Here is a 48751-nt window from a genome sequence, read left to right as displayed (position 1 = left end):
CGTCACTGGCAAGAACGCCAGTGCCAGCCGCGCCATCGATACCGAGTCGAATACGGGGCAGTATCTGTAGGTCTGCTGATTCCGAGGGCTGTGCTTCCGGTTGGGGGCGCGGCCCTTCGGCGTTTTCGGGTCATCCTCATGGGGTAGGTAAGGGTCATTCTCTGGTGTGATGTGGGAGTTTGGGCGGCGGGGTTAAAATTTGGCCATGCGGCCAGAAAATGAGACGGGTGGTCGGCAGCGATCGTTCATCGAGGAGGCGCGGCGGCGGCAGATCATCGCCTCGGCGGTGGAGGTGATATCGGAGGTGGGGTACGTACGGGCTTCGCTGGCGCGGATCGCGAAGCATGCCGGGATCTCCAAGGGTGTCATCTCGTATCACTTCGCGGGGAAGGACGAGCTGATGGAGCAGCTGGTGATCCAACTGTATGTGTCCGGCGGCGAGCACATCGCGCCCGCGGTGATGGCGGCGGACGGGCCGCGGAATCAGTTGCTCGCCTATATCGGGTCGAATCTCGGCTTCATCGATGCGAACAAGAAGTATGTCGCGGCGCTGACCGATGTGGTGCTGAATCTGCGTGATGCCGATGGCAAGCCGCGCTTCGCCTCGGCGGAGGGTGAGCGGGAGATCATTCAGCCGCTCATCGACATCATGCGGGAAGGCCAGCGCACCGGCGAATTCGGCGAATTCGATCCGGAGGTCATGGCCAAGTCGATTCGCGATGCCATCGATGGCGCGGCCGGGCGGGCGATTCGGGAAAAGGATTTCGATATGACGACGTACTCGGCACATGTATGCCGACTATTCGATTTGGCGACGCGGAAGGGGGGACGTAATGACCACCGTGGTGGAAAGTGAAGTGCGCCAGGAGGATAACGCCGAGGCGACGCCGCCGTTCGCGTGGGTCGGTGTGGGTGCGATCGCCGTGGTGTCGGCGATCGCGTTGTTCGCATCGCTGGGACGGTACGGATACTTCGGTGACGAACTGTACTTTCTTTCGGCCGGGCGTCGCCTCGGGATCGGCTACGCCGATCAGGGGCCGGTGCTGCCCGCGATCGCCCGGCTGATGGACGTGCTGGCGCCGGGATCGCTGGTGGCACTGCGGATTCCGGCCACACTGGTCACCGTGCTCGCGGTGCTGATCAGTGCGCAGATCGCGCGGGAGTTCGGTGGGTCGCGGACCGCGCAGATATTGAGTGCGGCAGCGTACGCGACCGCACCGTTCCTACTCGTGCAGGGAACTCAGCTGGCCACCAATACGATTGATACCGCGTTATGGGTGGTGATCAGCTGGCTGCTGATCCGGTGGGTGCGCACCCGCCGTGACAGTCTGCTGCTGTGGGCCGCGCTGGTCACGGCGCTGGATATGCAGGTGAAGTGGCTGATTCCGTTCTTCTGGATCGCGGTCGCCGTCGGAGTGCTGTGCTACGGTCCGCGCGAGCTGTTGCGGCGGCCGATGCTGTGGATCGGGGCGGTTTTCGTTGCCCTGGTGATGGTGCCGACGCTGATCTGGCAGGCCGAGCACGACTGGCCGCAGCTGCGATTGGGCAGGGTGGTCGCGGCGGAGCAGGCGACGATCGGTGGCCGCTACACCTGGTTGCCGATAGCGTTGATCGCGGCCGGATTGTTCGGCGGAGTGCTATTGGTCGTGGGAATCTGGGCGCTGTTCCGTTCGGAGACGTTGCGGCCGTACCGATTTCTCGCGCCGATGCCGCTGCTACTAGCCGTGGCATTCATCGCGACCAACGGTCGCCCCTACTATGCGGCCGGATGCTACGCGGCGGTCATGGCGGCGGGCGCGGTTCGCTGGACCGAGTACACGGGGCGATGGCGACCCTATGCGGCCGTCCCGCTGGTCGCGATTTCGGTGACGATCGCGGTGTTCACGATGCCGTGGCAACCCGAGTCGTCCATCGATCCGGTCGACAGTCAGGCCGAGGCCGGTATCGAAATCGGTCTGTACGGCAAGTTCGGCTGGCCGGAGCTGAAGGAGGCCACCGTCGATGCCTACCAGGCCCTTCCACCGGCGGAGCGCGCGAATGCGGTGATCGTCACCGATTCCTATTGGCAGGCAAGTGCTTTGGATGTCGACCGGATTCGCTACGGTCTCCCGGCCGTCTACAGCCCCAACCGCGGCTTCGGATACTTCGGCACTCCACCGGATTCCGCGACGACGGTGCTGTGGGTCGGCAATGCCGAAGCCGAAATGCGCGCCACCTGTGGCGAATTGACCCCGGTCGGTCGCGTCGATGCCCGCCTCGGCTACCCGGATGTCACTCGCAATGTCACCATCTGGCGCTGCACGCCACGTCGGCCCTGGTCGCAGGTCTGGTCCGACCTGCTCCGCCTCGACTGACCAGCCAGATCGTCCGATTCGTTCAAGACATCAGAACACCGCCCGCGTTGACTGAACCGTGGCCGGGGCCGAAACCGCGCCCGGCCACGGTTCGACGATCACGAGGAAGCGGTATGAAAACGAACATTCGCGCGATCACCTTGGCCGTGAGCGATCTCGAACGGTCGCTGCACTTCTACCGCGACGGCCTCGGCCTCTCCTCGCCGGGCATCATCGGCACCGAGTTCGTCCGCGACGAGCACACCCCAGGCGGTTCGGTGGCCATGTTCACCCTGGACAACGGCCTGATCCTGTCCCTGTATTCACGTACGGACCTGGCGCTGGACGCGGGCATCACGCTCGACCGGGTCACCGGGTCCTCGATGAGCCTCGGCTTCTTCACCGACTCCCGGGAGGACGTCGACCGCATGCTGCAGCGGGCCGAACAGGCGGGTGGCGCCATCATCCGCCCGCCCGTGACCCGTCCATGGGGTATCTACGCGGGCTACTTCGCCGACCCCGACGGTCATCTGTGGGAAGCTGTCTACTTCCTGAACGGTATGCCGGAGTGACATATCGGCAGACTATCGACGACCTACCGACGACGGTACGTGAACTCGATTCACCCGCCGTCGTCGGGTGACGAGATCGGCTACGGCACACGCCCTTTCGCCATGACGCGGGTGTGATGGCGAACGGGCATGTGCCGTGCGGGCGCTAGCCGAGTTCGGCGAGCTGGGATACCGCCGGTGCCATGCCCTCGATCCATGCCGCCGGGGATCCGGTGGTGGGGATAATGATCACGGTGTGCACGCCGAGTTTGGCGTAATCGGCCATCTGGCGGACGAATTCATCGCGATTGTCCGGATTCGGGCGCGGATTATTGGCCATGATGGTGATGCGGATATCGTCGTAATCGCGCCCGACATCGTCACAGTGCCGCCGCAGGACATCGAGTTTGTGGGCGATATCCTCGGGGGCGGAGCCGAAGAGGTTGCAGGCGTCGCCGTACTGCGCGACCAACCGCAGCGTCTTGCGTTCGCCGCTACCGCCGATGAGCACCTTGGGCCGGTTGATCGGCTGGGGCGAGCACAGTGTCTCGGCCAGTTGGTAGTACTTGCCGTCGAACGGGCCGTTGTTCTGCGGGTCCCACATCTGCTGACAGATGCGCAGTGTCTCTTCCAGTCGCTCGAACCGTTCGGCGATCGGCGGGAACTGCACACCGAGCCCGCGATGTTCACGCTCGAACCAGGCGGCGCCGAGGCCCAGCACCGCACGGCCACCCGACAGGACATCGACGGTGGTGACGATCTTGGCGAGCAGGCCGGGATGCCGGTAGGTCACGCCGGTGACGAGGAGGCCGAGGTCGATGCGGGAGGTGTGCGCGGCAAGATAGCCGAGAGTGGTATAGCCCTCCAGCATATTGGCCTCGGCCGGGAGGCCGGTCGGCTCGATCTGGAAGTAGTGGTCCATGAATGACAGCCAGGTCGCACCGGATGCCTCCGCCGCGGCGCCGACCCTGGCCAACTCACCGGCGATGGCGGTAGTGCCGCCGTCGATGTCGAATATCGGCAGGTGAAAACCGAGTTCCATGAAGTGATCCCCTGGTACTAGACGATTTGCACTGCCAACGCTATGACTTGGAGTGCACTCCAAGTCAAGTACCTTCGCGTGGTCACCGAAGTCGGTGGCGGCGTCGCCCCTGGACGACACCGCCACCAGCTCGCGTCGATCAGCCCTGAGCGGTGGTCACCGAATTCAGGACGACATCGGCGTTCGGGCGACCGTCGTCACCGTCGGCCGCGCCGGCATTGGCGACCCGCTGCAGGACGTCCAGACCGCCGGTGATCTTGCCGAACGGGGTGTAGTTCGGCGGGAGTTGGGTGTCCTTGTACACCAGGAAGAACTGGCTGCCATTGGTGTCGGGACCGGCATTGGCCATCGCGACCGTGCCGGCCGGATAGGTCGCGCCATCCAGGTTCTCGTTCGGGAATTGGTAGCCCGGACCGCCGGTGCCGGTGGCGGTGGGATCACCGCACTGCAGCACGAAGATGCCCGCGGTGGTCAGGCGATGGCACTGGGTGTGGTCGAAATACTTCTGCCCGGCCAGGAAGACGAAGGAGTTCACCGTGCGTGGTGCGCGGGCAGCCTCCAAGGCGATATTCACTGTGCCGCAAGTGGTTTCCAGCTGCGCGGTGTACTTCGCGCCGGGGTCGATCGTCAAGGCGGGCTCGGTGGCCCACTGCTTATTCTCGGGCTTGGCCGAATCGGGGGCCACGCATCCGGCGACCGGGGTGCCCGGATCCGCCGATACCCCGCCTGCGGCGAAGATTGCGAGGGTGGTGCCGACGGCGAGTACACCGAGGCCCCGTAGCAGGGCAGACCCGACTCTACGGTGCTGCCGTCCGATGGGCTGATGGTGGTCGAATTGCCGCGCCTGCACTTCGCTGCTCACCGGTCGAGGTCTCCTTCTGTTGTATTACGCATCGGATGATGCTCAGCGGATCATTCCATCTCGAAGCCTCCAGCGGAACGAGATGCGTATTGCGACTGTGTGGCAATGGAAATCCACGGATGTGCGGCGCGTGGTCGGATAGCATGGCTGCGACGGAGGCGCATCTGATCGGCTAACTGGTTCGGCACGCATCGACTCTCCGGTGACATCGCCTCCACGGGAGGTGTATCAACTTGTCCGGGTACGTATTCGGGGTTCTTCGCTGGTGTACCGCGATGGCGTGTGTCGGCGCTCTGGTGGGTGGTTGCACGGCGAGCACCGATACGAAATCGACCTCGCAAACGGGTCCCTGGCCGCCGAACGATGACCGTGGCCACTGCGCGGTCGACAAGCAAGCCGACGTCCCGGCGACGATGCGAGACGGCACGGTGCTGCGCGCCGACGTATACCGTCCGCAGACCAGTGATCCGGTTCCGGTGATCCTGATGCGCACCCAGTACGGCAAGGCCGCCGCGCAGATCCAGCCCTCGCGCTACCGTACACCCGACTGGTTCGCCTCGCACTGCTATCTGGTGATCATCCAGGACATCCGCGGTATCGGCAGCTCGGACGGCACATTCACCGAATTCGGCAATGACGCCCACGACGGCTACGACACCGTGGAATGGGCCGCGCAACTTCCCGGTTCGAACGGCAAGGTCGGCATGTACGGCTCGTCGTATGTCGGTGCGACACAATGGCTCGCCGCCGTCGAGACGCCGCCACACCTGAGTACGATCGTGCCGGCGAATACCGCCTCCGACTATTACGACGGCTGGACCTATGAGGGCGGCGCCTTCCGGCTCGGCTTCGTCGAACCATGGGCCATGGGCACCATCGGCCTGGAATCCGCCGAACGACGTGGCGACAAGGTCACCGCCGACCAGCTTCGCACGGATATGCAGAACATCACCTCGTGGCTGAATTACCGTCCCTACAAAGACTTTCCGCCGTTGCAGCCGAATAGTCCGGCCGTCGCACCGTGGTACTTCGACTGGATCCGCAACTCGACACGCAACGATTACTGGAAGCAGTGGAGCATCCGCGACCGCTATCCGAACGTGCGGGTGCCGGTGCTCGATATCGAGGGCTGGTACGACGCATTCCTCGCGGGCGGCATCGAGAACTTCACCGGAATGGTCGAGCGCGGCGCCGAACCCGCACGCCAGAACCAGCGATTGGTGATCGGTCCCTGGGACCACCTCGGCTGGGGACGCCCCACCTCGATGATCGCGCCGCGGCTCGAGCGGCTCGGCCCGGTCGGCGACAGTCCGATCAACGAGCTGATGCTGGCATGGTTCGACCACTTCCTCAAAGGCACGGACAACGGTGTGGCGGGTAGGCCCCGCGTCGACTACTACCTGATGGGCGCCAATCGATGGAAGTCGGCACCGAATTGGCCACTGCCGCAAACACAATGGAAGGAATACTTCTTCGCCGACAGCGGCGCCAACGGTGTTGCCGGACGGGTCGGCAAACTCGTCGAGCACCCGCCGAGCGGGCCGGCCGCAGTCGACCGGTATGTCTACGACCCGGCCGCACCCACACCGAGTATCGGCGGTCATTCGTGCTGTTCGGTCGGCTCGGGTCCGCAGGGACCGTTCGACCAGACCGCGGTCGAGCAGCGTTCGGATGTACTTACCTACACAACCGACCCGCTCGGCGCCGATACCGAGGTCACCGGCCCGATCACCGTGAAGCTGTGGGCCTCGTCCACCGCGCCGGATACCGACTTCGTCGCGCGGCTGGAAGTCGTCGGATCCGATGGCTCGGCCGTCAACCTCAACAATGGCATCATCCGCGCCGCGTACCGGGACTCCCTGTCGGATCCGACCCCCCTGGTGCCCGGCCAGCCCGCTGCGTTCACCATCAAGATCTGGCCGACCAGCTATCAATTCAAGGCGGGCGATCGGATCCGCGTGGCCATCAGCAGCAGCGACTATCCGCAGTACGCGCCGAACCCGAATACCGGCGAGCCCTTCGGGGACAGCGCCCGGACCCAGCCCGCGACGCAGACGATCTACAAGGATGCCGAACATCCGTCATCGGTGGTCGTGCCCATCATCCCGGTCGGTGACGACGGCTCCACCAGCTTCGATATCGAGCCGGGATCCTAAGCACGGCGAACGCGACGGTAGGTGGGGGTCGCGATGGTCGCCGCGGCGAGCTCACTGGTCAGCCAGTCCTGCTCACCGTCGGTGATCGCGGCGACGGTGATGCGCAGGTGGTCGCCGGGTGGGTGGTCCTCGACCTCGAAGGGGCGGCCGGGTGCGGCCTTGATGCCCGCGGCAGCCAGCGAGATCATGGCCGCGTTCTCGTCTGCGACCGGGAGCCACAGATTGATACCGTCACCGCGGGCGACGGCAACGCCCCTGCGTGCCAGCGCCCGGCGGAGTTCGATCGAGCGCCTGCGGTATTCGGTGCGGGCGGCGGCGACGGTGCGCACGGCGGTGTCGTCATCGAGCATGATGAGGAGCAGCCGCTGTAGCAGTCGGCTGGTCCAGCCGGGGCCGAGCATGCGCCGTTCGATCATCGGATCGAGCAGTTCGGCGGGGCCGCCGACCACCGCGAGGCGCAGGTCGGCGCCGTGGGATTTGGAGTAGGAGCGGATGTGTACCGTTCGGCTCGGTAGCCGCGAGCCGAGCGAGCGCAGTGTAGCGGCGGCGATGCCTGCGGAGTGGTCGTCTTCGATGACGAGAGTGTCTGTGCTGGTGAGGATCTCGGCCAGTTCGCGGCTGCGTGCGGCGGTGAGCGAGGCGCCGGTCGGATTCTGTGCGCGTGGCTGCAGAATCAGCGCTGCCGCACCGCGCGCCCGCTCGAGATCGGCTGGCAGTAAACCGGATTCATCCATGCGGACCGGAATCGGCCGAGCGCCGATCCGGGCGAGCAGATCGAGAAATGGTGGGAAGCAAGGATCTTCGACGGCCACCGCATCGCCGAGCCGGATATGGGTGGCGAGCAATCGATCGATGGCATCGAGCGCGCCGTCGACGACCGCGAGCCGTTCGGCGCGAAAGGGCCAATCGGTGCGAACTTTGGCGGCCAGTTCCGGCAGCACGGCCTCGCCGAGATAGTCCGCCGCGAGATCATTGCCGCGGCCGTGCTCGGAGATCGCGCGCAATGCGGCGACTAGATCCGGCAGCAGTTGCGGGTCGGGGGTGCCGCGGGACAGATCGATACGGAAGGCGCTGTCCGAGGGTGGGTGCAGACGCTGATAGCGCCCCGTCGGCGCGGTCGAGCGGGTGGCCGTGCGGTCGCCGACGAAGGTTCCGGCCCGCCCCCGCGCCACAATCGCGCCGGTGGCGGCCAGGGCCCGCCAAGCCTGATTGACGGTGGCGGGGGACACCCGCAACTCGCGGGCGACCGCGCGCACGGTCGGCAGCCGAGAACCGGGTTCGAGTGCTCCGGAACGAATGCGGCGGCTCACCGCGGCCGCGATGCCGGCCGGCGTGCGATCCTCGAGATCCGCGTCGAACAGGCCGGACCCGACAACGACAGGCGCCGGTGTGGTGTCCGGCGGGTCGTCTGCGGGCACCTGCGGCGCGGTCGTCGGATCGAAGGTCACAGCGTCATTCTGCGTCGGGCACAGCGCCGGAACGAGGACCGGCCCCAGGGTTTACGGCTACGAAACTGTTTCCGCAATCTTGTAACACAACCGAATTGGATCTCGGTGAAGTATAACAAAGCATGGGAATCGTTCGAGCGGCGCTCGTCCAGACGAACTGGACGGGTGATAAAGAGTCCATGATCAAGGCGCACGAGGACTACGCGCGCCAGGCCGCCGCACAGGGTGCCAAGGTGATCTGCTTCCAGGAGTTGTTCTACGGTCCGTACTTCTGCCAGTTGCAGGACACGAAGTTCTACGACTACGCGGAATCGGTGCCGGGGCCGACGACGGAGCGATTCGCCGCCCTGGCAAAGGAATTGGGTTTGGTAATGATCCTGCCGGTATACGAGCAGGAACAACCCGGGCTGCTCTACAACACCGCGGCAGTCATCGATGCGGACGGCAGCTACCTCGGCAAATACCGAAAACACCACATTCCGCACGTCCACGGGTTCTGGGAGAAGTTCTACTTCCGGCCCGGAAATCTGGGCTGGCCGGTCTTCGATACCGCGGTCGGCAAGGTCGGCGTCTACATCTGTTACGACCGGCATTTCCCGGAAGGCTGGCGGGCCCTCGGTTTGGCGGGTGCGGAAATCGTATTCAACCCCTCCGCAACCTCGCGCGGCCTGTCCGGTTACCTGTGGAAGCTCGAGCAACCGGCCTCCGCGGTAGCCAACGAATACTTCATCGGCGCCATCAACCGGGTCGGCATCGAGGAATACGGCGATGACGATTTCTACGGAACCAGCTATTTTGTGGATCCGGAAGGTAAATTCGTCGGAGACGTCGCCTCGGACACCGATCCCGAACTGGTGATCCGTGACCTCGATATGGATCTGATCAAGGTGGTGCGCGACCGCTGGGCGTTCTATCGCGATCGCCGCCCCGACGCCTACGGACCGCTGGTGGCTCCCTGAGGCTGGTGATATCGATATGACGAAGATATTCATTCACGGCGGGACGGTGGTCTCGGCCACCGGATCGCAATCGCTCGATGTGCTCGTCGATGGTGAGACCATTGTCGCCGTTCTGCAACCCGGTGCCACGGCATTGGGCGCGGATCTCGCCGAGTCTGCCGATGTGGCCATCGACGCGACCGGCAAATATGTGATTCCCGGCGGTGTGGACGGACACACCCATATGCAGCTGCCCTTCGGCGGCACCGAGGCCTCGGATACCTTCGAGACCGGCACTCGCGCGGCAGCCTGGGGCGGCACCACGACCATTGTCGATTTCGCGGTGCAGAAGCCGGGCGAGCGGGTGCAGGATACCCTCGGGCTGTGGCACGAGAAGGCCGCGGGCAATTGCGCGATCGACTACGGCTTCCACCAGATCATCGGTGAGGTGAACGACGAATCCCTCAAGGGGATGAGCGAATTGGTGGCCGAGGGGGTCACCAGCTTCAAGTTGTTCATGGCCTATCCGGGTGTCTTCTACTCCGATGACGGTCAGATCCTGCGGGCCATGCAATCGGCGGGTGATCTCGGCGCGCTGCTGATGATGCACGCGGAGAACGGCATTGCCATCGATGTGCTGGTCGAGCAGGCGCTGGCGCGCGGTGAGACCTCGCCGTACTACCACGGTGTCACGCGGCCGTGGCAGATGGAGGAGGAGGCGACCCATCGCGCGATCATGTTGGCGCAGTTGACGAATGCACCGCTGTATGTCGTACACGTGTCGGCCGAGCAGGCGATGGAACAGATCGCCACCGCACGGGGCAACGGGCAGAACGTCTTCGGGGAAACCTGTCCGCAATATCTGTACCTGTCGCTCGAAGAGCATTTGGGCGCACCGGGTTTCGAGGGGGCCAAGTGGGTGTGCTCTACTCCGCTGCGGTCGAGGGCACAGGGACATCAAGACGAGCTCTGGCGCTATATCCGCACCGGTGATGTCACCTCGGTGAGTACCGACCACTGTCCCTTCTGCATGAAGGATCAGAAAGAGTTGGGACTCGGCGATTTCAGCAAGATCCCGAATGGAATCGGCGGCGTCGAACATCGGATGGATCTGATGTTCCAGGGGGTCAAGAACGGGCTGATATCACTGGAGCGCTGGGTCGAGGTCTGCTGCACCACCCCGGCGCGCATGTTCGGCATGTATCCGCGCAAGGGCGTCATCAGTCCGGGCGCCGACGCCGACATCGTCATCTATGACCCGAACGGGCACACCAGCATCGGATTGGGCAAGACCCACCACATGAATATGGATCATTCGGCGTGGGAGGGCTTCGAGATCGACGGACACGTCGACACGGTGCTCTCGCGTGGCCGCGTGGTCGTCGACGACGGTGCCTATCTGGGCAGTGCCGGGCACGGCCGGTTCATCGCCCGTGAACTGTCGCAGAACCTGATTTGACCTGGAATGGCCTGATCTACCTGAAATGGCCTGATCTACCTGAAATGGAGAGTGCCGCATGGATATCGGTGTGGTGCTGCAATGCACGCCTCCCGCCTCGCGGGTGGTCGAACTTGCCAGACAGGCGGAGACACACGGCTTTTCGCATGTATGGACCTTCGATTCGCACCTGCTGTGGCAGGAGCCCTACGTCATCCACAGCCAGATCCTGGCCGCTACCCGCAAGGTGGTCGTCGGCCCGATGGTTACCAATCCGGCGACCAGGGACTGGACGGTGACCGCATCGACCTTCGCGACCCTCAACGATATGTTCGGCAACCGCACCGTCTGCGGGATCGGCCGCGGAGATTCGGCGGTGCGCACCCTCGGCGGCAAGCCGACGACCCTGGCGACCTTGCGGAAATCCATCGAGGTGATCAGGGAACTCGGCAACGGCCGCAGCGCCCGCATCGGCGACACCATAGTGCGCTTCCCGTGGGCGAGCGCCTCGCGGCTCGAGGTGTGGGTGGCCGGGTACGGTCCGCGCGCGCTCGAGCTGACCGGAGCGGTCGCCGACGGATTCATTCTGCAACTGGCCGACCCGGATATCACCGCGTGGACGATCGCCCGGGTGCGGGCGGCCGCCGAGAAGGCAGGGCGCGCACCGGGATCGGTGAAAATCTGTGTGGCGGCACCGGCCTATGTCACCGACGGGTCCGATGCCGCGACGGCGCATGCCCGGGAACAGTGCCGCTGGTTCGGCGGAATGGTCGGCAATCACGTCGCCGATATCGTCGCGAAGTACGGTACCGACGGCGATATTCCGGCCGCGCTCACCGAATACATCGCGGGCCGTCAGGGCTACGACTACAACGAGCACGGCCGCGCGGGTAATACCCACGCCGAATTCGTGCCGGACGCGATCGTGGATCGCTTCTGCGTGATCGGTTCGCCCGATGAACAGTTGGCCCGCCTGCACGAGCTGGAGAAGTTGGGTGTCGACCAGTTCGCGGTCTATCTCCAACACGATGCCAAGACCGCCACATTGGATGCGTACGGGGAGTCGGTGCTGCCCAGGCTGGCACATCCGGTCACGGCGACGTCGGGTATCGAGTGATCGGGGATGGTTGCGGTGTCGGCGGGTGATCGATGAGGGCGGGGGCGTTGCGGGCGCGCCGGATCGGCTATGCGATCGGGGTATTCGTGCTGGTCGTCGCGGTATGGGAGCTGGTGAAGTACTTCGTGCCCGAGCGCGGGGTGAGTATCGGCGATACCCGGATTCTGCCGCGCACGAGTGACGCCGCGCTGCCGCATGTCTGGTCGGTCATCACGGTGCTGGGCGATAAGGACGGTGCGGGCACCGTCGGCGGAACACTTTTGCGCACAGCCGGATTCACCTTCGGGCTCGCGCTGTTGGCGTTGGTCATCGGCACGGTGGTCGGGGTCGCGCTGGCCGTGGTGATGCAGCGTTTCGCCTTCGTCGAGCGCGGCTTGCTGCCCTATATCGTTGTCTCGCAGACGGTTCCGCTGATTGCCTTGGCGCCACTCGTGGCGGGTTGGGGCGGCAAGATCGTCATTGCCGGTGAACCCTGGCGGCCGTGGATGAGTATCGCGGTCATCGCCTCGTATCTGGCGTTCTTCCCGATCGCGGTCGGGATGTTGCGCGGGCTGCAGGCGCCGTCGCGGGCCTCGGTCGAGTTGCTGCACAGCTACTCGGCGAGTTGGTGGGAGACGTTGGTGCACCTGCGTTTCCCCGCCGCGGTGCCGCACTTTCTGCCTGCCCTACGGTTGGCTGCCGCGGCATCGGTGATCGGTGCGGTGGTCGCGGAGATCTCGACCGGAACGGCCGGCGGAATCGGCCGCCAGATCATTGTCTTCTCCCAGCAGGCGACCGGCGATGCCGCTCGGCTGTATGCCGCGGTGCTCGCGGCCGCACTGCTCGGCGTCGCCGTCACCGCCGTCGTCGGCATCGCCGAATTCGCACTTCGTCGCTACAGCCGTCCGGTCGGGGCGCGCAGCTCGTCAGGAGGTACCCGTTGACCGGGGAAGCAGAATCAACCGTCGCGGATACCGCAGTGGAGCCGACCGAAGCCGACGACGTCGCCGCGGTCGATCTGGCCGGTGTGGGCAAGATCTTCGAGGCGGGTGCGGTGACGGCGCTCTCCGATGTATCGCTGAAAGTGGCTGCCGGGGAATTCGTTTCACTGATCGGTCCGTCGGGCTGCGGTAAATCCACCCTGCTGCGTATTATCGCGGATCTGGAACGACCCAGCAGCGGCGCCGTGACCGTGCACGGCAAGTCCGCCAGGCAGGCCCGAATCGACCAGGACTACGGCATCGCCTTCCAACAGGCGGGGCTCCTGGACTGGCGCACCGTACAGGCCAATGTGGAATTGCCGCTCGAATTGCACAAGGTTCCGAAGGCCGAAAGACGTACTCGCAGTGCGGAACTCCTGGAGATGGCCGGGCTCGGCGATTTCGCCACCCGCTATCCGGCGGAACTGTCCGGCGGTATGCAACAGCGTGTGGCGATCGCCAGGGCACTGGCTCGCAAGCCGTCGCTGCTGCTCATGGACGAACCCTTCGGCGCGCTGGACGAGATGACCCGCGAACGCATGCAGGGCGAACTACTACGCATCGCCGGAGAGACCGGTGCCGCAGTGGTTTTCGTGACGCATTCGATTCCCGAGGCGGTCTTCCTTTCCGACCGTGTGGTGGTCATGTCGCCGCGGCCCGGCCGCATCACCGAGATCGTGCCGACCGGTGGCTGGGGCCGGCAGGTGGGCGTCAGCGGTGACGATATCCGTTCCAGTGAGGCCTTTTTCGAGGCCGTCGCCGCCGTCCGTACCGCACTGCGCGGCGGACACGAGATCGCCGACATCGTCGTTGCGGGACAGGATCTGCGATGAAGACGTGGCTACCACCGGTGGTATTCGGCGTCGGCGGATTGGCACTGTGGCAGGTGCTGACCGTCGTCGCGGGTGTGCCGTCGTTCCTGCTGCCCGCGCCGACCGTGATCGCGAAACAGTTCACCGAGAACTTCGACCGCATCGTCGATGCCGCCACCGCGACCGGTACGAATGCCCTCATCGGCCTGCTGGTCGGTGCGGTTCTCGGCATTGTGGCTGCCATGGTCGCGGTGCGGTTCCGGCTGGTCGAGGGGCTGTTGACGCCGTTGGCCGCCGCGGCCGCCGCGGTGCCGATCGTCGCGCTTGCCCCGCTGCTGAATTCGATGTATTCGACCACGACCGAGACCCCGCGCCGCATGGTCGTCGCCATCGTCGTATTCTTCCCGATGTTCGTCAGTACCGCCCGCGGCCTGCGCCAAGTGCCGCAGGTGCACGCCGATCTGATGACCTCCTATGCGGCGGGCGGCTGGCAGATCACTCGCACGGTGCGGCTGCCCGCGGCACTGCCCTACCTGTTCACCGGCCTGCGCATCGCGGCTCCGGGCGCGGTCATCGCGGCCATTATCGCCGAATATTTCGGCGGCCTGCAGAACGGTCTCGGCAGCCGAATCACCTCGGCCGCGGCGAATACTGCCTATCCGCGCGCGTGGGCGTATGTGGTCGGTGCCATGCTCGTCGGCCTGCTCTTCCTCGCCGTCGTCCTGATCCTCGAACAACTGACCCGCCGACCCCGGACCATCCTGATCCGCGACATTTTTGGGAGATCGAAATGAGAACTGCCACAGGGCGTTTACGCGCTTGTCTCGCGCTGGCGGCGTTGGCGGCGGCCGCGCTGACCGGCTGTAGCACCACCGACAACAGCTCCGGCACCACCGCGGACGGCCTGACCAAGGTCCGCCTGCAGTTGCAGTGGTTCAAGCAGGGGCAGTTCGCAGGTTATCTGGCCGCCGTGGACCAGGGCTTCTACAAGGAGCAGGGCCTGTCCGTCGAAATCCTCGATGGCGGAACCGATATCGTGCCGCAGACGGTACTGGCCCAGGGGCAGGCGGATTACGCGATCGCCTGGGTACCCAAGGCATTGGCATCGCGTGAGGCGGGGGCGGGCATCACCGATGTGGCGCAGGTGTTCCAGCGCTCGGGGACCAAACAGGTGTCGTTCAAGTCCGACAACATCACCGGCCCGGCCGCACTGCGCGGTAAGACCGTCGGGAACTGGGGCTACGGTAATGAATTCGAGCTGTTCGCGGGCATGACCAAGGCCGGCATCGATCCCGCCAAGGATGTCAAGCTGGTCCAGCAGCAGTTCGATATGAATGCCTTCCTCGCCAAGGACATCACCGCCGCCCAGGCCATGTCCTATAACGAATACGCCCAGCTGCTCGAAACGAAGAATCCGGCCACCGGAAAGCTCTACACCGCAGACGATTTCGCCACCATCGACTGGAACGACGAGGGCGTGGCCATGCTGCAGGACGCGATCTGGGCGAATTCGGAGAAGCTGAAGGATGCGAAATACCAGGACCAGACCGTCAAGTTCATCGCGGCCTCGCTGAAGGGCTGGGCGTTCTGTCGCGACAATGTCGACAAATGCCGCGATATCACCGTGGCCGCGGGCAGTACGCTCGGCGCCAGCCACCAGCAGTGGCAGATCAACGAGGTCAACAAGCTGATCTGGCCCTCGCCCAACGGGATCGGCATGATCGACAAGTCCGCGTGGGATCGTACGGTGAAGATTGCCAAGGAGACCAGGAACCAGGAGGGTGTCACGGTGCTGAAGCAGGATCCCGATGCGGGCGCGTTCAGCAACGAGTACATCACCAAGGCGCTGGACTTGCTGAAATCCGGTGGCATCGATGTCACCGGAACGGGATTCACGCCGCAGCAGGTGACGCTGACCGAGGGCGGCAAATAGGTGGTCGATCACGTCTGCTGACCCGGATCGGGGTGAGCTCGCCTGGAGTGGGTGTTCATGGGGCAGAGGATGCGTCATCTGTTGAGGTGTCGAAACCCGGTCACGGTGACACCGACCACCTGGCTGGGCTGCCACGGGTACCCGACACCTCACGCAGCCGCATCGGGGACGAACCCCATGCTGGTGAGTCGATCGCGGGGAACATTTCGCTGCTGACCGGATCTCACCGCGTCATCCGGATCGACCTGCTCGGGCACGGCAGGTCGGCCACACCGGCCGACCGCAGCTACGCGCTCCCGGGCACGCAGGATCGGTGCGGCCCTGGACCTGCTCGGCGTCGAGCACGCCATAGTCGTCGGCCATTCCAGCGGCGGCGTGGTCGCCACCGCTCTCGCCGAACAGCGCCACGACCTGGTGACCGCGCTCGCGTTCATCAACACCGGCCCCAGCCCGGACGCCTTCATCGCACCGGAGTCCGCCGCATTCGGGCCCTCGCAGTGGCCGCCGACCGACGCGCAGCTCCGCCGCTCGCGAGCACCGGTTTCAGCCGCGCGGGCTACCAGATCCCACCAGAGCTCCTGGACGAGGTGCGCGCCATGACCTACCACACGCTCACCACACGATGCAGGACACCCGCCATTACCTGGAGCAGCAGTCGCTCCCGGATCGGCTGAGTGTCCTGGGCAAGCCGTTGAGAACGCCGCGCCGCTTCGACCTCGTCGTCGGCGCGGACGGGTGACTGCACCACGGTTGCAGTCACACCGATTCGGGTACGCGCAGATGTGCGATCGCCAACTCGAACTCACAGCTGTCGATCACATCGGCACCGGAACGACGGCTGGCGTCGGCCCGCAGCGAGGCAGCCTGGTCACGGTTGCGAATCATCGACTCGGCGCTGTCGTAGGTGACACAAGAGACGGCGCGCCCGGACGCCCTGTTGACCAAGAGGCTCGCACTGCAGAACCCGTCGAGTACTTCCATTCCCGACAGGAACTGGGACCTATAGGCCTCGACGGCCGCCTCGAGCCGTTCCGGGTCGGTCTTGACCCAGACAGCGCGGACACAGGCACCCTGCCGTGAATAATGGTCGCGATGCAGGACCGCGATCTCCCATTCGTTGACCTGCGCGCTGCCGCCGAACATCTCGACGATGCGATCGCGAATCGGGCCAACCCGGTCCGCGCTGTCGCGCATCGCTTTCTCCGTTTCCCACGCGCTCGTGGCGATGCACCGGCCGGACTGCCGATCGACCATCAAAGACAGCCCGATATAGCCCGTAATGTCGTCCAACGCCGTCATCACGTCGTCGCGCACATGTGCAACCCCGGCATCAATAGCGGAGGGGCGCGCCTGAATTGTGGTGGAGCGTGCGTACACGATCCCACCTGCTCTCTGCTCGGAGGCAGCGCCCCGGTGGCGCCACCGGTGCTCTTCACAGTAGACGCGATGAAATCCCGTCCGCCCATCCGCGTACCCCCTGGAGGTAGTGCGCGACAGCGCGGTGGTGGAACCGGTAGATCAGTGGGGTGGGTTCGCAGCCAGGGACCGCAACGAGTACCTGGCCGCGTCCGGGCAATGGCGACGCGTCGAGGCGAGTGGCAGCTCAACCGTGTCTTGTGCCCAGGCTCCGGGATACGCAACGGCTTGGCCGAGGCGCTCGGAGCTGCGGGGAATCACAGGCGGGACAGTTCTTGTCATAGGGCGCGTCTCCAGCCGCGGAGGCACCGCAATCAGGCTATGGTGCCAATGTGCTGTTCTATCCAGGTTCGAAGGGGGAATTCGCCCCATGAGCGGGTCAGATCATGTCTTCTATCCCTGGAGCGCCCAGGCGACCCTGAATCCGGTGCCGATCGTCGGCGCGTCGGGCTCGTGGTTCTGGGAGGAGAGCGGCAAACGCTACCTCGACTTCTCCTCTCAACTGGTGAATGTCAATATCGGCCACCAGCATCCGGATATCGTTGCGGCCATTATCGATCAGGCACAGAAGCTCACGACCATCTCACCGACGGTCGGCAATGAGGCGCGCAGCGAACTGGCCCGGCTGATCGTCGAACGCGCACCGGGCGAGCTGAACCGGATTCTGTTCACCACCGGCGGCGCGGAGGCCGTCGAGCACGCCGTGCGGTTGGCCCGCAGCTACACCGGTCGCACCAAAATGCTCGCCGCCTACCGCTCGTATCACGGCGGCACCGGCGTCGCGATCGGGCTGACCGGTGAGCCGCGGCGCTGGGGTGCGGAGCCGACCAATGTCGACGTGGTTCGGTTCTTCGGGCCGTATCCCTACCGATCCCCTTGGGACACAACAACTCCCGAGGAGGAGACGGCGGCGGCGCTGCGGCATCTGCGCCAGGTCGTCGAATTGGAGGGACCGCAGCATATCGCGGGGCTGATCATGGAGACGGTCGTCGGCACCAACGGTGTGCTGGTGCCGCCGCCTGGTTATCTTGCCGGGGTCCGGGCGCTCTGCGATGAATTCGGCATCGTCTATATCGCCGACGAGGTGATGGTCGGATTCGGCCGGGTCGGTGAGTGGTTCGCGGTGCAGGCCTTCGATGTCGCACCCGACATCATCACCTTCGCCAAGGGCGTCAACTCCGGTTATGTTCCGCTCGGCGGTGTGCTGATGGCCGAACGGATCGCGCAGCGCTACGACAATACGGTGTATCCCGGCGGACTCACCTATGCCGGACATCCGCTCGCCTGCGCCGCGGGCGTCGCCTCGATCAATGTCTTCGAGCGCGATGGCATTCTCGACCATGTGCGGACCGTGGGTGCGGATGTCCTCGGAAAAGGCTTGGCGGAGTTGGCGTCTCGGCATCCGAGCGTCGGCGAGGCGCGCGGTCTCGGCTTCTTCTGGGCGCTGGAGTTGGTGCGCGACCCGCAGACCAGGGATCCGCTGATTCCGTTCGCCGCCGCGGGTTCGGCCGCCGAACCGATGAACCGGGTCACCGCGGCCGCCAAGGAGCGTGGACTGTGGCCGTTCAACGCGGGCAACCGCTTTCAGATCGCGCCGCCGCTCACCACGACGGCGGATGAGCTGCGCACCGGATTGGATATCGTCGACGAGGTGCTCGATATCGCCGACGAATACGTGCGGTGATCGGACGCCGCGCGGACCTTACCCCGGAGCCGGTCCGCGCAACGGCCATTTCCCGCTAGATTCGAGGTGTCCACCTCGGCACTCCCTCCAGGAGCTGGCGTGACCGATACCAGAGATCGTCAGAAGCTGTTTACGTCGCCCGGGGGGCGTCCGGCGCTTGCGGTCGGGGGTGTCGGCGCGATCGCGGCGACGGCGCTTGTGGTCCTGCTGTTCTCCGCGAGCCGGTACGACTATTTCGGCGATGAGCTGTACTTTCTCGCGGCCGGGCGGCGACCCTCGTTCGGCTACGCCGATCAGGGGCCGGTAGTGCCGCTGCTGGCGCGTCTGATGGATACGATCGCGCCGGGCAATTTCTTCGTGCTGCGGCTGCCGGTGGTGGCGCTGACCGTGCTCGGTGTCGTGCTGTGCGCGGTGTTGGCACGGGAGTTCGGCGGCGGACGCATTGCGCAGACCTACGCCGCGATCGGCTACGCGACCTCGCCGTTCCTGCTGCTTCAGGGCAAGATGCTGACGACCAATGCGGTCGACACCGTGCTCTGGGTGATCATCACCTGGCTGGTCGTGCGTTGGGTGCGGACCCGACGCGATCGCCTGCTGCTGTGTGCTGCCCTGGTGACCGCGGTCGATATGCAGGTGAAATGGTTGATCCCGTTCTTCTGGATCGGCGTCGCGGTGGGTTCGCTGATCTTCGGTCCGCGCGAATTGGTACGGCGGCCGCTGCTGTGGCTCGGTGCGGCGATCGTGGTGGCGGCGACGATGCCGTCACTGATCTGGCAGGCGCGCCACGATTGGCCGCAGCTGGCGATGGGCAAGGTGATCATCGGTGAGCAGGACATGCTCGGCGGACGAGTGGTGTTCATTCCGCAAGCAGTGCTGCTGGCCGGGTACTTCGGCGCGGTGCTGCTGATGTACGGCGTGTGGGCTTTACTGTGCCATACCTCGCTGCGGCCGTACCGGTTCCTCGGGGCGACCCTGCTGATACTGATCGCCATCTTTTTGGTGATCGGCGGGCGGATCTACTACATGGCCGGGATGTACGGCGTGGTGTTCGCCGCGGGTGCGGTCGGTCTCGGCGAATTGGCGAATCGACTGGATCCCGCCCCGCGCCGCTGGGTCACCGGGGCCGGTGCGGCACTCGCCGCGGTGGCCGCGGGCTTTCTACTGTGGTCGACCCCGTGGCGGGATGCCGCACAGGTCCGACCGCCCGTCAGCGCTGCCGAGGCCGCCGTCAATATCGGCGTCTACGGCGAATTCGGCTGGCCGGAACTGATTTCCGGCGTCACCAAGGCCTATGACTCACTCACCCCGGCCGAACGCGCCGATGCCATCATCATCACCGAGACCTACTGGCAAGCCAGCGCCCTCGACCAATTCGAGCGCGCCAACCTGCCCCCGATCTACAGTCCGAGCCGCGGTTTCGGGTATTTCGGTACACCCCCCGACACCGCGTCGGCCGTCATCGCCGTCGGTGTCGAAGACAGCTTCCTACACTGGGATTTCGACAACTGCGCACCGGTCGCCAAGGTGGACAGCCGAATCGGCTACCCGGGTAACACCCAGGGCGTCACGGTGTGGACCTGTACCGGCCTACGCCATTCGTGGTCCGAGGTGTGGTCGACCTGGATGCACCTGTAGGTACGCTGCGACCATGACTTCTGGGCAGACCGAGATCTGGCACAACCCGCGGTGCAGCAAGAGCCGCAATGCCACCGCGCACCTGGACGAGGCGGGCGTGGAATACACGGTCCGGCGCTACCTCGACGATCCGCCGACCGCGGCGGAATTGCGGACGGTGCTGCAGCGGCTGGGCGCCGAGCCGTGGGATATCACCCGCACCGGTGAGCAGATCGCCAAGGATCTGGGGGTTCCCGGCTGGGAACGCCGCCCTGCCGACCGGGAGCGCTGGATCGAGGCATTGGCGTCGAATCCGCAGCTGATCCAGCGGCCGATCGTGCTCACGCCGGACGGCGGTGCGGTCGTCGCGCGCGATGAGAAGACCCTGGAATCGCTGGACCCTTCGTAGCCGAAATAGCCGGTAGGGTCGGCATTTATGAAGGTACAACTGCGTCATAGTCCGGCCTCCGCGGTCGCGCGGTGCTTCCTGGCCGGGGGCGAGCCGATGCGGGTCGAGAGCGGCGCCATGGTCGCGCATTCGGCGGGAGTTTCGTTGCAGGCCAAGGCCGAAGGCGGCATTCTCGCCGGGCTGAAGCGTTCGGTGCTGGCGGGTGAATCATTCTTCGTCTCGACCTTCACCGCACCGCCGCAGGGTGGCTGGGTGGATGTGGCGCCCGCACTGCCCGGCGACATGCTGAACCTGCAGATCACTCCCGATCGGCCGTTCTTCATAAGCCGTGGCGGCTGGATCGCGAATTCGCACGGCGTGCAGGTGGAGGGCAAATGGGGCGGTTTCGCGAATCTGTTCGGCGGCGAGGGCGGCTTCGGTCTGCGGGCACACGGCGAGGGTGAGGTGGTCGTCGGTGTCTTCGGTGCGATCGATGTGATCGATCTGCAGCCGGGTGAGCCGATCACCATCGATACCGGTCATGTGGTGGCCTATGACCTGGCCATGAATTTCACCATCCGGCGCGCGGTCTCCGGGCGATCAATCCAGTCGCTGAAGTCGGGCGAGGGTTTCGTCTTCGACTTCACCGGACCCGGCCGGGTGCTGCTGCAGACCCGCAATCCGGGTGCCTTCGCGGCGTGGGCGGGATCGGCGGCATCCTCCGGTTAATCACCCGTTTTCACGACCCTCTTACCTGCTGGACATCTAGCTCATGCAGAATGCAAGCTTCATATCGGGTCCAGCAAGGGAATGTACATGGAGCTCCTCGAAGTCGTCGCGAACCTCTTCACCCAGGTCATGGGTGCCATGAGCGGTAGCGCCGCCTGACAGATCGCAGGCTCATCGGCCCATCAGGTCTTCGACCTGGTGGGCCGATGGCGTTTCAGGCCAGCAGTTGGTCGGTGAGGATGCGGGTATCGGGGACGAACGGCCAGGTCGGGTCGGCCAGATGGGCGCGCAGTTCGGCATCGGTCCACCACCAGCCGTCCACGATCTCCTCGGGCTGGTGGCGGATGGGCCCGTCGTAGCGCAGCTCGTAAGCGAACAGATGGCAGCGCATCGGGGCGTCCTGCCAAATGCCGTCCCACGACGCGCTGGCCCGCAGCGGGAGCGGTGGTGCGTGGGCGGGCACCACGATGCCGAGCTCCTCGGCGAGCTCGCGGACCGCCGTCTGTGCCGGGGTCTCGCCGGGATCGACGACTCCGCCGGCCAGACAGTCGTGCATACCGGCGAAGACCATCTTGGTCTCGGTACGGCGGTGTACGTAGACGCGCTCGCCGTCGCCGGAACGGACCAGCACGCCCGCGCTGGCGTGCCAGATGCCGTCGCGATAGACGGTGGCGCGGTCGGCCGCGCCGATTTCGCGGCCCGCGGCGTCGTAGACCGCGATCATCTCCGGCTCAGGATGCACGAACACCGGTCGAGAGTAACCTGATCACCGCACGCCACCCTGAGAGAGGACCGCCCCAGATGGTGCTTCCGCGCACACTGGCTAAGTTGAACCGGCACGTGACGAATCCGATCCTCGGCCGGTTGGCCGGGAAAGTGCCCCCGATGAGCATGGTTGTCCACAAGGGCCGAAAATCCGGACGCCCCTATCGAACTCCGGTGTGGGCCTTCGAAACCGACGGTGTCTACCGGATCGCGCTGACCTACGGTCGCGATGTCGACTGGGTGAAAAACATCACGGCCGCAGGCGGTTTCGAACTCGAGACCAAGGGTACCGTCGTACTTCTCATCGATCCGGTGGTGGTGCACGATACGTCGGTGTCGTGGGCACCAGTTGGTGTTCGCCAGGCGCTGAAGGTGATGTCGGCGACGGATTATCTGCAGGCGCGTCCGGCATAGGAGTCTGCCTTTCAGACGCCGAAACCCCTTGTCCGAGTGGACAAGGGGTTTCGCCTCATGCGCGCTCGCGCGGGTCGAGTACCACTTGCGTGCCCGGAGTGGTCGCGACCTGCAGGGTGCGCAGCCGCAGCAATGTCGGGTGTTCCTCGAGCAGCCGCGCGGTATTGGCCAGCGACCGTAGCGTAGCCGCTTCCGCGCGTGCCCGTTCGAGCTCGGCCCGGCCGCGCTCCTTGGCGAGCACGGTTTCCAGTGCGGCCCTGCGCAGTTCGCCGGGCAGCATCAGATCGCGGGCGTTCAATGCGGCGACGCGCATGCCGAGTCCCGTTACGGCCGTTCCGATTTCGGCGAGATCGCCGATCAGTAGCGTACGGTCGGTGACGAGCTCGTCGAGGGAATGGTTTGCCACGGCGCGGCGTGCGGCATCCTGCACCGCCGCGTACAGCACGTTTTCCGGGTACTGCGCACCGGCGGTGAACTCCTCCGGATCGGTGACCTGCCAGTTCAGTGCGTAGCTGACCCGCAGTGACAGGCCGTCGCGGGTGAGAAGTTCCTGACCGCTGACATTCAGCAGCCGGGGCCGCATGTCGACGACGATCAGCGTGCAGCGCTTGGCGTCGTAGCGGTGGCGTCCGGGCCCGAGCACTCGGTCGAGTGTGCCGTCCCGATACAGCAGCGTTCGCTGCCATGCCATGACCGTCGTGTACATGTTTTCACTCCTCCCGTGCCGTTGTGTCGTTGGCCGCCTTGTTATTTCGGATGTCACCCGGTTCTGGTCACGGGTCCGCGGCGGGGGCCTCCCGCGGCCGTAGCCGCGGAGCCCGCAGAGCCGTTTGCCGTATCCGACCGGAACCGGGTGGCATCGCAGTGGGAATCGAACCCATCCAGGCTTTGTGCCCTTCGCCAGGTGCGAGACCGAGCCCGACACGGGGAACGCGGGTGCGGAGATTCCGCTGCGCCCCTCGACTCGACCTGGAACAACCATACGGTTCGCGACAAAGGCGCGCGAATGATTTATCGGCGCCGCGGTTTCACGCCGGGTTTGGGTGCGGCGTTCGCCCGCGCGGTGGCGACACGCTTTGCCTCGGTGGCTGATTCGGCATCGAGGCGACGATAGACGAAATGCTGTTGCGCGAGCGTCCAGGCATTGTTCGTGACGAAGTACACCAGGATCGCCACCGGCAGCAACACGCCGCCGAGAATCGCGGCCGCCGGGAATACCCACAGGCTCAGCGTGCGCATGAAGGGTAATTGCGTTGTCCCGGTCTGCCTGTCCAGTGACGTACGCGCCGTGAAATGCGTTGCGACAGCAGCGATCAGCATGAGCGGTAGTGCGATGAGCGCCACGGTAGATACCAGTTCGCCCGCGCCGCCGAGTGTTGCCGACAGCGGTACCCCGAACAGTTCGGCATGCAAAAAGGACTGCACATCGGCGGGGCCGAAGAGGTAATTCCCGGTCGCGGCGTTCTGTTCGACCGTCATTGTCTCGGTGCGCCCGAAAGGCAGGTAATCGAAGGTCCCGGTGCGGTCGAACGAACGCAGCACATGGAACAGGCCGACGAACACCAAGACCTGCGCGATCATCGGGATCAGACTGGCGAAGAGATTGACACCGTTGTCTTTGTACAACTGCTGGATTTCGGTATTCCTGCGGACCGGATCGTCTTTGTATTTCTGCTGTATGGACTTGACGCGCGGTTGCAGTCGCTGCATCGCCGCCTGGGTACGCGCCTGTTTCAGGAATGGCAGCAAGAGCGCGGCGCGGAGGGTGATGACGAGAAATACGACCGCGAGCACCCACGCGACCGCGCTCGCGGGGCCGAGGACGGCGGCAAAGGCGGTGTGCCACAACCAGAGCAGGGCGGACACCGGATAATAGATGAAGTCGAGCATAAGAGCACCTGACTGTGCGAACGTACGGATGCGCACGTCGATGGGAGGGGTCAGCCGAATCGCCTGGAGACCAGGCGGCGAATGATCGCTACGCGGTGACCGACCCGGGTGCTCGTGGGCGCGGCCGTCCGGGGGTGTCCGGATTGCTCTGACGCAGGAAGCAACCCCGGCGGCGGCGCTGTGCCGAAGGCGGCGGACCCGAGTGGGCCAGCGCCGTCGGCATGCGTTGTGTGCTCTGCAGCGCGAGCAGCGTGACGGTCAGCGACGCCGCGATGACACCGAAGACGGCAAGTGCCGCCGGCTCGTTCGTCGGGGCAGCGGCCAGGGCGAGCGCGGGCACGACGAGTGCGAAGACCGCAAACGCCATGAGGTGTACCCGCGAGAACATGCCAAGAGCTTACCGACCGGCGACCGGTCCCGGCGATATAGTGACCGGGCGCTCACCGAAATTGATGATGATCTCATCCATCGAAGGAGCACTGCCGTGAATTCGTACGACTCTTTCGCCGACGACCCGGCGAGTCCCGAGTATGCCGATTACGATCCGCGCCACTACGGTTTCGCGGGCACCTCGGAGCTGATGCCGCCATCGGTACGCATGGCTCGAATCCTGTCCTGGTGCCTGGCCGGACTCGGTGTCGCACTGATCGTCGTCGCCATGATGGCCGGGAATCGGGATCTCGGCGCCGCGGTCGGATTCAGCTACTTGTTCGCCTGGTTGCTCGGCGGTGTCGCCTTCGCCTTCGGCATGGACGGCCGCACCGTGCAGGTCATCGGCGTCGTCCTCGCGGCCACTTCCGGATTCCTCTGCCTCGGCCTGATGGCCGTCGGCCCGCTGCCGGGTCTCGCGGGCCTGTGCCTTTCGCTCGCCGTCGGTGTACTGCTGTGCAAGCGGGAATCCACGGCGTGGTTCCTTCGTCGCCGCCGGACCGCGTAGCGACTACATGGCACAGCCGCCGTCCGGGGTGAACGGATAGCGGAGCTGGTCTACGTAGGCGGTCGGGTAGTCGGGTTTCGCCGCCATGCCGAGATCATCGGTGCCGAAATGCCGCGCTGGGTCGTAGGAGTAGGTGCGGAACAGGTGATCCCAGATCAGGGTGAACAGGCCGAAATTGACGTCGCCGATACCGGCGAACTTCAGGTGATGGAAGCGATGGCCCTCGTTCGACGCCAGCAGATACTTGGCGGGTCCGATCCGATAGTCGGCATTCGAGTGTTGCAGCAGTAGTTGGATGGCGACCGAAAGCGCAAGGGCAGCAGCGACATTGGACGGCATGCCGATCAAGATGAGCGGTGCGACACCAGCGGCCGTCTCCACCGTCTGGTGCAGCGGATGTTTCATCAGACCATTGAGGCCGTAGAAGCGTTTGACGCTGTGGTGCACCGCGTGGAAGCGCCACAGGAATCCGATTTTGTGACTGGCCAGATGCACCGTGGTGATGCCGAGATCCGCGATCAGGATGGCAAGCAGGACCTGGCACACGAACGGCCACGAGGTCGGCCAGCCGTCGGGCGCGGGCACGATCGCGGCCAGCAACGGAATCGCCGCGACGCTGAACAGGATCAGCGTTTCGTTGACGAACGCGTGGATGCGATCGCGCAGGGTGTCATCGAGATCGTGATTCCAGTCCGCTTCGTACGGAATAAGCCGCTCCACCAGAAACGATGCGACGATGGCGACCGCTAGTACGAGCAGTAACCAAAACTTCGGCGCACCAGCAGAACTCAGCGCTATGCCGACGCCGTTGAGGCCGATCAGCATGAGGGGCACGTAGCCGTAGCGTGTCAGACGCTGTACAGGCGTGCGGACGATGGTGGTCATATGGGCAAGCCTGGTCGGCCGCGCCCGGAATGACTTGAACGATTCGGCTGACCTAGGTGTACTGACCTGAGAGGTTGGTGACGCGGCTGGCTGGTGGGTGTCCGCCGAGTGCGGTGTGGCCGCGGTGGTGATTGTAGGTGTGTAGCCAGGTGGTGAAGGCTGCGCATCGTTCGGTGTCGCTGCGGTAGAGCCGTGCGTAGGCCCACTCGTCGGCCAGGGTGCGGTGGAAGCGTTCGACTTTGCCGTTGGTTTGTGGCCGGTAGGGGCGGGTTCGTTTGTGGACCACAGGTCCGAGTGCTTGGGCGAAGGTGCGTGATCGGTAGCAGGAACCGTTGTCGGTCAACACTTTTCGGGTGATGATGCCGTTGGCGGTGAACCAGGCGTTGGCGCGGGTCCAGAACGCCGCGGCGGTGTCTTTGCGTTCGTCGTCGAGCAGTTCGGTGTAGGCGAGTCGGGAGTGATCGTCGAGGGCGGTGTGTAGGTAGTGGTAGCCGTGGATCGGGTTGCCGTGGGCGTTGTTGACCCCGGTTGGTTTGTGTGCCTGGGAGTTTCGGTTGCCGATGGTGCGGCCGAGTTTGCGCCATCCGCCGCCGTCGGGGATCTTGCCGAGTTTCTTGATATCGATGTGGATCAGATCGCCGGGGCGGGGATGTTCGTAGCGTCGCACCGCCGTGCTGGTGGCGCGGTCGAGCCAGCGCAGCCGCGCGAGCCGGTAGCGGGTCAGGACCCGGTGCACCGTGGAGGGGTGCAAGCCCAGCAGGTAGGCGATACGCGCGGGTCCCCATCGACGCAGGACGCGGACTTTGATGATGCGACGCTCGGTGCGGGTCGGTGTCCGGCGTGGACTGCGGTGTGGTCGTGAGGATCGGTCGACCATTCCAGCCGCCCCTGACAGGCGGTAGCGGCTTGCCCAGCGAGCGGCGGTTGTCGCTGAGACCTGGAACCGTTCGGCGGCCCGCCGCAGCGGCCATCGGTCATCCACGACACAACGAGCAAGACGTAACCGACCCAACTCCGACAGCGGGGCATTACGGTGAGACACGAAGACCTCCGGAAAGTGAATGCGTTCCTAGACAGCTCGCATCTCACTCGGAGGTCTTCGTCATGTCAGCCCGCCACGCCGTCACCAACGTCCATGGGCAGTACACCTAGGGGGTGTCGCCGAGGTCCCAATCGACGCGGCGGCTCAGAGCCGACGGCGGCAGTCCGAAGGTGCGGCGGCAGGTGCGGGTCAGGTGGGAGCTATCGGCGAAACCGGCGGCGTGGGCGGCGGCGGTGAGATCTTCGCCGGAGCGGACGCGGGTGATCGCCACATGTAGTCGGAGCCAGAGAATATAGGGCCGCAATGGAATTCCGACCTGTTCGGTGAACAGATGGGTGAGTCGGGTCGCGGAAATCCCGACCCGGCGCGCGACATCCGCGCCGCGGATCGGCCCATCGCCGACCAGGGACGGCAGCAGGTGCAGTACCTCGCTCACCGCCTCGTGGCGCTCGTCCTCGACGCTGTGTGAATTGTCGCGTTCGAGATCATCCACGACCTCGGCGACGAGTTCGGCGAGTGGTTCCCGCTCCGGATCGATGGGCAGGGAATGTTCGCGGTCGGCCCACCCATGGGTATGGGCTCGGCGGTCGGCGGCCGCGCCGGCGACGGACTCCGGATCGAGGTAGATCGCGGTACCGCGCTCGGCGCCGGTGGCAATGCGATGCGGTGCGTCGGCGGGCACGATGACGTGGGTGCCGACATGCCGAACGCCGCTCGCGTCCACCACGACCACCGGCGTACATGCGGCGACTACTTGGACGGCGTGATGGGCGTGCAATGCGGTGGGGCCGATGCTGCCGCCGAAGGCGAGTACACCGGCGCGCAGCAATGCCGTACCCTCCCAACGCAGTTCACCGGGTGAACCGGAGACATAGTGCACGGATCGGGGCGAGGTGGATGCCCCGTCGGTAACCAGAGCCTTCATCATCGGATGCTCCCGGGTGACTGCGAATCCCGAATCGGATCCCTCACGGAGACTATCCCGGCCGCCCGGCCGCTGTCAGGGTAACGGCGACGCGACCGGGAACTCGATGATCATGGGACGGGCCGGAATTCATCCCAGGTTTATGGAATATGGAGTTCCGGACCTGCGTAGCGGTGGCTTACGGGGCGAAGGCGGCGGATTCGAGGCGGCGGGCCAGTCGGGCCGCGGACAGAGTCATGGCGTCGGCGGGGCGATGTGGGTCGAGGCCGGTGAGTTCGTGGATGCGGGACAGGCGGTAGGTCACGGTGTTTCGGTGCACGTTGAGCTGGCGTGCCGTCGCCAATTGATTGAATCCGCTCTCGACGAACACCTCGAGGGTTTCCGCCAGCATCGGCTGGGTGTCGAGCGGCGCAAGCACCGACGCCAGTCCGGGCCGCGCGGCATCACTGACCGCCACCGTGTATTCGAACTGTAAATCCGTTCTGCGACAGAGTATTTCGCGACGCGTCAGACACCGCCCCAGTTCCGCCAGCACCCGCGCCTCGGCGAAGATCGCCGGGATTTCCGCCCGGTTCGCCGCCGCGCCGACACCGACCCAGTAGGGCGGCGCCTGATCGGGCTGATGTGTCGGTAGACGCGCAGTGAGACCGGCGCTCGCGGCCGTACCGTCGTCGCCGGGTCGCAGTGGGATCAATGCGGTCCACCCGCCCGCATCGAGCCGCAGGAAGACGCCCGCAATCGCCTCGACCCGGTGTCGTAGCGCCGATGCGTGCCCGCCACGGGTACCGCACAGGCGGAATACCGCGACGAGGAAGGCGTCCGCGACCGGAATGACCGGATCGTTGGCCCACTCCACCGAGTCGCGCCCGGTGAGCAGGGCGTCGGCGATGCCGCGGCGGCGTTCCAGCAGTTCCCAGCGTGGATCATGGGAGCGCTGGGTGGCCGCGCCGGCGATGCGCGTGATCACCAGCGTGATGTACTTCAACAGCACCGGCGAGGCGTCGAGGAGAAGTTCCTGCTCGGCCGAGCTGGCCGATTCGCGCAACCGCTCCCAGATGAAGACCGCGCCGAGCCGATATCGGTCCAGCACCTCCGGTAGCGGTGTGCCGTCGCGGAGCCGGTCCATCGCCAGCTCGACGAGCTCTCCGGTGTCTTCCTCGGAGGGTTCGGTGCCGCGGCGCAGATATTCGAAGAACAGGTCGACATTGAGTTTCGTGCCGCGCGCGAAATCTATCTCGACCAGTGACTGCGGTATCCGCGGATACGGCGGCAGGCTCCGGTAGAACCCGTCTACCAGCGATGCGGCTCTGCGGTGTAGATCTTCGACGACCCGGGTCCGCGTTGGCATCATTGAACATCTCCGTCCCGGACTACGAGTACGAGCTCTCGAGCGTATCGGTGTAGCGGGTGGCGATCGGGGTGCGCTCGAGTTTGCCCGTCGCCGTCAAGACATCGCTTCCCGGCTCCCATACCGCTGGTAGCACGATGTACTTCTTGATCTGCTCCACCCGGGAGAGTTTGCCATTGGCGGCGGCTACACCTTGCTCGATTGCGGCCAAGACCTCCGGATTCTTCGCCAATTCGGCGACGGTGCTCGGGGTGAGCCGGTTGTGCTGTGCGAAAGCCAGTGCCAAATCGGGATCGAGGCAGATCAGCGCGGTGTTGTCGGGCCGCTGTTCACCGATCACCACAACGGCGACGCCGCCATGGGTTCCACCTGATCTTGATCAGGCACAGCCAGGTGGATTCGGGTCCGCCGTCGATGTCGAGGTCGTATGGTGAGGTTCGGTGAGTAAGGCCTGGTGAGGCCCCGAGGCGGGGGCTGGTGTCGGGGTGGTCGCCTTGCCATCCGCGGATGAACGTGCGCTGTGAGAGCGAGGAGCGGGCCGTGTCGAACGAGCGAGTAGCCTTGACTGCCACCACCGACGGAATTGTGGAATACATCTGCGCCGAGGAAGTCGAATATGTCGATATTCGATTCTGTGATGTTCCTGGTGTGCAGCAACACTTTTCGATACCGGCCGTCGCATTCGGCGCGGATCTGGTCGACAACGGGATCGCGTTCGACGGCTCTTCGGTGCGCGGATTCCAGTCGATCCACGAATCGGACATGTTGCTGCTCCCGGATCTGCGCACCGCGCAACTGGACCCCTTCCGCGCCGCGAAGACGCTGAATTTGAACTGCTTCGTCCACGATCCGCATACGCTCGAGGCCTATAGTCGCGATCCGCGCAATGTCGCGCGGAAGGCCGAGGGGTATCTGAAGAGCACCGGCATCGCCGATACCGCCTATTTCGGGCCGGAGGCGGAGTTCTACATCTTCGACGCAGTGCGCTACGACACCAACATGAACGGTGCCTTCTACGAGGTGGACTCGTCCTCGGCCGACTGGAACACCGGTGCCGAATACAATCCGGACGGCACGATCAACCGCGGGTACAAGGTGCGCGCGAAGGGTGGCTATTTCCCGGTGGCGCCGTACGACGCCGACGTCGATGTGCGCGATCGGATGTGTACGAATCTGCAGAACGCCGGCTTCGAATTGGAAAAGGGCCACCACGAGGTCGGTACGGCCGGGCAGGCCGAGATCAACTACAAATTCAATACGCTGCTGGCCGCCGCCGATGATCTGCAGCTGTACAAGTACATCATCAAGAACACCGCGTGGGCCGAGGGCAAGACCGTCACCTTCATGCCCAAACCACTGTTCGGCGACAACGGTTCCGGTATGCATGTGCATCAATCCCTGTGGTCGGCAGGCACACCGCTGTTCTACGACGAGTCCGGATATGCGGGTTTGTCCGATCTGGCCCGGCACTATATCGGCGGACTGCTGCGGCACGCGTCGTCGTTGCTGGCTTTCACGAACCCGACCGTGAACTCGTACAAACGCCTGGTTCCCGGCTTCGAGGCCCCGGTCAATCTGGTCTACAGCCAGCGCAATCGCTCAGCGGCCGTGCGCATTCCGGTCACCGGCGCGAATCCGAAGGCCAAGCGCCTCGAATTCCGCTGTCCCGACTCCTCAGGCAATCCGTACCTGTCCTTCGCCGCCATGATGATGGCCGGTCTGGACGGCATCCGCCGCAAGATCGAACCCCCCGTTCCGATCGATAAGGATCTCTACGAGCTCACCCCGGAAGAGTCCGCCGAGGTCACCCAAACTCCGCCCAACCTCGACAGTGTGATCGACCGGTTGGAGGCCGATAACGCGTACCTGACCGAAGGCAATGTCTTCACCGACGATCTGATCGAAACCTGGATCCGGCTCAAGCGCGATACCGAGATCGCCGAAATCAATGTCCGTCCGCACCCCTACGAATTCGAGCTCTATTTCGACGTATAGATCAGTCGATGTGGAGTTCGCCGTTGATGGTGAGGAATGCGGTGGGGGTGAGGCCGAACATGGCGCGGAAGGTATCGCTGAAATGCGAAGGGGAGGCGAAGCCCGCGTCGACGGCGGCGCGGGTGAGGTCGTGGCCCGCGGCATATGCCCTGGCAACGCGCAGCATGCGGGCCCATTGCACGTAACGGCGGAAGCTGGTGCCGGTCTGTTCGGCGAAGGTTCGCAGGAAGTATGAAGTGGATAACCCTGCGGCACTGGCCTTTTCGGCGGCGCGCTGCTGCTGGGTAGGGTCCGCGCGGATGGCTGTGGCGACCGCGGCGATGCGGGGATCACGGATGGCGGGGACCGGGATGCTGGCGAGTTGCAGGAGACGGTCGATATCCGGCGCGGGGTCGGTGCACAGCTCGATCAGCTGTGCCTCGTGCCGGTGGTCGGCGCTGTATCCGTTGACGGTGCGCCGCATGCCGCCCAGGCAGCGGGCCAGATTGGTCGAGGTCGGGTCGAAGAAGCAGAAGAGCTTCGGCACTTCGGTGTCCAACACGTGGTGCGCGACGCGGGCGCGGAACAGGAAGCTGCGGGCGGTGATATCCGGAGCATCGGCGACCCGAACCCGGAACGGGCCGTCGAGTCCGACCCCGAGACTGGCGATGGCAGTGGAATGTGCACCGAGGGCCATCCCGGGTCCGATATAGATCGCATGCCCGAGCCGCAGCCAGAGCCGAGCGGAGTTGACCGCCGTTTCGGGAGCGCACGTTTCTGGAAGTGCCGACCGCGCCATATCCGCGACGATACAGAAAGTTGCAGGACAGACGGGAGATCAGGGATGAAGCTGGATGGGCAGGCGGAATGGACCTCGGAGCTGCGGGAGGTGACGGTCGACGGCGCGCGGCTGCGCTATGTCGATGTCGGGGAGGGGGATCCGCTGGTGCTACTGCACGGATGGCCGGAGAGCCACGACGCCTGGCGGCATCAGATCGGTCCGCTCGCGTCATCGCGGCGGGTCATCGCACCGGATTGGCTCGGGTGGGGTGCCTCCGACCGGGATATGACGCTGAGTTGCGACTACGACAGCGAGGTCGAGCGAATCGGCCGCATGTTGGATGCGATCGGCCTGGACAGCGTCGACCTGGCATGTCACGACTACGGCGGTTTCCTCGGATTGGGGTTTCTGCAGCGTCATCCGGAACGGGTGCGCCGCTTCGCGATTCTGAATTCGCGGGCCCAGGGCGTTTTCACGCCGCCGTACTACGCGCTGTTCGGCCTGCTGACGGTGCTGGCCCGGATCGCACCGCTGCGCCCGCTCGTCACCGCACGGGCCATCCGGTGGGTGCATCGGGTCGGTCTCGCACCGTACGTGCGCAACGGATCCTTCGACAGTGAACAACTGCGCCGGTATCTTGGCATGCTGGATACCGCGGCGGGCCGCCGCTGGAATGCCCACTTCTGGTCCGGCTATCGCGTCCGGATTCGTCCGGAACTGGTTGCCGGACTGGGCGACATCAGCTGTCCGACGACCGTGATCTGGGGAGACAGCGACCCGGCCATCCCATTGCGCACCGCTCAGGAACTCGCCGACGGCATCCGCTATGCCACGCTGGTCCGCATAGCGGGCGGCAACCACTTCATCATGGAAGAACGCCCCGACGAGGTCACCGAGGCGCTGCGCGCGTGGCTCCTGCGCCCAGCCGCTCAGCCGACGGCCAGCGGATAGGGCGGTGTGCCGATGCCGACAATGCGGAAGTTGCCCCAGGGGTCGCGCAACTGGAGGCGGCCTGCGGAGGGCCCGCCGCCGAGCCGGGTGCGGAGTAGTTCGGCACGTCGCGGATCGGGTAACTCGTGGCCGTCGCGCGGGGTGACGCGGCCGTACCAGTGGTAGCGGCCGTCGATCGGATCCGGATGCCCGCCGAGGGTGACCTCGACCGGAACCTCCAGCCCCGGGGCGTCGAGCAGTGCCGGACCCGAGTACTCGTGTGCCGGTTCACGATCCGCTGGCACGGTCGGGTCGTAGTGTCCGGGATCGGGTCTGCGCATGATGCTAATAGAATCCGTCATCGCATCAGCCAGCGCGCGCAGCGCCGGGTGAGGAACGGCATGACGACCCACACCATGGCCGCGACGACGATCGGCACGATGATCGCCAGCCGCAGCGGCGGTGCCAGCGGTTCGAGCAGCGGCGCCGAGATCGTCACCAGCACCGTCAGCAGTGGATAGATGCCGATGACGGTCAACAGCCACAGCTTCCATTTGACCGGACCCGCCGGTTGCGTGGCCGGCGTGTGGCCTCCGTCTGTCTGCTGCTGGGTCACCGTGCGGCCGCCTGGATCTCGTCGACCAATCGAACGGCCTCGGGCAGTTCGATGTGATCGTCCGGGAAGTTGCCCAGGTGGCTGCCGGTCGCGGTGAGCACGGCGGTGGCCGCCAGGCCGCGTACCAGCAGTCCGACGTGTTCCACCGGATCGGGCACATTGACCGGATCGTCGGCGGCCGCCAACACCCGGAATTCGCGCGCCGCCGCACGAATTCGTGCCCAGTCGAACGGATCGGCGAAGAATTCGGCCAATATGTCATAGCCGACCTCATGGGCGGCGGTGGAAACCAGCAGCACCCCGGCGAACTGTCCGGCTGCGGCGACATCATGCTGCTCGAGCATGCGCAGCACATTGACGCCGCCGATGCTGTGGCCGACCAGGACGGTCTCCCCGGCCGGACCTGCCGAGGCCGCCGCTGTGGCGAAGTCCTTGCGCCACGAATCCAGCTTGGGTGCGTCCGGATCGGGCAGGTTCGGGATTGTCACGGTATGGCCGAGCGCGGCCAGTTCCGCCGTGAAATAGGGGAACCACACGCTGTCGGCGCGGGCTCCGAGGCCGTGGTTCACCACGATCGCACTCACTATCGCTCATCTCCTGAATCGAAACGCTCCGTAGCGTTTCGAAAAACGATAGCAGACGAATACACTGACCGCCATGGCGACGGGAAGTGATGCGACACCGCGGTCCGGCGGTCGGATCCGCAGCGAATCCGCACGCGATGCGGTGCTGCGGGCGACCGCCGAACTGCTGGAGGAGCAGGGCTTCGGCAGGGTGACGATCGAGGGGGTCGCGGCGCGCTCGCGTGTCGCCAAGAGCACGATCTACCGCTGGTGGAAGTCGAAGGCGGTTCTGGTCATGGATGCCCAAGGCGTCGTGGTCACCCAGCGCATGCCGGATCCGGATACCGGCTCGGCGGAACAAGATCTGACCATCTTCCTCGAGGCGCTCTACCGTGTCGTCGAGTATCCGTTGCGGGTCAAGGCATTGCGCGGGTTGATGGCCGAGGCCCAGCTGGATCCGGAATTCGCCGGACCGTTCCGGGATTGGGTGCAGACCCGGCGAGATGTGGTGGCGCGCATAGTGACCCGCGGTGTAGCGCGTGGTGAACTGGCCGCCGACCTGGATATCGAGTACGCCGCCGATCTGATTTTCGGACCCTTCTGGTATCGCCTGCTCGTCGAACACACACCGCTGGAACCGGAGCAGGCGCCGGCCCATATCGCTCGACTGCTCACCGGATTCCGTGCGTCCCTCGACTGATCAGCTGTGGTGGAATTCGATTGCGAGGGCTAGCAATTCGGCCATGTGGTCGCCATCGGTGCGGGACCGTCGCATTGCCTCCTCGGGGGCGAACGCGCGCACCTCGAGAATATTCTCCGCGTCCTCGGGATTGGTCGGCGCGGATTCGAGCACCACATTCGCCGTGCACCAGAGCCACGCCTTGTGTGGGTGCGGCTGCCAAGGGTAGTGCGGTACGGGCCGATCGGTGGTCGTGTGATGGGCGCCGAACGGCCGCACCGGCCCGGCCGGGCGGGCACCGGCCTCTTCCATCAGTTCGCGGCGCACGCAGGCGTCGATCGTTTCGTCCGCCTCTCTGGTGCCGCCCGGCACGATCCAAATACCGCGATCGTCGCGGCACAGCACGATATCGGCTCCGACGAAGCAGATGACGTGGATATTGGTGACCAATTCGTCGGGTGGCAGCTCGGTGGAGAACAGTACGTCCAAACCGCCCCATTCCCAGCGGGTTGGCGTGTGCAGCAAGGGATATCGGTCGGCGAGCGTCACACCGACGACGCTAGTCCACCTACTCGGTCCCGGACTTGCCGATCTGGAAGTGGAGGTGATCGGTATGCGCCGCGCGGCCAGACGTGGCGGGTAGCGCGTGGTCGTCCGGATGGTCGGGATGCAGGATGAAACTCGGATCGCCGATACCGGAGATGGCAGTCGCGGGATCGGGACTGTCCGAGCAGTCCTGCCATTCGCCCGCCGCGAAATCGTAGACGCTGCGGAAGAAGTCGGCGACGAACAGATCACCGTCCGGATCGCCGAGTGGACTCGCATCGGGTTCGTCGAGTCGGTAGCGTACCCGGGATCCGGTGCCGCGCGGCCACGTTCCGCCCGGCGTCACCGCGGTCTCGACGGTGCCCCAATGCGCTGCCACGGTGATCCGCCGCGATACGTCGCCGACCGGCATGGTGACCCCGGCGAAATCCACGGCGCGGCCCTGGCTGTGGCAGTCGTCGGAATGCGTTCCGTCGCCGTCCGGCCCGAGTGTGAGCAACTCCGTGACACCGAAATTCGCAGCGAGGAATCGGCAGAATCGCACCAGCGCCAATGCATTTCGCGGATCGAGATGTTCGGGTGCGGCCGGGGTGCTGCCGCGGCGGATGACGACACCGGCCACACAGCCCGGTAGCGGCCGACCGGATTGTGGGTCGAAACCTGTCAATCCGACGGTGGTCGGAGCGGCGGGCCCGGTGAAGCGGATCAGGTCGTCGTTCGCGAGACGTTCGAGTTCGGCGAACGCGCGGTCCTTACTCATTGCTCGGGCTGGTTCCGACACTGTGCACCTCCTGTGCGACTGAAATCCATACGCCCGACGCGGTTCGGTGACGCCGCGTCAGCATCCGGCACCGGCGCGAAAAGAACACGAGTAGTCCGCTACTCGTGTTCTTCTCGGTCGCATTCGGCCGATTCGGTCGCGTTCGTCCCTGTTTCGGCCATTGAACTGCGGTGATATGTGGAGGTACTGCGTGACTCAGTGTTCGCGGGCCAGCGCGCGGTAGCTGAGATTCCATACCCACTCGACCGGACCGCGCTCGAACCGGCGCAACCACAGGTGTGCGACGGTCACGATAACCAGCGCGACAAGCAGGTAGATGCCAACTGTGAACGGCACCCTGGCGTCCAGGGAGACGCGCGCGGCAAGTCCGAAACCCCACCCGTAGCACAGCGTCGAAGCGACCAGATTCTGCAGGATGTAGCAGCTCAGGGCCATCCGCCCGACCTCGGTGAGCCGCCTGCCGACGAATCCGACCCGTGGACGGCGCAAGTAGAACTCCGCGACGAGCGCGAGCAGGCCGAGGGCGACGAACGGGGCGGTGCCGTACCTGGTCAGCAAGACCAGATCGCCGCCGAGCACACCGACCGCCAGATCGATCGGCGCGGCAACCGCGAATCCGATGATCATCAGTCGCCGCCGGATCCGCGCACCCTCGGGGCGGAACACCCCGGCCCAGAACAACCGCGCACCCGCGAGGAACAGCGCGATCGACATCGGGAAGACGAAAATCGGTTCGAAGCGGAACATGCCGGCATTCTCGAGTCGGAACAGCACCAGATCCCAGAATGACCCGTCCGCGTAGGGATTCGGAGCCAGCGGCGCGCGCGGCGTCGAATCCTGTTGGTTCGCAACGGCCATGGCGATGCCGATGAGTGTCAGCATCGCGGTATGGAATCCGGCCGAAATCGTCAGCCAACGACGTTGCGCGCGTTCACTTGTCGCGACAACAAAGGCGACGACCAAGCCGGTGACCGCATAGCCCATCAGCACATCGAATTCCGCGACGAACAGGAAGTTCAGCACACCATCGAGGAACAGCAGCCCGGCCCGCCACGGATAGCTGCCAGGCCACCGTCGCCCGGCTCGCAGCGCCGAGCCCTGCTGGATGGCCAGGCCGACGCCGAACATGATGGTGAGCAGTCCGAGGAACTTGCCCTGCGCGAGCTGCTGCAGGACGCGCTCCGACCACGTCCAGCCGGTCACCGGGCCGCCTAATTCGTCGATGTACCCGACGAGGCCCTCGGGATGGGTGAGGATCCAGATATTGGTGCCGAGCGTGCCGAGTATCGCGATGCCGCGTAGTACGTCGAGGGCGACCAACCGCGCGGGATGCTTCGGCTGCGTGACAGTGCTCGGTTCATCCCATCTGAATTCATCCGACTTTCGGTGGTGCCCCGGGATTTCGGCGATCGAATCGGTCATGTTCCGAATATCCCGGCTGCTTCGGCCGACCCGTATCCTCCGGAAGTACCACCGTCGGTATGACATCGAGGTCACCCGAAGATCGCCGATGCCGCCGGTCGCGACCGACGGCAGCCACGCGTCGCCTAGGCTCGACGGTATGCAGCGCATCATCGGTATCGAGGTCGAATACGGCATCTCCACACCCACCGAGCCGTCGGCCAACCCGATTCTCACCTCGACCCAAGCGGTTCTCGCCTATGCCGCCGCGGAGGGGGTGCCGCGCGCGAAGCGCACGCGCTGGGACTACGAGGTGGAATCGCCGCTGCGCGACGCCCGCGGGTTCGACCTGAGCCGGATGAACGGTCCGGCCCCCGTGATCGACGCCGACGAGGTCGGCGCGGCCAATATGATCCTGACCAACGGCGCCCGGCTCTATGTCGACCATGCTCATCCGGAGTACTCCGCGCCCGAGGTCACCGATCCGCTGGATGCGGTCATCTGGGACAAAGCCGGCGAACGGGTCATGGAGGCGGCGGCGCGGCACGCGTCGAGTGTGCCGGGCGCGCCGCGGCTACAGCTGTACAAGAACAATGTCGACGGTAAGGGTGCCTCGTACGGCACCCACGAGAACTACCTGATGAGCCGCGACACCCCGTTCAACCAGATCATCGTCGGGCTCACCCCGTTCTTCGTCTCGCGCCAGGTCATCTGCGGCTCCGGCCGGGTCGGCATCGGTCAGTCCGGTGATCACGCCGGATTCCAGCTGTCCCAGCGTGCCGACTACATCGAGGTCGAGGTCGGCCTGGAGACCACACTCAAGCGTGGCATCATCAATACCCGCGACGAACCGCACGCCGATGCGGACAAATACCGCCGCCTGCACGTCATCATCGGCGATGCCAACCTCGCGGAAATGTCCACCTACCTCAAGGTCGGCACCACCGCGCTGGTGCTGGACCTGATCGAGGCGGGTGAGGATCTGTCGGATCTGCAGCTGGCCCGTCCGGTTACCGCCGTCCACCAGATCAGCCATGACCCGACCCTGCGCGCCACGGTCGCGCTCACCGACGGTCGCGAACTCACCGGTCTGGCGCTGCAGCGCATCTACCTGGACCGGGTGGAGAAGTTCGTGGCCCGCAGCGGCAACGACGACGAGCGCGTCAAGCACATCCTGGAGAACTGGGCCAACGTGCTGGATCTGCTGGAGCGCGATCCGATGGAATGTGCCGACCTGCTCGACTGGCCCGCCAAGCTGCGGCTGCTCGAGGGGATGCGCAAGCGCGAGGGCCTGAGCTGGGCCGCTCCCAAACTGCACCTGATGGACCTGCAATACTCCGATGTCCGCCTGGACAAGGGGCTGTACAACCGTCTGGTCGCCCGTGGATCGATGAAACGCCTGGTCAACGAGCAGCAGGTGCTCGACGCGATGACCAAGCCGCCGACCGACACCCGCGCCTACTTCCGCGGCGAATGTCTGCGCCGATTCGGTGCCGATATCGCGGCGGCCAGCTGGGATTCTGTGATCTTCGATCTCGGCGGCGATTCACTGGTGCGCATTCCGACCCTGGAACCCCGCCGCGGTACCAGGGCCCACGTCGGCAAGCTGCTCGACGGCGTGAACACCGCCGCTGAGTTGGTCGAACAGCTCACCACTTAACCGGGTTGGGTGAATACGCCCAGAGAGCAACAATTGTCGCGAACGTGACCCCAACGGAGCGAGTCTCAGGAGCGGCCGTTCGGCGCCCGTCTCGCGTCCGAGCCGTCGAAGCGCATGCGCCGCAGGCCGGGTGTCGACGGCGCTGCTTGCGGACTGCTTGCAGGTCGCTCGAAAGGGTCGGACGCGAGACAGCAGGGGGTCGCGAACCCGCAGCTCCGCAGGCGCTGCAAACAAAAACAGCCGCGAACACGCCGCGCCCGCACGGCCGATAACCGAGCACGTTGTCAGGGCGGCTGGGTAGTGTTGATGTACGGGCACGGACATTGCTCATGATCAGGGTCGTGCTCAGAATGGAGCCCTGGTCATGATGAGGACAGAGGAGGTCGGCTGCCATGGCACAAGAGCAGACCAAGCGCGCCGGGGGCGGCGACGAGGACGAGGGCCCGGAGGGCGTTGACGCCGCCGGTCAGGAGCGCCGCGAAAAACTGGCGGAGGACACCGACGACCTGCTCGACGAGATCGATGATGTGCTCGAGGAGAACGCGGAAGACTTCGTTCGTGCGTATGTGCAGAAGGGCGGCCAGTGACAGCAGGTGACCCCTTGCGTCTCCACCCGGGGCACGCCCTCTCGTCATTCACCGAGCACCTGCGCATGCACGCACCGGAACTGTTGCCGGGCAACCGATTCGGCGCGATCGATGGTGCCACCGGAATTTCCGGTGGCACCGCCGCGAAGGAGCTGGCTCCGCATGGAACCACCATCGTGGCGGTTTCGTTCCGCGGGGGTGTGCTGATCGCCGGTGACCGGCGGGCCACCCAGGGAAACCTGTTGGCCAGCAGGGATATCGAGAAGGTGTACATCACCGACACCTATTCGGCGGCCGGTATCGCGGGCACCGCGGGCATGGCCATCGAGATGGTGCGATTGTTCGCCGTCGAGTTGGAGTATTACGAGAAGATCGAGGGCGTCTCGCTGACCTTCGACGGCAAGGCCAACAAGCTGTCGAAGATGGTGCGCGACAACCTCCCTGCCGCACTGCAGGGTCTGGCGGTGGTTCCGGTGCTGGTCGGTTACGACCAGCACGCCACCGATCCGGACAAGGCCGGTCGGATCGTGTCCTACGACGTGGTCGGCGGACGCAGTGAGGAGCGGTTCGGTTACACCGCGGTCGGTTCGGGTTCGATGTTCGCGAAGTCGTCGTTGAAAAAGCTGTACGCCAAGGGAATCGATGAGGACCGCGCATTGCGGATCGCCGTCGAATCACTCTTCGACGCGGCTGACGACGATACCGCCACCGGCGGACCGGATCTGGTGCGCGGCATCTACCCGACGGCGATCGTGATCAACGATGAGGGTGCCGACGAGGTGACCGAATCGCGGTTGGAGGAGATCACGCGGGCGATCGTCGCCGATCGCGAGGCCGCGGAAGAGGGGAGTGCCTCAGCATGACACTGCCGTATTACGCGTCGGCCGAACAGATCATGCGCGACAAGACCGAGCTCGCGCGCAAGGGCATCGCTCGCGGTCGCAGTGTGATCGTGCTGACCTACGACAAGGGTGTGCTGTTCGTCGCGGAGAATCCGTCCGCGACACTGCACAAGGTGAGCGAGCTGTACGACCGCGTCGGTTTCGCGGCCGTCGGCAAGTACAACGAATTCGAGGCGCTGCGCCGCGGCGGCATCCTGCAGGCCGATCTGAAGGGCTATCAGTACGACCGGCGCGATGTCACCGGTCGCGGTCTGGCCAATGCCTACGCGCAGACCCTCGGCACGATCTTCACCGATCAGCTCAAGCCCTATGAGGTGGAGATCTGCGTGGCCGAGGTCGGCTACCCGGAACAGTCATCGGAATCGGTGCTGTACCGGATCACCTTCGACGGCTCGATCGTGGACGAGCGTGAATACGTGGTGATGGGCGGTACGACCGAGCCGATCATGACCGCGTTGAAGACCTCCTACCAGCCGGGACTCGATTTGGCCGGTGCGGTCGGGGTAGCGGTGAAGGCCCTGCAGGCCGGGGTGCCCGAGGGTGCCGCGGATAAGGACAAGCGGGTGCTCGGGGTGGGTTCGCTCGAGGTCGCCACCCTGGAACAGGCGCGGCCGCGGCGGGCATTCCGCCGGGTCGCGGGTGCGACCCTGGACCAGCTGCTGACCGGCGGTAAGTCGGCGACCAAGGCCGAGGCGGCGGCCGCCGAGGCGGAGCCGAAGGATGCTCCGGAGTCGGAGTAGTCCGCCACGATCCGCGCGACTGCGAAGGCCCTCTCGATTTTCGGGAGGGCCTTCGTTTCGGCCGGTAGTTTTCCGCCGAACATTTCGCTCACGTGCGAAATCGTTGTGAAGACGTATGCACCGGGGTTGTCCGCAGCCCCACGCGAGTGCATGACATGGCTGTAATGTCGATAGTGTGCAGCGACGAATCATGGGGATCGAGACCGAATTCGGTGTGACGTGCACCTTCCACGGACACCGTCGGCTCAGCCCTGACGAGGTGGCCCGGTATCTTTTCCGCCGGGTAGTTTCCTGGGGCCGTAGCTCTAACGTGTTCCTCCGCAACGGTGCTCGGCTCTACCTCGATGTCGGGTCGCATCCGGAGTACGCCACCGCAGAGTGCGACAACTTGGCGCAGCTGGTCACCCACGACCGGGCCGGTGAGCGCGTGCTGGAGGAGTTGCTGATCGACGCCGAACAGCGCCTCGCGGAGGAAGGCATCGGCGGCGACATCTACCTGTTCAAAAACAACACGGACTCCGCGGGCAACTCCTACGGCTGCCACGAGAACTTCCTTGTCGTGCGCGCGGGGGAGTTCTCCCGCATTTCGGACGTGTTGCTGCCGTTCCTGGTCACCCGCCAGCTGATCTGTGGTGCGGGCAAGGTGCTGCAGACACCGAAGGCGGCCACATTCTGCCTCTCGCAGCGCGCCGAGCACATCTGGGAGGGCGTCTCCTCGGCGACCACCCGCTCGCGCCCGATCATCAACACCCGCGACGAGCCGCACGCCGACGCGGAGAAATACCGCCGTCTGCACGTGATCGTCGGCGATTCGAATATGTCCGAGACCACCACCATGCTGAAGGTCGGCACGGCGGCGCTGGTGTTGGAAATGATCGAGGCGGGCGTCTCCTTCCGCGATTTCGCCCTGGACAACCCGATCCGTGCCATCCGCGAGGTAAGCCACGACCTGACCGGCCGTCGTCCGGTGCGGCTCGCCGGTGGTCGCCAAGCCAGCGCACTCGATATCCAGCGCGAGTACTACGCCCGCGCCGTCGAGCACCTGCGCAACCGAGACCGCGACCCCAATATCGACCAGGTCGTTGACCTGTGGGGCCGTACCCTGGACGCGGTCGAGGCGCAGGACTTCGCCAAGGTCGACACCGAGGTCGACTGGGTGATCAAGCGCAAGCTCTTCCAGCGCTACCAGGATCGCTACGGCATGGAGCTGTCCGATCCCAAAATCGCCCAACTCGATCTGGCCTATCACGACATCAAGCGCGGTCGCGGCGTCTTCGACCTGTTGCAGCGCAAGGGTCTGGCCAAGCGCGTCACCGAGGACGAGGCCGTCGACGCCGCCGTGGAGACCCCGCCGCAGACCACCCGCGCCAAACTCCGCGGCGATTTCATCACTGCGGCCCAGGAGGCCGGGCGCGACTTCACCGTGGACTGGGTGCACCTCAAGCTCAACGACCAAGCCCAACGCACCGTGTTGTGCAAGGACCCGTTCCGCTCCGTCGACGAGCGCGTGGATCGGCTGATCGCCTCGATGTAGCCAACTTCCGCCCCAGAGGAAGTAGCGCGATCACAGTGCGCGCCGCTGTCGGCCTGTGCCGTCACAGGCCTATCGATCCCCGCGCGCAGATTGTGACTGCGGTGTGGAGGCCGATAGGTCTTGGACGAAGTCGGCGTGGGCTTGGGCTAGCTCTCCGCGAGATAGCGCTCGACGGTCTCGACCTTCGAGGTCATCGCGTCGGTGATGCCGGGCCGGATGTCGGCTTTCAGGACCAGGCTGCAGCGGGGTGCGACCGCGAGTATGGCGTCCGTGGCGTCCTTGACCACAGCCATCACCTCGTCCCACTCGCCCTCGACGGTGGTGAACATGGCGTCGGTGCGGTTCGGGAGGCCGCTGGCCCGTACGACGCGCACGGCCTCGGCGACGGCTCGGCCGACATCTACACCCGCTCCCAGCGGTGTCACGGAGAATGCGATGATCATGGGTCCATGATGGTGGCGCGCGAACCGGATCCGGGAGAATCGCGCGCCGACGCGCGGGCACGGCGGGCGGCCGATTACCCTGTGTCGAGTGGCGATATCCAAGGTCGAGCGGCTGATGAATCTAGTCATCGCGCTGCTGTCGACCCGGCAATTCCTGACCGCGGAGCGGATTCGGGACAGCGTCGCGGGGTACGAGGATTCGGCCAGCGACGAGGCGTTCAGTCGAATGTTCGAGCGCGATAAGAACGAGCTGCGTGATCTGGGGATTCCCTTGGAGGTCGGGCAGGTCAGCCGGTTTTCGACGGTGGAGGGCTACCGGATCAACCGCGACGCCTACGAGCTACCCGACATCGATCTCACCAGTGAGGAAGCGGCGGCCGTGGCGGTCGCGGTGCAGATGTGGGAGTCGCCGGAGCTGGCGGCCGCGGCCGAGGGCGCGCTGCTGAAGTTGCGTGCGGCCGGGATCCACGTCGAGACCGATGCCGCGGTGGCCTCGGTGCCCGCGGTTCCGGCGCGCACCCGCGGTTCGGATGCGGTGCTCGGCAAGTTGCTCGCCGCGATCGATGCGGGGCAGGCGGTGCAGTTCGAACATCGGGGTGCGATCAACGAGCCGTATGTTATGCGTGATGTGGAGCCCTGGGGTGTGGTGACCCACAACGGCCGCTGGTATCTGGTCGGGCACGACCGCAATCGCGATGCGGTCCGCAGCTTCCGGCTATCGCGTATCGGCGACGATGTGACCGCCTACGGCCCGCCCAATGCGGTCGGCAAGCCCGAGGGCGTGGATCTGCGTGCGATTGTCGGCACCGTGACCGGCAGCGCCCCGGTGTCCGGCACCGCGACGGTGTGGGTGGCCGACGGCCGCGGCCGCGAGATCCGCCGACTCGGACCCGTGCTGGAGGAGCGCACGATCGGCGAACGCCGCGGCGTGGTCGTCGAATTGCCCATCCGATCCCGAGATTGGTTGGCGCGCTTGATCACCGGACTCGGTCCCGACGCCGTGGTGCTCGCACCGGAGGAGCTGCGCGCCGATGTGGTGGCGCGATTGCGTTCGGTGTTCGACCACACGGAGGTCACCGCGTGAGTGAGCGCAGCGAGCGAAGAATAGGCGCAGCTGAGCGCAGCGAGCGAGTGATAGGCACAGCTGAGCGCAGTCGACTTTCGGTTCGGCTCTCGCGGCTGCTCAACATGATTCCCTATTTCATCGCGAATCCGGGAATCAGTGCCGCCGAGGCCGCCGCCGATCTCGGCGTGACGACCAAGCAGCTGATGAGCGATCTGAACCAGCTGTGGATGTGCGGCCTACCCGGTTACGGGCCGGGCGATCTGATCGACCTGTCGTTCTCCGAGGAGAGCATCGAGGTCACCTTCTCGGCGGGCATCGACCGGCCGCTGCGGCTGACCTCGACCGAGGCGACCGCATTGCTGGTGGCGCTGCGCTCGATCGTGGATATGCCGGGCATGGTCGATCCGACCGCGGCACATGCGGCGATCGCGAAACTGGAATCGGCCATCGTCGGCGGCAAGACCGTCGACGAGACCCACGCGCACCCGCCGACCGAGGCGCCGGCGGTCTCGACAGTACGTTCCGCGCTGGCCCGCCAGCGGGCGCTGCGGCTGGTCTACTACTCGGCGAGTCGTGATGTCGTATCCGAGCGTGTCGTCGATCCTATTCGCATTGTCCTGGTGGACAACAACAGTTACCTGCAGGCCTGGTGCCGCGAGGCCGAAGGGGTGCGATTGTTCCGCTTCGATCGGATCGAGGCGGCCGATGAACTCGACGAGCCCGCCCGGCCGCCGAGTCACGCGACCGAGGCGGCCGCCGCGCTCGACCTTTTCCAGGACGATCCGGCGGTTCCGTTGGCGCGCTTGCGCATTCGCGGCGATTACGGTTGGGTGCTCGATCAATACCCGATGCATCGGATGGCGGTGCACCCGGACGGCAGCATCGAGGCGACCATGCGTTTCGCCACCATGGACTGGATGGCGCGGCTGCTGCTCGGTTTCGGTTCCGGCGTCACAGTGCTCGGCCCACCCGAATTGATCACCGCGGTGCGCGAACGCTCGAACGCCGCACTGGCCGCCTACGAAGCGGCCGGTTTTCTGGAGACCAGATGAAACGCACGGAGGCTGGGTCGGCGTGAGTGAGGTGATGGCACCCGCACGGGTGCTCGTCCTGGGCGCCGGGAGTATCGGGTCCTTTGTCGGTGGCAAGCTGGCGGCGGTCGGCGCCGATGTCAACTTCGTCGGTCGGCAGCGGGTGCTGGACGAGATCAGTGCGTCCGGGCTGCGGCTCACCGACCTCGACGGCGGTGACGTCGCGGTGGCCGGGGATACGGTGCGGGTGTCGACCACGCCGGAGGATGTCGGATCCGCCGATCTGGTGCTGGTTACGGTGAAGTCGGCGGCGACCGCGGCGGCCGTGCGCGATCTCGACGGCAAGATCCGCCCTGGCACCGTGGTGCTGAGCTTGCAGAACGGGATCGGCAACGACGCGGTGATCCGCGAGATCCTGCCGACCTGTGTGGTGCTGGCAGGGATGGTGATGTTCAACGTGGTGCACCATCCCGACGGCCGGTTCCACCGCGGCACCGAGGGCGGACTCGCGGTGCAGGACGATCCGGCGCTCGCACGGTTCACCGAGGTATTCGCGCGGGCAGGTCTGGCACTGCGGCGGTATCCGGATCTGCTGCCGGTGCAATGGGCGAAGCTGCTGCTGAACCTCAACAACCCGATCAACGCGCTGTCCGGGCGGCCATTGCGCGAGGAACTGTCCGACCGCGACTTCCGGCGCTGTCTGGCCCTCACCCAGCGCGAGGCGCTCGCCGCGATGCACAGAGCGCGAATTCGTCCCGCCCGGCTGACGCCGCTGCCGCCGGAATGGATGGCCCGGCTGCTGACCGTTCCGGACGGGATCTTCCGCCGGGTCGCCGGAAAGGTACTGGCCATCGATCCGGAGGCGCGCTCGTCGATGGCCGATGACCTCGAACTGGGCCGCAAGACCGAAATCTCCTGGTTGTGCGGGGAGATCGTGAGCCTGGGTGCGATGGTGGGACTGCCGACGCCGGTCAATCAGCGACTCATCGAACTCATCGTCGCGGCCGAACAGGGTGGCCGCCGGGATTGGACCGGGCCGGAACTGCTGGAGCGACTGCGATCGGCGGCTGGCACAAAGAGCGACTGATTTCGTGAGCACATGGGTAACTCCATGTACTCACATCGAACTAGCGTGCAATGGGTGTCGTTGTCAAGGGTTGTCAGCGTTGGGTGGCGTTAGTTCGGTGAGCCTCTGAGCTGCGGAAACATTGAAATTCCGCCCAGTTATGGCTGTGGTATCGATTACTAGCGTTGGGGCGCGCGGGTGTCGTTGGTTGACGTCAGCCATTAAATGGCGGGTTTGATGACAAGCCGCGACGGCTGGCCAGCAACATGCCGGACACGAGCAATCGGGCAGGGCGCAGTTTTGCCATCGTATAGGCGTCGATCCCTTACGGATGGCCCTGTCGTAGGTTCGTGCCCTGGGCGAGGCGTGTCGAACATGGGAACAGGGACGACCTGCGGTTTTCGGGTGGGCGGCTGGTGATCGAAGCCGACTATAAGTTATAGGCGGGTGGTTTCGTCTTGCTGGGCCGCTTGCCATCGGCGATCTCGGGGAGGACATTGGCCTGTTGCTGGGCGAGTGCCTCGCCCTGGGCTTCGTCGACGAATGTGATGTGGGGGTCTGCTTCGGGTTCGTTGGTGTGCAGTTGCTGCCGATAGGCGATGTGTTTTGATTCCGTGTGGCGGTGGTGGCAGTTCTTGGCGGTGTGGGACGCTGAAGATGGTGATGGTTGTCGGCTGGCGAATGACTAGATCGTTGACATCGGGTGCTACGAATCCTTTGTGAGGTGCCCGCCCGGCGCTGGTACTTCGGGGCGTGATCGTCCCGCAGCGGTTTCGCGGGGGTGACTGCATCGGGACTCGGTTCGGTGAGGAGCTGAGGGTATGCGCATCGTGGTTGATCTGAATCGGTGTCAGGGGTATGCGCAGTGTGTCCCGCTGGCGCCGGATGTGCTCGAAATGCTGGGTGAGGAGGCGCTGGCGTATGACCCCAACCCTGATGACGCGCAGCGCCAGCGCGTGTTGCGGGCGGTGGCGGCGTGCCCGGTCCAGGCGATCGTGGTGGAGACCTATACCCCTGACGGGCCGGAGCCTGAGGCATGAGCACCGCGTCGCTGGCTGCGGACCTGGTCGCGACGTTTCGGGCTGAGGGTCGGATCGTGATCGTGGGTGCGTCGCTGGCCGGGCTTCGCGCTGCGGAGGCTTTGCGGGACAAGGGCTTCTGTGGGTCTTTGACCCTTATCGGTGACGAGTCGTACGAACCGTATGACCGTCCGCCGTTGTCCAAGCAGGTGCTGAAGGGCTGGGTTCGCGCCGATCACACCAAGCTTCCCCGCATGCGGGACATCGACGTGCAGTGGCGGTTGGGTGTGGCCGCGACCGGTTTGGACCGGGTGAACAAACAGGTTTTGCTGGCCACCGGAGACACTGTGCCCTACGACCGGCTGCTTATCGCCACCGGTGTTCGGGCACGGCCGTGGTTCAACCCGACCGAGAGGGCCCTGCAGGGGGTGTTTACGCTGCGCACCTGTGATGACGCGGCTCGGCTGCAGGCGGCGCTGCGGGCGGGCCCGAAGCGGGTTCTTGTCGTCGGCTCGGGGTTTGTCGGCTCGGAGATGGCTTCGGTGTGCTGCGAGTTGGGGTTGCCGGTGACCGTCGCCGAGCGCGGCGGCGGTCCGCTGGTGGGGCCGCTGGGCGGGGTGATCGGCGATATCGCCGCCCGGATGCAGCGCGGCGCCGGGGTGGACCTGCGCACCGGCGTGTCGGTGGAAGCCCTCGACGGCGATGCCGGCGGGCGGGTGCGCCGGGCTCGGCTGTCGGATGGGACCACGCTGGATGTCGATGTGGTGGTGGCGTCGTTGGGGTCGATCCGCAACGTCGAGTGGCTG

53 protein-coding genes (1 of these 53 cut by a window edge) are annotated in these 48751 nt (G+C 65.3%); 31 read left to right on the top strand and 22 right to left on the bottom strand.

The window, feature by feature from the left end; genetic code table 11:
- The first annotated feature begins 205 nt into the window (after positions 1-205).
- From AB0L58_RS04915 to AB0L58_RS04905, 3 genes are all read left to right on the top strand, one after another.
- Positions 206-856, top strand: a complete 651-nt coding sequence (locus AB0L58_RS04915) for a TetR/AcrR family transcriptional regulator (protein ID WP_364381178.1) — start codon at positions 206-208, stop codon at positions 854-856.
- Positions 834-2354, top strand: a complete 1521-nt coding sequence (locus tag AB0L58_RS04910; protein WP_364381175.1) for a glycosyltransferase family 39 protein — start codon at positions 834-836, stop codon at positions 2352-2354. The genes AB0L58_RS04915 and AB0L58_RS04910 overlap by 23 nt, the downstream gene beginning before the upstream one ends.
- A gap of 113 nt (positions 2355-2467) precedes the next feature.
- Positions 2468-2905, top strand: a complete 438-nt coding sequence (locus AB0L58_RS04905; RefSeq protein ID WP_364381172.1) for a VOC family protein — start codon at positions 2468-2470, stop codon at positions 2903-2905.
- A gap of 145 nt (positions 2906-3050) precedes the next feature.
- Here the strand turns inward: AB0L58_RS04905 and AB0L58_RS04900 are convergent, their stop codons facing one another.
- Together AB0L58_RS04900 and AB0L58_RS04895 are read right to left on the bottom strand one after the other, a co-directional pair.
- A complete protein-coding gene (locus tag AB0L58_RS04900; protein ID WP_364381169.1) occupies positions 3051-3926 on the bottom strand; it encodes an LLM class F420-dependent oxidoreductase in 876 nt (291 codons plus the stop codon).
- Positions 3927-4065: 139 nt separating this feature from the next.
- Positions 4066-4788 (bottom strand): peptidylprolyl isomerase, encoded by a 723-nt coding sequence (locus AB0L58_RS04895; RefSeq protein ID WP_364381166.1) that lies wholly within the window; start codon positions 4786-4788, stop codon positions 4066-4068.
- 413 nt (positions 4789-5201) lie between these two features.
- Between AB0L58_RS04895 and AB0L58_RS04890 the strand changes: the two genes are divergently transcribed.
- Complete coding sequence (locus AB0L58_RS04890; protein ID WP_364381772.1) at positions 5202-6944, top strand: CocE/NonD family hydrolase; 1743 nt, start codon at positions 5202-5204, stop codon at positions 6942-6944.
- Here the strand turns inward: AB0L58_RS04890 and AB0L58_RS04885 are convergent.
- On the bottom strand, positions 6941-8392 hold the full coding sequence (locus AB0L58_RS04885; protein WP_364381163.1) for an aminotransferase class I/II-fold pyridoxal phosphate-dependent enzyme: 1452 nt from the start codon (positions 8390-8392) through the stop codon (positions 6941-6943). The genes AB0L58_RS04890 and AB0L58_RS04885 overlap by 4 nt on opposite strands.
- Positions 8393-8514: 122 nt before the next feature.
- Here AB0L58_RS04885 and AB0L58_RS04880 point away from each other — a divergent pair, with 122 nt between their 5' ends.
- The 8 genes from AB0L58_RS04880 to AB0L58_RS04845 all read left to right on the top strand — a co-directional run bounded on the left by AB0L58_RS04880 (position 8515) and on the right by AB0L58_RS04845 (position 16189).
- Complete coding sequence (locus AB0L58_RS04880) at positions 8515-9351, top strand: nitrilase-related carbon-nitrogen hydrolase (protein WP_364381160.1); 837 nt, start codon at positions 8515-8517, stop codon at positions 9349-9351.
- A gap of 16 nt (positions 9352-9367) precedes the next feature.
- Entirely contained in the window at positions 9368-10789 is a 1422-nt protein-coding gene (gene hydA, locus AB0L58_RS04875) for a dihydropyrimidinase (protein WP_364381157.1), read from the top strand.
- A gap of 58 nt (positions 10790-10847) precedes the next feature.
- Positions 10848-11885, top strand: coding sequence for a TIGR03842 family LLM class F420-dependent oxidoreductase (locus tag AB0L58_RS04870; protein ID WP_364381155.1), 1038 nt, complete (start codon positions 10848-10850; stop codon positions 11883-11885).
- Between the two features lie 32 nt (positions 11886-11917).
- Positions 11918-12808 carry an ABC transporter permease subunit gene (locus AB0L58_RS04865; RefSeq protein ID WP_364381152.1) on the top strand — a complete coding sequence of 297 codons (891 nt, stop codon included), beginning with the start codon at positions 11918-11920 and terminating at the stop codon, positions 12806-12808.
- Entirely contained in the window at positions 12805-13677 is an 873-nt protein-coding gene (locus AB0L58_RS04860) for an ABC transporter ATP-binding protein (protein WP_364381149.1), read from the top strand. Before AB0L58_RS04865 ends, AB0L58_RS04860 begins: the two co-directional genes overlap by 4 nt.
- On the top strand, positions 13674-14450 hold the full coding sequence (locus AB0L58_RS04855) for an ABC transporter permease subunit (protein WP_364381146.1): 777 nt from the start codon (positions 13674-13676) through the stop codon (positions 14448-14450). The genes AB0L58_RS04860 and AB0L58_RS04855 overlap by 4 nt, the downstream gene beginning before the upstream one ends.
- Complete coding sequence (locus AB0L58_RS04850; protein ID WP_364381143.1) at positions 14447-15589, top strand: ABC transporter substrate-binding protein; 1143 nt, start codon at positions 14447-14449, stop codon at positions 15587-15589. Before AB0L58_RS04855 ends, AB0L58_RS04850 begins: the two co-directional genes overlap by 4 nt.
- Positions 15590-15898: 309 nt before the next feature.
- Positions 15899-16189 carry an alpha/beta hydrolase gene (locus AB0L58_RS04845; RefSeq protein WP_364381769.1) on the top strand — a complete coding sequence of 97 codons (291 nt, stop codon included), beginning with the start codon at positions 15899-15901 and terminating at the stop codon, positions 16187-16189.
- A gap of 1 nt (position 16190) precedes the next feature.
- Here AB0L58_RS04845 and AB0L58_RS04840 read toward each other — a convergent pair whose 3' ends face one another.
- Positions 16191-16349: a hypothetical protein gene (locus AB0L58_RS04840; RefSeq protein WP_364381140.1), complete on the bottom strand. Its 159-nt coding sequence runs from the start codon at positions 16347-16349 to the stop codon at positions 16191-16193.
- Positions 16346-16966 carry a hypothetical protein gene (locus AB0L58_RS04835; protein ID WP_364381137.1) on the bottom strand — a complete coding sequence of 207 codons (621 nt, stop codon included), beginning with the start codon at positions 16964-16966 and terminating at the stop codon, positions 16346-16348. Before AB0L58_RS04835 ends, AB0L58_RS04840 begins: the two co-directional genes overlap by 4 nt.
- Before the next feature lie 409 nt (positions 16967-17375).
- Here AB0L58_RS04835 and AB0L58_RS04830 point away from each other — a divergent pair, with 409 nt between their 5' ends.
- The 4 genes from AB0L58_RS04830 (at position 17376) to AB0L58_RS04815 (ending at position 21420) form a co-directional block, all read left to right on the top strand.
- Positions 17376-18689 (top strand): aspartate aminotransferase family protein, encoded by a 1314-nt coding sequence (locus tag AB0L58_RS04830; protein WP_364381134.1) that lies wholly within the window; start codon positions 17376-17378, stop codon positions 18687-18689.
- 99 nt (positions 18690-18788) lie between these two features.
- Positions 18789-20324: a glycosyltransferase family 39 protein gene (locus AB0L58_RS04825; RefSeq protein ID WP_364381131.1), complete on the top strand. Its 1536-nt coding sequence runs from the start codon at positions 18789-18791 to the stop codon at positions 20322-20324.
- 13 nt (positions 20325-20337) lie between these two features.
- Entirely contained in the window at positions 20338-20712 is a 375-nt protein-coding gene (locus AB0L58_RS04820) for an arsenate reductase family protein (RefSeq protein WP_364381127.1), read from the top strand.
- A 27-nt stretch (positions 20713-20739) separates the two neighbouring features.
- Positions 20740-21420 (top strand): TIGR00266 family protein, encoded by a 681-nt coding sequence (locus AB0L58_RS04815; RefSeq protein ID WP_062989240.1) that lies wholly within the window; start codon positions 20740-20742, stop codon positions 21418-21420.
- Between the two features lie 214 nt (positions 21421-21634).
- On the opposite strand, the gene AB0L58_RS04810 is transcribed toward AB0L58_RS04815, so the two are convergent.
- Positions 21635-22144 carry an NUDIX domain-containing protein gene (locus AB0L58_RS04810; RefSeq protein WP_364381766.1) on the bottom strand — a complete coding sequence of 170 codons (510 nt, stop codon included), beginning with the start codon at positions 22142-22144 and terminating at the stop codon, positions 21635-21637.
- 77 nt (positions 22145-22221) lie between these two features.
- On the opposite strand from AB0L58_RS04810, the gene AB0L58_RS04805 reads away from it, so the two are divergent.
- A complete protein-coding gene (locus tag AB0L58_RS04805) occupies positions 22222-22599 on the top strand; it encodes a nitroreductase family deazaflavin-dependent oxidoreductase (RefSeq protein ID WP_364381123.1) in 378 nt (125 codons plus the stop codon).
- Positions 22600-22654: 55 nt separating this feature from the next.
- Here AB0L58_RS04805 and AB0L58_RS04800 read toward each other — a convergent pair whose 3' ends face one another.
- The 3 genes from AB0L58_RS04800 to AB0L58_RS04790 form a co-directional block, all read right to left on the bottom strand.
- Positions 22655-23305, bottom strand: a complete 651-nt coding sequence (locus AB0L58_RS04800) for a slipin family protein (RefSeq protein WP_364381120.1) — start codon at positions 23303-23305, stop codon at positions 22655-22657.
- A gap of 305 nt (positions 23306-23610) precedes the next feature.
- Entirely contained in the window at positions 23611-24489 is an 879-nt protein-coding gene (gene yidC / locus AB0L58_RS04795) for a membrane protein insertase YidC (protein ID WP_364381117.1), read from the bottom strand.
- A gap of 88 nt (positions 24490-24577) precedes the next feature.
- Positions 24578-24877, bottom strand: coding sequence for a DUF6412 domain-containing protein (locus AB0L58_RS04790; RefSeq protein ID WP_364381114.1), 300 nt, complete (start codon positions 24875-24877; stop codon positions 24578-24580).
- Between the two features lie 96 nt (positions 24878-24973).
- Between AB0L58_RS04790 and AB0L58_RS04785 the strand changes: the two genes are divergently transcribed.
- Positions 24974-25426, top strand: coding sequence for a hypothetical protein (locus AB0L58_RS04785; protein ID WP_364381110.1), 453 nt, complete (start codon positions 24974-24976; stop codon positions 25424-25426).
- Positions 25427-25429: 3 nt separating this feature from the next.
- On the opposite strand, the gene AB0L58_RS04780 is transcribed toward AB0L58_RS04785, so the two are convergent.
- The 5 genes from AB0L58_RS04780 to AB0L58_RS04760 form a co-directional block, all read right to left on the bottom strand.
- A complete protein-coding gene (locus tag AB0L58_RS04780; RefSeq protein WP_364381107.1) occupies positions 25430-26311 on the bottom strand; it encodes a sterol desaturase family protein in 882 nt (293 codons plus the stop codon).
- Between the two features lie 52 nt (positions 26312-26363).
- Positions 26364-27353, bottom strand: a complete 990-nt coding sequence (locus AB0L58_RS04775) for an IS481 family transposase (protein ID WP_364381104.1) — start codon at positions 27351-27353, stop codon at positions 26364-26366.
- Positions 27354-27459: 106 nt separating this feature from the next.
- Positions 27460-28281 carry an AraC family transcriptional regulator gene (locus tag AB0L58_RS04770; protein WP_364381101.1) on the bottom strand — a complete coding sequence of 274 codons (822 nt, stop codon included), beginning with the start codon at positions 28279-28281 and terminating at the stop codon, positions 27460-27462.
- Between the two features lie 175 nt (positions 28282-28456).
- Complete coding sequence (locus AB0L58_RS04765; RefSeq protein ID WP_364381098.1) at positions 28457-29629, bottom strand: helix-turn-helix domain-containing protein; 1173 nt, start codon at positions 29627-29629, stop codon at positions 28457-28459.
- Positions 29630-29648: 19 nt separating this feature from the next.
- Positions 29649-29969: a hypothetical protein gene (locus AB0L58_RS04760; RefSeq protein WP_364381095.1), complete on the bottom strand. Its 321-nt coding sequence runs from the start codon at positions 29967-29969 to the stop codon at positions 29649-29651.
- A 197-nt stretch (positions 29970-30166) separates the two neighbouring features.
- Here AB0L58_RS04760 and glnA point away from each other — a divergent pair, with 197 nt between their 5' ends.
- Complete coding sequence (gene glnA / locus AB0L58_RS04755) at positions 30167-31621, top strand: type I glutamate--ammonia ligase (protein WP_364381092.1); 1455 nt, start codon at positions 30167-30169, stop codon at positions 31619-31621.
- A gap of 1 nt (position 31622) precedes the next feature.
- Here glnA and AB0L58_RS04750 read toward each other — a convergent pair whose 3' ends face one another.
- Positions 31623-32399: an AraC family transcriptional regulator gene (locus AB0L58_RS04750; protein WP_364381089.1), complete on the bottom strand. Its 777-nt coding sequence runs from the start codon at positions 32397-32399 to the stop codon at positions 31623-31625.
- Between the two features lie 45 nt (positions 32400-32444).
- Between AB0L58_RS04750 and AB0L58_RS04745 the strand changes: the two genes are divergently transcribed.
- Positions 32445-33332, top strand: coding sequence for an alpha/beta hydrolase (locus AB0L58_RS04745; protein ID WP_364381086.1), 888 nt, complete (start codon positions 32445-32447; stop codon positions 33330-33332).
- Here the strand turns inward: AB0L58_RS04745 and AB0L58_RS04740 are convergent.
- The 3 genes from AB0L58_RS04740 to AB0L58_RS04730 are packed head-to-tail and all read right to left on the bottom strand — an operon-like array spanning position 33311 to position 34511.
- On the bottom strand, positions 33311-33652 hold the full coding sequence (locus tag AB0L58_RS04740; protein ID WP_364381083.1) for a DUF4873 domain-containing protein: 342 nt from the start codon (positions 33650-33652) through the stop codon (positions 33311-33313). The two genes, AB0L58_RS04745 and AB0L58_RS04740, sit on opposite strands and share 22 nt — an antisense overlap.
- A 17-nt stretch (positions 33653-33669) precedes the next feature.
- Entirely contained in the window at positions 33670-33927 is a 258-nt protein-coding gene (locus AB0L58_RS04735) for a hypothetical protein (RefSeq protein ID WP_364381081.1), read from the bottom strand.
- A complete protein-coding gene (locus AB0L58_RS04730; protein WP_364381078.1) occupies positions 33924-34511 on the bottom strand; it encodes an alpha/beta fold hydrolase in 588 nt (195 codons plus the stop codon). The genes AB0L58_RS04735 and AB0L58_RS04730 overlap by 4 nt, the downstream gene beginning before the upstream one ends.
- Positions 34512-34584: 73 nt before the next feature.
- On the opposite strand from AB0L58_RS04730, the gene AB0L58_RS04725 reads away from it, so the two are divergent.
- The gene (locus AB0L58_RS04725; RefSeq protein WP_364381075.1) at positions 34585-35190 is read left to right on the top strand and encodes a TetR/AcrR family transcriptional regulator; all 606 of its coding nucleotides are present in this window, start codon (positions 34585-34587) and stop codon (positions 35188-35190) included.
- Here AB0L58_RS04725 and AB0L58_RS04720 read toward each other — a convergent pair whose 3' ends face one another.
- The 3 genes from AB0L58_RS04720 to AB0L58_RS04710 all read right to left on the bottom strand — a co-directional run bounded on the left by AB0L58_RS04720 (position 35191) and on the right by AB0L58_RS04710 (position 37918).
- A complete protein-coding gene (locus AB0L58_RS04720; protein ID WP_364381072.1) occupies positions 35191-35718 on the bottom strand; it encodes an NUDIX domain-containing protein in 528 nt (175 codons plus the stop codon). It lies immediately after the preceding gene.
- Between the two features lie 19 nt (positions 35719-35737).
- Entirely contained in the window at positions 35738-36496 is a 759-nt protein-coding gene (locus AB0L58_RS04715; protein WP_364381069.1) for a hypothetical protein, read from the bottom strand.
- A 195-nt stretch (positions 36497-36691) separates the two neighbouring features.
- Positions 36692-37918, bottom strand: a complete 1227-nt coding sequence (locus tag AB0L58_RS04710) for a DUF418 domain-containing protein (protein WP_364381066.1) — start codon at positions 37916-37918, stop codon at positions 36692-36694.
- Positions 37919-38057: 139 nt separating this feature from the next.
- Here AB0L58_RS04710 and dop point away from each other — a divergent pair, with 139 nt between their 5' ends.
- From dop to pafA, 5 genes are all read left to right on the top strand, one after another.
- A complete protein-coding gene (gene dop, locus AB0L58_RS04705; protein WP_364381063.1) occupies positions 38058-39557 on the top strand; it encodes a depupylase/deamidase Dop in 1500 nt (499 codons plus the stop codon).
- A gap of 392 nt (positions 39558-39949) precedes the next feature.
- Positions 39950-40144, top strand: coding sequence for a ubiquitin-like protein Pup (locus AB0L58_RS04700; RefSeq protein WP_014351559.1), 195 nt, complete (start codon positions 39950-39952; stop codon positions 40142-40144).
- Positions 40141-41007 carry a proteasome subunit beta gene (prcB, locus tag AB0L58_RS04695; RefSeq protein ID WP_364381060.1) on the top strand — a complete coding sequence of 289 codons (867 nt, stop codon included), beginning with the start codon at positions 40141-40143 and terminating at the stop codon, positions 41005-41007. Before AB0L58_RS04700 ends, prcB begins: the two co-directional genes overlap by 4 nt.
- Entirely contained in the window at positions 41004-41786 is a 783-nt protein-coding gene (gene prcA, locus AB0L58_RS04690) for a proteasome subunit alpha (RefSeq protein ID WP_364381057.1), read from the top strand. The genes prcB and prcA overlap by 4 nt, the downstream gene beginning before the upstream one ends.
- A gap of 175 nt (positions 41787-41961) precedes the next feature.
- Positions 41962-43320 carry a Pup--protein ligase gene (gene pafA / locus AB0L58_RS04685; RefSeq protein ID WP_364381054.1) on the top strand — a complete coding sequence of 453 codons (1359 nt, stop codon included), beginning with the start codon at positions 41962-41964 and terminating at the stop codon, positions 43318-43320.
- 146 nt (positions 43321-43466) lie between these two features.
- On the opposite strand, the gene AB0L58_RS04680 is transcribed toward pafA, so the two are convergent.
- On the bottom strand, positions 43467-43763 hold the full coding sequence (locus tag AB0L58_RS04680) for a thiamine-binding protein (RefSeq protein WP_364381051.1): 297 nt from the start codon (positions 43761-43763) through the stop codon (positions 43467-43469).
- Positions 43764-43851: 88 nt separating this feature from the next.
- Between AB0L58_RS04680 and AB0L58_RS04675 the strand changes: the two genes are divergently transcribed.
- The 5 genes from AB0L58_RS04675 to AB0L58_RS04655 form a co-directional block, all read left to right on the top strand.
- Positions 43852-44847 (top strand): YafY family protein, encoded by a 996-nt coding sequence (locus AB0L58_RS04675; RefSeq protein ID WP_364381048.1) that lies wholly within the window; start codon positions 43852-43854, stop codon positions 44845-44847.
- Between the two features lie 50 nt (positions 44848-44897).
- Positions 44898-45881 (top strand): YafY family protein, encoded by a 984-nt coding sequence (locus AB0L58_RS04670; RefSeq protein ID WP_364381764.1) that lies wholly within the window; start codon positions 44898-44900, stop codon positions 45879-45881.
- Positions 45882-45915: 34 nt separating this feature from the next.
- Positions 45916-46947 (top strand): 2-dehydropantoate 2-reductase, encoded by a 1032-nt coding sequence (locus AB0L58_RS04665; RefSeq protein WP_364381761.1) that lies wholly within the window; start codon positions 45916-45918, stop codon positions 46945-46947.
- A gap of 800 nt (positions 46948-47747) precedes the next feature.
- A complete protein-coding gene (locus tag AB0L58_RS04660; protein WP_364381045.1) occupies positions 47748-47966 on the top strand; it encodes a ferredoxin in 219 nt (72 codons plus the stop codon).
- Positions 47963-48751 carry the 5' portion of an FAD-dependent oxidoreductase gene (locus AB0L58_RS04655; RefSeq protein ID WP_364381042.1) on the top strand. It continues 603 nt past the right edge of the window, so only the first 789 of its 1392 coding nucleotides appear in the window; its start codon is at positions 47963-47965; the stop codon falls past the right edge of the window. The genes AB0L58_RS04660 and AB0L58_RS04655 overlap by 4 nt, the downstream gene beginning before the upstream one ends.

The sequence above is a fragment of the Nocardia sp. NPDC052112 genome (genome assembly GCF_040680135.1).
GTDB lineage: Bacteria > Actinomycetota > Actinomycetes > Mycobacteriales > Mycobacteriaceae > Nocardia.
This window is presented reverse-complemented; position numbering and strand designations above follow the sequence as displayed.

Bases quoted from the DNA above. Each gene is read 5' to 3' on its own strand.
- AB0L58_RS04915 (WP_364381178.1), top strand. From the start codon at position 206: ATGCGGCCAGAAAATGAGACGGGTGGTCGGCAGCGATCGTTCATCGAG.
- AB0L58_RS04910 (WP_364381175.1), top strand. From the start codon at position 834: ATGACCACCGTGGTGGAAAGTGAAGTGCGCCAGGAGGATAACGCCGAG.
- AB0L58_RS04905 (WP_364381172.1), top strand. From the start codon at position 2,468: ATGAAAACGAACATTCGCGCGATCACCTTGGCCGTGAGCGATCTCGAA.
- AB0L58_RS04900 (WP_364381169.1), bottom strand. From the start codon at position 3,926: ATGGAACTCGGTTTTCACCTGCCGATATTCGACATCGACGGCGGCACT.
- AB0L58_RS04890 (WP_364381772.1), top strand. From the start codon at position 5,202: ATGCGAGACGGCACGGTGCTGCGCGCCGACGTATACCGTCCGCAGACC.
- AB0L58_RS04880 (WP_364381160.1), top strand. From the start codon at position 8,515: ATGGGAATCGTTCGAGCGGCGCTCGTCCAGACGAACTGGACGGGTGAT.
- hydA (WP_364381157.1), top strand. From the start codon at position 9,368: ATGACGAAGATATTCATTCACGGCGGGACGGTGGTCTCGGCCACCGGA.
- AB0L58_RS04870 (WP_364381155.1), top strand. From the start codon at position 10,848: ATGGATATCGGTGTGGTGCTGCAATGCACGCCTCCCGCCTCGCGGGTG.
- AB0L58_RS04865 (WP_364381152.1), top strand. From the start codon at position 11,918: ATGAGGGCGGGGGCGTTGCGGGCGCGCCGGATCGGCTATGCGATCGGG.
- AB0L58_RS04855 (WP_364381146.1), top strand. From the start codon at position 13,674: ATGAAGACGTGGCTACCACCGGTGGTATTCGGCGTCGGCGGATTGGCA.
- AB0L58_RS04850 (WP_364381143.1), top strand. From the start codon at position 14,447: ATGAGAACTGCCACAGGGCGTTTACGCGCTTGTCTCGCGCTGGCGGCG.
- AB0L58_RS04830 (WP_364381134.1), top strand. From the start codon at position 17,376: ATGAGCGGGTCAGATCATGTCTTCTATCCCTGGAGCGCCCAGGCGACC.
- AB0L58_RS04820 (WP_364381127.1), top strand. From the start codon at position 20,338: ATGACTTCTGGGCAGACCGAGATCTGGCACAACCCGCGGTGCAGCAAG.
- AB0L58_RS04815 (WP_062989240.1), top strand. From the start codon at position 20,740: ATGAAGGTACAACTGCGTCATAGTCCGGCCTCCGCGGTCGCGCGGTGC.
- AB0L58_RS04810 (WP_364381766.1), bottom strand. From the start codon at position 22,144: ATGATCGCGGTCTACGACGCCGCGGGCCGCGAAATCGGCGCGGCCGAC.
- AB0L58_RS04805 (WP_364381123.1), top strand. From the start codon at position 22,222: ATGGTGCTTCCGCGCACACTGGCTAAGTTGAACCGGCACGTGACGAAT.
- AB0L58_RS04800 (WP_364381120.1), bottom strand. From the start codon at position 23,305: ATGTACACGACGGTCATGGCATGGCAGCGAACGCTGCTGTATCGGGAC.
- yidC (WP_364381117.1), bottom strand. From the start codon at position 24,489: ATGCTCGACTTCATCTATTATCCGGTGTCCGCCCTGCTCTGGTTGTGG.
- AB0L58_RS04790 (WP_364381114.1), bottom strand. From the start codon at position 24,877: ATGTTCTCGCGGGTACACCTCATGGCGTTTGCGGTCTTCGCACTCGTC.
- AB0L58_RS04780 (WP_364381107.1), bottom strand. From the start codon at position 26,311: ATGACCACCATCGTCCGCACGCCTGTACAGCGTCTGACACGCTACGGC.
- AB0L58_RS04770 (WP_364381101.1), bottom strand. From the start codon at position 28,281: ATGATGAAGGCTCTGGTTACCGACGGGGCATCCACCTCGCCCCGATCC.
- AB0L58_RS04765 (WP_364381098.1), bottom strand. From the start codon at position 29,629: ATGATGCCAACGCGGACCCGGGTCGTCGAAGATCTACACCGCAGAGCC.
- AB0L58_RS04750 (WP_364381089.1), bottom strand. From the start codon at position 32,399: ATGGCGCGGTCGGCACTTCCAGAAACGTGCGCTCCCGAAACGGCGGTC.
- AB0L58_RS04745 (WP_364381086.1), top strand. From the start codon at position 32,445: ATGAAGCTGGATGGGCAGGCGGAATGGACCTCGGAGCTGCGGGAGGTG.
- AB0L58_RS04740 (WP_364381083.1), bottom strand. From the start codon at position 33,652: ATGCGCAGACCCGATCCCGGACACTACGACCCGACCGTGCCAGCGGAT.
- AB0L58_RS04725 (WP_364381075.1), top strand. From the start codon at position 34,585: ATGGCGACGGGAAGTGATGCGACACCGCGGTCCGGCGGTCGGATCCGC.
- AB0L58_RS04710 (WP_364381066.1), bottom strand. From the start codon at position 37,918: ATGACCGATTCGATCGCCGAAATCCCGGGGCACCACCGAAAGTCGGAT.
- dop (WP_364381063.1), top strand. From the start codon at position 38,058: ATGCAGCGCATCATCGGTATCGAGGTCGAATACGGCATCTCCACACCC.
- AB0L58_RS04700 (WP_014351559.1), top strand. From the start codon at position 39,950: ATGGCACAAGAGCAGACCAAGCGCGCCGGGGGCGGCGACGAGGACGAG.
- prcA (WP_364381057.1), top strand. From the start codon at position 41,004: ATGACACTGCCGTATTACGCGTCGGCCGAACAGATCATGCGCGACAAG.
- AB0L58_RS04680 (WP_364381051.1), bottom strand. From the start codon at position 43,763: ATGATCATCGCATTCTCCGTGACACCGCTGGGAGCGGGTGTAGATGTC.
- AB0L58_RS04665 (WP_364381761.1), top strand. From the start codon at position 45,916: ATGGCACCCGCACGGGTGCTCGTCCTGGGCGCCGGGAGTATCGGGTCC.
- AB0L58_RS04660 (WP_364381045.1), top strand. From the start codon at position 47,748: ATGCGCATCGTGGTTGATCTGAATCGGTGTCAGGGGTATGCGCAGTGT.